Source organism: Sphingomonas sp., assembly GCF_017304615.1.
In the GTDB taxonomy this organism is placed as follows: Bacteria; Pseudomonadota; Alphaproteobacteria; order Sphingomonadales; family Sphingomonadaceae; genus Sphingomonas.
This window is the reverse complement of the sequence record NZ_JAFKLZ010000002.1, coordinates 275,379-330,263: the sequence shown is the minus strand read 5'-3', so window position 1 is coordinate 330,263 and position 54,885 is coordinate 275,379. Positions and strand designations below refer to the sequence as shown.

Here is a 54,885-nt window from a genome sequence, read left to right as displayed (position 1 = left end):
TGATCCAAATCGCTCACTTGCCCCACTCCAACACCCATTGATCCACGATGCCATCCTCCGGATGGTCGAATTGACCGATGCACGTAAAACCATTGCGCCGGAGCAGTGCCGGCGATGCTCCACTGTCGGGCAAGGTCTCCGCGGTCAAGCCGGAGGCGCCGCTTGCACGGGCGACCTCTATGAGCGCAGCCACTGCGGCGGAGGCGTGGCCCCGCCTCTCACGCGACGGCGCGACGCCGTAGCCGATGTCCCAGCGCCCCTGCGGATCGCGTTCCTTGACGCTGATCATCCCCACGCCCTCGCCGTCTACCACCATCATCCACGCCGCCTCGCCGCCGACCTCCGCCGCGACGCCACGCAGCAGCTCCGTGATCTCGGGCGGCGTGATGCCACCTTCGGGCAGGCGAGGCGCGTCGGCCGGCGCAGGCTCACCGAGCAGCCAGGCGAAATGCGCGTCGGTCATGGGTAACAGGTGCATGCTCAAACCTTCCACAACGAAAAGGGCGCCGGTGTTGCCACCGACGCCCCATGTTCTTCGCTCGCTACAGGTCGCTTCAGGCGGCCTGGGGCAGCGCCGCCTTCGCCTGCGCGATGATGGCGGTAAAGGCTTCGCCCTCGTGCATCGCGATGTCCGCGAGCACCTTCCGGTCGAGTTCGATACCGGCGAGCTTCAGCCCGTGCATGAACTGCGAGTACGTCAGGCCTTCGGCCCGGACACCGGCGTTGATGCGCTGGATCCACAGACCCCGGAAGGTCCGCTTCTTCACCTTGCGGTCGCGATAGGCGTATTGCCCGGCCTTCTCGACGGCCTGGCGAGCGACGCGGATCGTGTTCTTGCGACGACCGCGATAGCCCTTGGCCTGTTCGAGGATGTTCTTGTGCTTGGCGCGGGTGGTTACACCCCGTTTGACGCGTGCCATGTCTCTCTAGCTCCTCAGTTCAGGCCGTACGGTGCCCACGCCTTCACCGTCTTGGTGTCGGCGTCCGACAGGACGGTCGTCCCGCGGTTCTGGCGGATATACTTGCCGTTGTGGCTGATGAGCCGGTGGCGCTTGCCGGCGACGCCGTGCTTCAGCTTACCGGTGGCGGTGAGCTTGAAGCGCTTCTTGACGCCGCTCTTCGTCTTGAGCTTGGGCATTTTGGTCCTTTCGTTTGGCGATACGCAAGCATGCCGCGGCAGCCCTTGATGGCCGGGCAAACTTCATCCGCATCGCTCGGAAGTGGGCGCGCATAACGGCGCGGGCCGCGAAATGCAACCCGCGCCGGTCAGCGCAACGTATTATGCTCCGGCGGGGGCCGGGTTGCCGAACGGACCGTTGGGGCGCTTGGTCTTTGGGATCGACGTACCCGCGGCGGGGACGATCGTCGCCGATGCGCCGGGATCCGGGCGGCCAATATCGCCGTCGTCGAGCAGCTTCTTGATCTCGTCGCCCGACAGTGTCTCGTACTGGAGCAGCGCGCCGGCCAGCAGATGCAGCTGGTCGAGATGCTCGCTGAGCACGTCGCGCGCACGCGCCAGCCCGCCTTCGACGATCCGCTTGATCTCATCATCGATCAGTTGCGCGGTCTGGTTCGACATGCGGACCGGGCGGCTGGACGAATAGCCCAGGAACGATTCGCCCTCCGGCTCGGCATATTCGATCGGGCCCACCGCGTCGGACATGCCCCAGCGCGTGACCATGTCGCGCGCGAGGCTGGTCGCCATCTGGATGTCGCCCGATGCGCCAGAGGAGACCTTGTCGTAGCCGAAGATGACTTCCTCGGCGACGCGGCCGCCCATCGCGACCGCGAGGTTCGCGTACATCTTGTCGCGGTGATAGCTGTAGGAATCACGTTCGGGCAGGCGCATGACCATGCCCAGCGCACGGCCGCGCGGGATGATCGTCGCCTTGTGGATCGGGTCGGATGCCGGCTCGTGGACGCTGACGATCGCGTGACCGGCCTCGTGATAGGCGGTCATGCGCTTTTCGTCGTCGGTCATCACCATGGAACGCCGCTCGGCGCCCATCATGACCTTGTCCTTGGCTTCCTCGAACTCGGCCATGGCGACCAGGCGCTTGCCCTTGCGCGCCGCCATCAATGCGGCTTCGTTGACCAGATTGGCGAGGTCCGCGCCCGAGAAACCCGGCGTGCCACGCGCCATCACGCGTGCATCGACGTCTGGCGCCAGTGGCACCTTCTTCATATGGACCTGCAGGATCTTGATGCGGCCTTCGATGTCGGGGCGCGGCACCACGACCTGGCGATCGAAGCGGCCCGGGCGCAGCAGCGCGGGGTCGAGCACGTCCGGGCGGTTGGTCGCGGCGATGATGATGATGCCTTCGTTGGCGTCGAACCCGTCCATCTCGACCAGCAGCTGATTGAGCGTCTGCTCGCGCTCGTCATTGCCGTTGCCAAGGCCCGCGCCACGATGACGGCCTACCGCGTCGATCTCGTCGATGAAGACGATACACGGCGCCGATTTCTTGGCCTGTTCGAACATGTCGCGGACGCGGGACGCGCCGACGCCGACGAACATCTCGACGAAGTCCGAACCCGATATGGTGAAGAACGGCACGCCTGCTTCCCCCGCGATCGCGCGGGCGAGCAGGGTTTTACCGGTACCGGGCGAGCCGACCAGCAAAGCGCCCTTGGGAATCTTGCCGCCCAGGCGGGCGAACTTGTTCGGGTCCTTCAGGAATTCGACGATTTCCTGCAATTCCTCACGCGCTTCGTCGATGCCGGCGACGTCGTCGAACGTCACGCGGCCCGATTTCTCGGTCAGCATCTTCGCGCGGCTCTTGCCGAAACCCATCGCGCCCGAGCCGGACGACTTCTGCATCTGGCGCAGCACGAAGAAGGCGATCGCCAGCATCAGCACGAACGGCAGCGACTGAACCAGCAGATACTGCCACAGCGACGCCTGCTCCTCCGGCTTCGCGACGACGTCGACATTGGCGGCGGTCAGTGACGGCATCAGCTGGGGGTCGGGAACCGCCGGCAGGTTGGAGCGGAAGGTCGAATTGTCCTTCATCGTGCCGGTGACGACGGTGCCGGCGATCTCGACCTTGGTGACGCCGCCCTGCTTCACCTGGTTGAGGAACGAGGAATAGGACAGCGTCTTGCCCGGTGCGCCGGCGTTGCGCTCGCCGATCAACGACACGACCAAAGCGAGCGCGACCAGGATACCGACCCAGATCACCAGGTTCTTCATCCAATTGTTGCCGCCGTCGGACTGCTTGTCGTCGTTCATGTTCGTGGCTTACCTTTTTCGTCGCCCCTTAAAATAGGCGAGCAACTATTAATGGCAATGGAACAAGCCGCGCATTGCGTCGATCAGTCCGATCGGCGCGGCGGAGCCATCGCAAAACGCCATTTTATTGCGCCATCGTCCGCCCGAGCAGGGTTGCACGCGACGTTACCCAGCATCGTCGACCCACCTGATTCGAGCGCGCGCACAGCGGCGGCAAGGGCGCCACCGCGTGGTGACGCCATGGCGTCGATCGCGAGCACGCACCGTTCGACCAGTCTCCGGCGGAGTTCGAACGGTAGGTCGCCGGGCACCTCCAGCGCGATTCCCGTCGTGTCGCGATGGCACAATTGGTCCCACAGCCGATCGACCATCCAGCCGATCGCCTCCTCGGCGTCGCCCAGCGCCGTGGCGCTCGCGGCTACCCGCCCGGCGTCGAGCCAGTCCACTGCGGCGAGCGACTTTCTCAGGCGCGCGCGGTCGAATCGGTCGCTGACGTTGCTCGGGTCGTCGATCGGCGCGATGCCCTGCGCGGCGCACAGCGCCACCAGCTCGGCGTGGCGCCAGCCGAGCAGCGGCCGCACGATCCGCCCGCTCTTCGCGCGAACCCCGGCCAGCCCCGCAACCCCCGCGCCGCGGTTCAGCCGCATGACCAGCGTTTCGACCTGATCATCGGCATGGTGCGCGGTGGCGATATGAGCCGCGCCGATCGCATCTGCTTGCTCCTCGAGCAAGCGATAGCGCAGCGCGCGCGCGCGGGCGGACAGGTTGGCGGTGCGCCCGGCGCGGTCGGGCAGCGGCGCGGTCAGGATCGCATGGGGAATACCGCGCGCGGCGCAAAGGTCGGCGACCCACGCCGCTTCGCTCGCCGATTCGGGGCGCAGGCCATGGTCCACCGTCGCGGCACGGCACCTTTCCCCCAGCGCTGCATGCGCGAGCAGTAACAGTGCGACGCTGTCGGGACCGCCCGACACCGCGACGAGCAGCGGCGCGTCGGGATTGGCCAGCGCGGCGAGATCGCGCGCGAACCGCGCGACATCGCCCGCGCTCAGCTCAGCGGCATTTGTAGGTTGCACGGCCCTTGTCGGCTTCGGCCTTCTGCGCCGTATTCAGTTTGTCGCCGTACACATCGCCCAGTTCCTTATAGACTTGGCAAATGTCGCCGGCCGGGCGCTTCATCACGATCAGCGACTTGGCGAGGTTGAGCAGGCTGTCCGGCGCACGATCGCCATCGGGCAGCTTCGAATAATTCTCGTAGAAAATCTGTGCCGCCTCGCGCGCCTTGTCGTCGTCGAGATAGATCAGCCCGAGCACGTTCTGCGCGCGGCTGGTCAGGCGATGCTTGGGAAAGCGCGTCGCGAATTTTTCGAGCTGTCCCTCGGCCTCCGGATAGAGCTGCGCCTTCCACAGCCGGTAGCCGTAATTATAGGCATAGGTGCCCTTGTCAGGCGCGTCGGCGCCGGTCGGCTTGGGCACTGCTGCCACGCGTGCGGCGCGGTCGGGGTCGGCATCGGTCGCGGGGGTCGGACCCGGCTTGGGTGTCGTCGTCGCGGGCTTGGTCGGCTTGGCCGGGGCGGGCGTCTCGGTCACCGCGATCGGCGCTGCGTTCTTCCCGTTCTCCAGCGCCGTCAGCCGGGCATCGGTATCCTTCTTGTATGCTGCGAAATCGGCTTCGAGCTGCCGCAGCCGATATTCCGCCGTTTCGACGCGATTGGTGAGGCCGCTCAGTTCTCCCTCGACGCTGGCAACGCGCGCTTGCAGGTCGGCGAGCGGTGCGCTGGCGGGAGTGCCCGCGGCGCTGACGGTTGCATCGGGCGGGCCGATTTCGGGCTGCACCATCGGCGCGCCGCCGTTCTGGCGGGAAATCACGCGCTCGACCGTGTTGAGCCGCTTTTCGACTTGCGTCATCCGCGCGTCGAGCGATTGCCCGGAACTTTGCGCGTCGACCGGACCCGCGACGCTCAGGCCGCCGACGATCAACGCCATCATCGCAAACTTACGCATACCTGTCCCCGAAATGATCCGCCCAACCCAACCTATCGCCGACTGCCGTCCGACACCACCCGATCAGGGCGCCGGCGTCGTGGCCGGCGCAGGCGTCGCGTCAGCGTCAGGCGTCGGCGTGACAACCGGCTGGAACGCCGGCGGCACCTTCGTCGTTTTTGGCGTCGCGGTGGCGACGGGTGTCGGGGCCGACGTCGGGGTCGCGGCGGGTGTCGGTGCACTGCCCCGCGCCTGGAGCGCGGCGGCGCTGATCGGCACGTCCTTGATCGCGACCTTGCCGTCGCCGAGCGGCGCCACCGCCGATCCGTTGACGGTCACCTGAATCTTGTCGGGGCGGCCGATATTGATCATCGGACCGTTGGCGTCCTGGGGCACGTCGTAGCGTTCGCCCGCCGCCATCGTCTTCTCGAACAGCGTCTTGCCCGTCGCGTCATAGACCTTGAGCCACACGCTGTCGGTCGCGGTCAGCGCGACTTGCCCCCCGGATACCGGCGTCGGCGTCGCTTCGGGCGCCGCGGCAATGGTGTTTTCGACCGGCGGCGCGACAGGCTCCTCCGATCCGCGGAACAGGTTGGTTCCGTACCACAGGATCGCAGCGATCAACACGAGTCCGGCGATCAGCCCGGCGATCGCCGCCAGCCCGAACGACGGCACGCGCTTCCCGTCGCTCGGCTGGTAGGCTTCGTAATCGGTGACGGGCGCGAGCGGCAGTTGCGGGTTGTTGCGCACCTCCGCAGCGATGGCCTTCTCGTCGAGCCCGACGGCACGCGCATAGGTCTTGGCGAACCCGATCGTATAGGTCGGGGAGGGCAAGCTGCCATAATCGCCATTCTCGATCGCCTCGAGGTGGCGCATCGGCACGCGCGTCCGGCTGGCGATGTCCGCCAGCGTCAGCCCAAGCGCCTCACGCGCTTCCCGCAACTTGTCGCCGGTGCTCTTCGGAAAGAGCGAAGCCTGGTCCGGCGTTTTGTCCTCGTCCATCAATCTCTCCGGCAACGGGGTGCGACCCTTCATTGGACCCGCGCCTTGACGAAATGATGTCGGCCAAAGCCCCGTCGCCGTCAACGCCAATCGGGCGCGGTTCGCCGTCGATTCAGGCGAGCTCGACCCCGTTTCGGGCCGCCCAGCCGGTCAGCGATCCGCGCATGTCGCGTGTCGGCGCCGCCAGCAGCCGATCCATCTCGGCCGTGATAGCCGCGTGGTCGAGGCTCCGCACCATCGCCTTGATGGGACCGACCGCCGCCGGCGTGATCGACAAGCGTTCGATGCCGAGCCCGATCAACGCCATGGCTTCGAGGGGGCGGCCGCCCATTTCCCCGCAAACTGCCAATGTCACGCCGGCGTCGCGGCACGGCCCGACGACGCGCTTGAGGAAGCGCAGGATCGTGGGGCTCAGCCAGTCGTACCGTTCCGCGAGCTTGGGGTTGGCGCGGTCGGCGGCGAACAGGAACTGGGTCAGATCGTTGGTCCCGACCGACAGGAACTGGATGTTGGGCAGCAGTACGTCGAGCTGCTCGGCAAGGCCCGGCACTTCCAGCATCGCACCATAGCGGATCTCGACCGGCAGCCGCTTGCCGCGCGCGCTCAGCCAGTCGCGCTGCGCCTCGAAGAGCGCCTTGGCCTCGTCGAATTCCCAAGGCTCGCTGACCATCGGGAACATGACATTGAGCGTGCGTCCCCCCGCGGCCTCGATCAGGGCACGCGCCTGCGCCTTCATCAAGCCGCCGCGTTCGAGCGCCAGCCGGAGCGCCCGCCAACCCATCGCCGGGTTTTCCTCATCCTCGTCATGCGCGTTGAGGTAGGGGAGCGCCTTGTCGCCGCCGATATCGACGGTGCGGAACACGACCGGCTTGTCCCCGGCGGCGTCGAGCACGTCCTTGTACAGCCGCAACTGGCGTTCGCGCTGCGGTAGCGTCGCCGATACGAGGAACTGGAATTCGGTGCGGAACAGCCCGATGCCGTCCGCCCCGGTCACGTCGAGCGCCGCCACATCGTCGCGCAGGCCCGCATTGCACATCACCGTCAACCGCACGCCGTCCTTCGTGACCGGCGCCTCGTCGCGCAACGCGGCGAAGGCGGCGCGGCGTTTCTGCCGCAGGAGAAGCTTGGCGTCGAACGCCTCCTCCATCGCTGCCGAGGGGCGAACGGTCGCCGTGCCGTTGCCGGTGACGTCGAGCAGCAGCAGGTCGCCCTCGCCGACATGCTGGCGCACGTTGCGCACGCGGCCCAGCACCGGCACGCCCATCGCGCGCGCGACGATGATGACGTGCGCGGTCAGCGATCCTTCCTCCAGCACGACGCCCTTCAGCCGGCGGCGGTCATATTCGAGCAGTTCGGCGGGCCCCAGGTTGCGCGCGATCAGGATGGTGTCCTGGCGCAGGCCCAGTTGCGCGGCGGTGCCCATCTGGCCCGACACGATGCGCAGCAGCCGGTTGGACAGATCCTCCAGGTCGTGCATGCGATCCTGGAGCAGGGGGTCGCCGATCTGGCGCATCCGCATCCGCGTGCGTTGCTGGACGCGCTCGATCGCGGCTTCGGCGGTGAGGCCCGAATCGATTGCTTCGTTGATCCGCCGCGACCAGCCCTCGTCGTAGGCGAACATCTTGTACATCGCGAGCACTTCGTCGTGCTCGCCGCCGACGCCGAATTCGGCCTGTGCCGACATGCGCTCGATCTGTTCGCGCATCTTGTCGAACGCGGCATAGACGCGGTGGCGCTCGGCCTCGGTATCCTCGGCGACGGTATGTTCGATGGTGATGCGCGGCTGGTGATAGACCGCGTGGCCGATCCCCATCCCCTCGACCAGCTTGAGCCCGTCGAGCCGGATCGCGGCGGTCGATTGCGGGCGGGACGCGGCGTCGGCGCGCTGATCGACCAAGCCGGCGCTCGCGATCAGTTCGGACAGCACCATCGCGACCGTTTGCAGCGCTTCGATCTCGACATCTTCGTACTTGCGCGGGTCCTTGTGCTGGACCGCGAGCACGCCGATCGACCGTTCGCGGCGGATGATCGGCACGCCGGCGAAGCTGTGGAATTCGTCCTCGCCGGTTTCGGGGCGATAGGCGAAATCGGGGTGTGCGGCCGCTTCGTCGAGGTTCAGCGTCTCGACATTCTGCGCGATCGTCCCGACCAGTCCCTCGCCGAGCGCCAGCCTGGTGACGTGGACCGCCGCCTGGTCGAGGCCTCTCGTGGCGTAGAGTTCGAGCAGCCCTTCGCGCAGCAGGTAGATCGAGCACACTTCGCTATCGAGCGCTTCGCCGATGATGCGCACAACGGCGTCGAGTTTCGCTTGCGGACTCGACCGCGCCGCCATCACCTCATGGAGGTTGACGAGAATTTCGCGAGCGTTGGCGGCGGCGGTGACGGCCATGCCCGACCGCTAACAGATCGGCGGCGGCGGCGCTATCGCCACCGCAGCAACTTAAACTTCGGCGTCAGAAACCGCCCGGCGCGACCTGAACCCTCGCCGCGGCAGCGACGACCGCCGTCGATCCGTGCCCGTCGTCGGCGAACTGGGTCTGCGGCTGCGGCGCCGGGCTCCAGAACGGCGCTTCGAGCGTCGGCAGGTTGGCCTGCGCAAACGCCATCAACGCGCCGGGATCGACGCCGGCGATTGTCGCAAGCACGCTTTTGGCGGTCGCGCAGAATTCTGCCTGCGCGGTCGGCTGGGCGAAGAAATTGTAGAGCTTGGTCATGTCGCGTTCGCGCTCGCTTTGCCAACGGGCACCATATTGCGCCTTGTACCGGGCATCGACCGCGTTGTTTGCCGCCGCGAGCGCCACGCCCTGTCGGCGGATAAGCGTGTTGTAGGCGGCAATAGTGACGGTTTCGTCGGCGTCCCGGCAAACCAGCGCGGCGACGTTGAGGGCGACGCGGACGTGCCACAGCGTTTCCAGTGGCGAAATATCGGCGTCGACGACCGTCGGCTTGAAGGTCTGCGCTGTGGCGGTCATGCCCACGACCAGTGCGCCAGACAAAATTGCAGAACCCAATAAGGCACGGAAAATACGCATTTTTACAGCCCCCTTCTGTGCATCGCCCCTTGCTATGCACAGTCGGGAAGGTCACCCCGTCGCGGCCAACAACTCCTTCACAGGAAGCGGCAATTCCGCGTTAGGGACGTTTATTCGGAACTTTTCCGTGCAACGTCTCGTGCGCGGCGCACATCGCGACGAACTTGGCGATCCGTGCGGCACGTGTCTCGGGCTTCTTCGCGGTGTGGATGCGGTAGAGGATGGCGTAGCGGTTGGCACCGGTGAGCGTGTCGAAGAATGCGCGGGCATCGGGATGCGCGTCGAGCGCCGCGCGTAAGTCGTCGGGCTCGGCCGCAGTCGATGCTGGCGCGTAGGCCGCATCCCACCGCCCATCGGCTCTGGCTGCGGAAATCGCCGCATGTCCCGCCGGTGAAACTCGTCCGTCCACCGTCAATTCCTCCGCGCGCCGGCGATTCCGCTCCGACCATTTGCTTTGCGGCTTGCGCGGGGTGAAGCGGGTCAGAAACCAGTCATCGTCATATCTGTCGATTTGCCCGTCGATCCATCCGTGGCACAGCGCTCCGTCGATCGCTCGCGCCTTGGTCAGCGCCGAGGCGGCGTTCCCCGCCTTCGCGATCTTGAGCCACAGCCCCGTCGCACCGGCGGGCTGATCGGCCAGCCACGCCTCCCATGCCGCAAGGTCGGCGAACGCGATGATCGGCAGCCCGGCTTTCGTCTCCACGCCCGCGGCTTCGCACCACCGGCTTGACTCGGCAACTACTGTGTATCATACAGTGTGTGACATACACTATGCGAGGCACAGGCTTTGCCGACGGAAGACGATCTGTTCGAAAAGATGCGCGTCGAGTTGCGCCGCGGATCGCTGGTGCTCGCCGTGCTCGGGGCGCTGCGCGAGGAACGCTACGGCTATACGCTGCGCCAGAGCCTGGAGGAGGCCGGGCTGCCGATCGACGAAGGCGCGCTCTATCCGCTGCTGCGGCGGCTCGAGAGCCAGGGGCTCCTGACGAGCGAATGGCGCGAGGACGCCAAGCGCACCAAGCGATTCTACAAACTCTCGGCCCAGGGCGTCGAAACGCTCGCGCAATTGCTCGGCGAATGGAACGCGATCTCCGAATCGATCCTGCGCCTCACCGAAAAGGACAAGTGAGATGGACCTGATCGACCGCTATCTGGCCGCGATCCGCTGGAACCTGCCGCGCGAGGCGAACGCCGACGATGTGATCGCCGAACTGCGCGACGTCATCGCCAGCCAGATCGAGGACCGCGAGGATGCGCTCGGCCGGCCACTCGGGGAAAAGGAAGTCAGCGCGATATTGCGCGATTTCGGCCACCCCTTGGCGGTCGCCGCGCGGTATGGCGCGCAGCAATCGCTGATCGGGCCGGACCTGTTTCCCTTCTACTGGTTCGTGCTGAAGGTGGTGCTGGCGATCGTGCTGGCTGTCGGCGTCCTCTCGAACCTCGCCGATGTCGTGTTCGGCGGCAAATCGCTGGCCCACGCGCTGGCGGGGGCGACGGGCGGCCTGTGGTGGTCGCTGCTGGGCAATGCGGCGCTGGTGACGCTTGGGTTCGCGGTGCTCGAGCGCACCGGATGGCTCAACGCCTATCTCCAAAAGTGGAAGCCGGAGGAACTGCCGAACCTCGCCGACCTCAAGGTCAAGCCGCAGAGCGCGTGGAATTCGGCGTTCGAGGTCGCGGCCGGTATCGTCATCATCCTGTGGTGGGTGGGGATGATCCACGTGCCGCTGGCGTGGACCGACGAAAAGGGTCTGACGCTCACCCCGGCGCCGGTCTGGGCGACGTTGTGGACGCCGATGCTGGCGTTGATGATCGCTCACCTGATCTACAATGTCGTCCGCTGGGTTCGCCCGCGCTGGAAGGCGACGCGCGCGCTGTTAGGCGTCGGAACCACGGCGGGAGCGCTGGCCTTGCTGGTGGTGATCTATCGCGCCGGTCGCTGGATCACCGCGAGTTCCGCGACGATGCCGGCCGATCGAGTCGCCGACATCGACCGCAGTATAAATCTCAGCATCCATTACGCCATCATCGGTGTCGGCTTGATCTGGGTGTTCCAGTGCGGACAGGAATTGTGGCGGCTCTACATGGTTCGCCGGTAGCGAGGATCAGGCCGCACGTTTCTCCAGCGCGTGCGCGGCCTCTGCCATCAACTGCGCGATGATGTCGGCGACGGGCTCCTCTTTCGTCACCATGCCCACGGATTGCCCCGCCATCAGGCTGCCATGCTCGACATCGCCGTCGATCACCGCGCGGCGCAGCGCCCCCGCCCAGTAATGCTCGATCTGGAGCTGCGCCTCCAGCATCTCGACCTTGCTTTCGTCGAGCAACTGCGCGACCTCGCGCTGCTTGGCGGTGAACAGCTCGCCGCCCGCATTCTTGAGCGCGCGGACCGGGATTACGGGCAGGCGCGGGTCGATCTGGACGCTCGACACCGCGTCGCGGGCGGAAGCGCGGAAGAACGCTTTCTTGAAATTGGGGTGCGCGATGCTCTCGGTCGCGCAGGCGAAGCGCGTACCGAGCTGGACCCCAGCAGCGCCCATGTCGAGATAGGCGGCGATCGCCTCGCCGCGCCCGATCCCCCCGGCGACGAACACCGGCACGTCGGCCGCGACCTCAGGCAGGATCTCCTGCGCCAGCACGCTGGTCGACACCGGCCCGATATGCCCGCCGGCCTCCATCCCCTCGACCACCAGCGCGTCGACGCCCGACCGGATCAGCTTCTTGGCGAGGCTCAGCGCCGGGGCGAAACAGATGACCTTCGCGCCCGTCTCCTTGATCGCCTCGAGCGAACCCTTGGGCGGCAACCCGCCCGCGAGCACGACATGCGTCACCCCATGCTTGGCGCAAACACCGATCAGATCGAACAATTGCGGATGCATCGTGATCAAGTTGACGCCGAACGGCTTGGTCGTCAGCGCCTTGGTACCGGCAATCTCCGCATCGAGCAGGTCGGGCGTCATCGCCCCGCACGCGATCAACCCGAACCCGCCCGCGTTGGAGATGGCGGCAACCAGGTTGCGCTCGCTGACCCACGACATCGCGCCGCATAGGATGGCGACCTCGGAGCCCAGGAATTCGACACCCCGCGCCATGCGGCGGGCCAGGCGCTCGGCGCCGATGGAAGATTCAGTCATCGCGGCGGGTTAGCCGCTGGATCGACGTCGTTCCAGCGGCAATCGCCTTATGACGCGATCGCGACCTCTGGCGCCCGCTTGCGGCGCATCGCCGCACCGACCAGGCCGAACCCCATGATCAGCATTGCCCAGGTCGACGGCTCGGGCACGCCGGCAATGGCTTGGGGTACATAGGCGTTGTTGAGGTCCGCATCGGACACGCCGAACACGTAAAACTGGTTCGGTCCCGAACTCGCGAGGAAATCATTGTCGGTCGACACGTAGAGTGTGTGCAGCAACGTGCCGTTATACATCACGTCCTGGCCGAACGAGAGTCCCTCGATCTTCGACGGCACCTGCGACAGCGGCACGCCCGCGGCGACCAACGCGGCGGTGATGTCGAGGAACGGAGTCGCGCTCTTGGTCACGGTGGGGAAGGTGGCGGCCGGCCCGGCCACCGACGTGATGTCGGTCGCCCCGGCGATGTCGATCAGAAAGACTTTCTTGGACACATTGCTGCCAGCGTCGCCGCCCAGCCCCTCGCCATCGCGCTCGTCGACCAGAAACTGGTGGTCGTTGATCGCGACGATCTCGCTGACGCCGCTGCCGGTAGTCAGGCGATAGCCGTATTCGTGCGTCGTGCCGGTCGCAATATCGACGGTTACGAGGCGCAGATAACCCTTCTTGTCCTGTTCAAGTGCGGCTTGCATGATCCCGACCAGCGTCTTGCCGTCCGGCGTGATCGCCAGGCCTTCCATGCCCTTGTTGGCGACGCGACCGACGGAGTTGCCGCTTATTTCCGTGCTGCCGGACGGCGACAGGGTGGTGACGTCGAGATTGGCGGGCAGCGTGAAGGTCTTGATCAACTCACCGGTGGTGCGGTCGAACTGGCGTATATAGGGGCCGTATTCGTCGGAGATGAACACGCTCTTGCCGTCGTTCGATACGCGGATCGCTTCCGGATCGAACCGGGCATTGGCGGGATTGCCCGAATTGCCGGCGCCGTAACCGTCCGACCGGCCGGTGAAGTAATAGGCCGACGCGGTATTGATGCCCGGCACGCCCGATCCCAGCGAGGTGCCGTTGTCGTTGGTCAGGCCGACGCCGCTACCATAGTTCAGCGCGGTCGGGCTGTAGAGCAGGGTCGTCGCGCTCAGCGTCGGCGTCAGGGAATAGGCCAGCGCCGATCCCGGCGCATTGAGCGTCAGGCCCATCGTCAGCGACTGGAAGCGCGTAATGTACGAGGTCGTGTTGTCGATGCCCGCATTGTACGCGATCGCGTTAGGCCCGCGGTCGGGAAGCGCGAGGAAGGTGTTGCCGCCGGCATAGGCGATACCAGACCCCAGCCCGCCGAGAAGATTGCCCGCCTGGCCGTTCTCCAACAGTCCGGTCAGCCCGGACAGATCGACATTGGCGCCGGCCGAACTACCGGTCAACGATCCCGACGCGAGCAGGATCGGTCCGGCGACGGCCGGGGTGGCGAACAGAGATGCGGCGATGGCAGCGGTGAGAGCAGCGCGTTTCATGAATATCCCCCTGTGACGACTCGGTCGTGGTGAAGGGGGCGTTAGGCACGCCATATGACGGTCCCGCGTCGGAACCGTTACGGCCGCGAGACACCGCGCGTTTAGTTGTTAAGCCGCTTCCTCGGCGTCCAGCCCATAGGCCGTGTGCAGCACGCGCACCGCGAGTTCGGTTTCGTCCTCGTGGATCAGCACGCTGACCTTGATCTCGCTGGTCGAGATCGCCTGGATGTTGATGCCGCGCTGGCCCAGCGTCGTGAACATGGTGCTCGCGACGCCCGCGTGGCTTTTCATTCCGACGCCGACGACACTGATCTTGGCGACGCGCGTGTCGTGGACCAGTTCCTCGAACCCGATCCGCTCCTTTGCTTCGTTAAGCGCCTGGATCGACTTGGCGAGGTCGACCGCGGGCACCGTGAAGGTGACGTCGGTCGATCCCGCCCGGCCCTGAGACTGGTGCGCGATGTTCTGGATGATCATGTCGACGTTGATGTTCGCCGCCGCCAGCGGTTCGAAGATCGCGGCGACCGATCCGGGCGTGTCGCTGACGTTGGTCAGCGTGATCTTCGCTTCGTTCTTGTCGTGCGCGATCCCGGTGATCAGCTGGCGTTCCATCTCGTCGATCTCCTCTTCGCCCACGATCATCGTGCCGGGCAGCGTGTCGGCCATCGGCGCGTCGTCGCCGGTGAACGACGACAGCACCTGGACGCGGACGTTTTCCTTCATCGCGAGCCCGACCGAGCGCGTCTGGAGCACTTTCGCCCCCACGCTCGCGAGCTCGAGCATTTCCTCGTACGTGACTTGGCGCAGCTTGCGCGCCCTCGGCACGATGCGCGGGTCGGTGGTGTAGACGCCGTCCACGTCGGTATAGATGTCGCAGCGATCGGCCTTCATCGCCGCCGCCATCGCGACCGCCGACGTGTCCGATCCGCCGCGGCCGAGCGTGGTGATGCGACTGCCATCGGCCAGACCCTGGAACCCCGGGATCACCGCGACCTCGCCGGCGGCCAGCGACGCGTCGAGCGCGGCGGTGTCGATTCCCTCTATCCGCGCCTTGGCAAAGGCGTCGTCGGTGTGGATCGGCAATTGCCAGCCGAGCCAGCTCCGCGCTTTCACCCCCGCCGCCTGCAACGCGATCGCGAGCAGCCCGCTCGTCACTTGCTCGCCCGACGAGACAACCACGTCATATTCGCGCGGATCGTAGAGCGACGATGCTTCGCGGCAGAAGTTGACCAGCCGGTCGGTGTCGCCGGCCATCGCCGAAACGACCACCGCGACCTGATTGCCGGCATCGACCTCGCGCTTCACGCGGCGCGCGACGCTGCGGATGCGTTCGATCCCGGCCATCGACGTGCCGCCGAATTTCATCACGATGCGCGCCACGGCTGCGGGAAGTCCTTTGGAATGCGAGAGGGGCGCTGATAGAAAGCGTCGATGGATAGCGCAACCGTAACAACCGCAACTACCGTGGACCCCTCCGAGGCCGCACATTTCGGCAAGCTGGCGAAGGACTGGTGGGACCCGAAAGGGTCGTCGGCGATGCTCCATCGTCTCAACCCGCCGCGGTTGAAGTATGTCCGCGAGCAGGTCGACCGGCATTGGCAGGGCGATGGCGTCGGGTTCACGCCGCTCGCGGGCAAACGTGCGCTCGACGTCGGGTGCGGGGCAGGGTTGCTGTGCGAGCCGCTAGCCAGACTTGGGGCGGCGGTGACCGGACTCGACGCGGCGGCGGAGAATATCGGCGTAGCGCGCACCCACGCGGCGCAGAGTGGTCTCGCGATGGACTATCGCGTGGGCGGCATCGAGGCGCTGACGGACGAGACCTTCGACCTCGTCACGTCGATGGAAGTGATCGAACATGTCACCGATCCCGCGGCGTTCGTCGCAGGGCTGGCGCAGGGGCTGGCGACGGATGGCCTGCTGATCCTGTCGACGCCGAACCGCACCGCGCTGTCGAAGCTCGCGATGATCACGGTCGGCGAAGGACTGGGGATGATCCCCCGGGGCACGCATGACTGGGACAAGTTCCTGACCCCTGAGGAACTGACCGCCCTGGTCGTGGCGGCGGGATTGCGCGTGATCGACGTCGCCGGCCTGGGTTTCTCGCCCGGCAAGGGATTTGCGGTCGGCGAGAACACCCAGCTCGATTATTTCGTCACGGCGGTGCGCGCCTAGGCCATCACGTTCCTGCCGCGGGCGATCGTCGCGGTGTGCCCGACCACCGCGTTGGCCGACCTGGTCTTCACCGAATCGACGAACAGCCAGTCGTTCGACACCTTGGTCGGCGTGATCGTCAGCGCCATGTAGCCGCGCCGCGACGTGTCGCACCATTTGAGTTCGGGGTTGGCTGCGACCAGCCCGGCGGCGACGACCTTCGGGTCGGTCTTGATCGATCCTTCGTAGCCGTTCGACGTGACGCTGTGCCCGGCGAATTCGACGCCCGCCGGTTTGCCGTCCTGGCCCAGATCATAGGCCCAGCCGTTATGGCTGTCGCCCGATATGACCACCAAGTTCGCCCCCGCGCCCTGCGCTGCCTTGAGGAAACGTTCGCGCTCCGCCGGATAGCCGCCCCAATTGTCGTAGTTGAACGGCAGCCCGACCTTCGCCGCCTGGATACCGGCGAGCAAATAGTTCTTCGCGCGTTCGCCGGCGTTCGGATCGAGCCAGCCGAGCGCCGCCTCGGGCATCACGGTCTTGCCCATGATCGTGCCGAACCCGACGACCTGCCACTTCTGCCCGGCTTTTACCGACCGGCGCAGTTCGTGGAACAGCCAGTTCGCCTGCTGCGTGCCCATCATCGTCGCCGCGGGGTCCATCCAGGCGCCGTCGCGAAACGCCTTCAATGCCGCGGCGGGGTCCTTTTCCCTGAACAACGGCGCGATGTCTGGTTGCTCGGTCCTCGCCAGGTCGCGCGTCTCGGTGCGGAACAGCGTCGCGAGCGTGCCGATCTCGTACGTTTTCCACGGCTCGTCGCTGACCGGCATCCATTCCCGATAGGCCTGTAGTGCGGCATTCCGGCGGCTGCTCCAGTCGCCTTCGTCCGGCTGGTGGTTCTCGGCCCCGCCCTCCCACGAATCGTTGGCGGTTTCGTGGTCGTCCCACTGCACGATCCACGGCACACGGGCGTGGATCGCCTGGAGGTCGGGATCGGCGCGATAGCTGGCATAGCGGATGCGGTAATCGATCAGCCGGATCAGCTCCCCCGCCGGTTCGGTCGGACGCACCTGATCCTTGAGCGGCGGATAACCGCCCGTCTTGTACTCGTAGAAATAGTCGCCGAGGTGAATCGCGAGGTCCAGGTCGTCGCGCGTCGCGGCATGAGCGTAGGCGTTGAAGAAACCGAAGGGCATATTGGAGCAGGAGAAGATCGCCGCCTTGAACGAAGCCGTCGGCCCTTCCGGCAGCGTCTTTGTGCGGCCGACCGGGGAAACGGCGCCGCCCGGTCCGATGAAGCGGTAGAAATAACTGGTCCCCGGCGCGAGTCCGCTGACGGTGATCTTGGTCGTCCAGTCGCGCCACGGCCCGGTGATCGCAACACCCTTTGTAACGATCGTCACAAAGTCCGGCGTGGTCGATACTTCGGCGGTCAGGTGGATCGGCTTCTCGTCGTCGGGGACGAAGCGCGTCCATAGCAACATCGAATCGCTCGCCGGCTCGCCCGACGCGACATTGTGGGTGAAACCGCGCAGGTTCGCGACGCTGCCGCTCTGCGCGAAACCGGGGACGGCATAAGCGCCGATGCCGAGCGTGCCGGTCATCAGAAGCGAACGACGATCGATCCGAAACATGCTTATCCTCCCTGTTCCCGCGCTCTGTGCGCCGTCTGCGTGGCGTTTTGGTGACAGTCCGTGACGAGGCTGATAGGCGCGGCGGCCGTGACCCAATCCGGCCCAATTCACTTCCTCGCCCGCCAGCCGCGATGGCTCATGCTGTCGCTGGTCGCGATCATCGCGCGCGTCGCCACGTTCGGCAACCCGATCGTGCATGTCGATGAAAGCTTCTACTTCGTCACCGCCCGCGCGATGCTCGACGGCGCGCTGCCGTTCGTCGACGTGTGGGACAGGAAGCCGATCGGGCTGTTCCTGGTCTACGTTCCCGCCGCCGCCTTCGGCCTGCCGCTTGGCATCTGGGTGTATCAGGCGATGGCGCTGGCCGCGGTGGTGGCGACCGCGTTGTTGATCGCGCGGCTGGCCGATCGCGCCGGGTGGCGGCGTGGCGCGCTGGCGGGGGCGATCACCTATATCGTCTGGCTCGACCTGCTCGAAGGGCAGGGCGGGCAGGCACCGGTTTTCTACAATCTGCTGACGGTCGGGGCCGCGGCGTTGATCGCGTCGAGCGACCGCGATCACGATCCGCGCAGCCGGTTGCGCCGCGGGCTGGGCGCGATGGCGCTGGTCGGAGTCGCGCTTCAGATCAAATATTCGGTGGTGTTCGAAGGGCTGTTCTTCGGGCTGTGGTGGCTGTGGCGCGAACGGATGCGGCGGCGGCATGCGGTGCCGATGCTGGCGGAAGGCGCGTTGCTGGCGGTGGTCGCGCTGATCCCGACCGCGCTCGCCTGGGGCTATTATCAGGCAATCGGGCAGGGGCCCGCGTTCCTCTACGCCAACTTCACGTCGATCGCGGCGCGCCAGCCCGACCCGATCCTCGAACAGCTCGGTAATCTGTTCAAGATCGTCCTCATCACCTCACCGTTGTTCGCCGCCGCGATCCTGGCGTTCCTGCGCGGCGAACGGCGTGGCATTCGCGGCTGGTTGTTCGCCTGGTTGGCGGCGGCCGTGTTCGGGCTGCTCGTGTTCGGGTCGTGGTTCGATCACTATGCGCTGCCGGCGCTGGTACCGTTGAGCATCTGCGCCGCCGGGTTCGCCGACGACCCCCGGCGTGCGTCGAAGATTACGGTCATCGCACTGCTGATCGCGTTTCTGGCCGGTGAAGTGACGGTGGTCACGAAAAGGATGGGACGCGGCGGCCCAGAACAATTCGCACAGGTCGTGGACGCGATCGGGCATGGCCCGGGATGTCTGTACGTCTATTCGGGCGATTCGATGCTCTATCCGATGAGCGGACGGTGCCGCCTGAGCCCCTACGTCTTCCCCAGTCATCTTGGCCGCAAGCGCGAACGCGGCGCGATCGGCGTCGACCAACAGGCGGAGATCGAGCGGATCCTCGCGCTCAAGCCTGCGGTGGTGGTGCTACGCACGCCTTATTTCGGCGAGCGGTCCGAACTGCGCGCGCTGGTGATCATGCGGACGGCGCGGGACTATCGGCTGAAGGCGGCGGTGCCCATCGGGCGCGATACCAACTTCGTCTATGCGCTGAAATCAGGCGACCAGGCGCGCTGACCGGCCGTCACGTTCGGCGATGCGGTCTTCGTAATAGTTCATCAGGTCGATCGTATGTTCGCGGTCGGTGCGGACACGACCCGCGGCCACCACCGCCGCCTTGCGCAGCAGCGCTGGCTCCCGCGCGAACAGCCGTTGGATCGCCAATGCAGCGTCGACGCCATCGCGCGCGCGATATTTCTCGCTGGTCAACGGATCGGCCGCCTCCGCGCAGCCTCCGGTATCGGGAACGATCAGCGGCAGGCCGGACGCCATCGCCTCCGACGCGACCAGCCCGAACGGCTCGGCCTCCGACCCGTGGATCAGAGCATCGCAGCTCGCCATGATCCGGGCGAGTTGCGTCCGGTCATAGACCGGGCGGAACATTCGGATGTGCGGGCTGCCCGCGATCCGCGCTTCGATCCGCTTGCTCTCGGGACCGGTGCCGAGCAGCATCAGCCCGACCGGCAAGCGATCGCCCGCGCGCTCGACCGCATCGACGATCATCGGCCAGCGCTTTTCGCCGTGATGCCGCCCGAGGCCCAGGAGCAAATGCCCGTCGGGCGGTAGATCGAGCTGGCGCAGCATCGCCGCGCGCAGCCCTTCGTCGCGCAAGTCGGGCGAAAAGTGGCTGCGTTCGATCCCCAAGGTCATCGACGCGTCGATCCGCACGCCACGTCGTTTCAGCCTTTTCTCGAGTGCGGGGCCGTTGGTGACGACGGTGTCGTACATCTCGAGGAAGCGGTTCATATACTGCGCGTAGATGAAGCACATGTCCTCGATCTGATCGGGCGGGGCGAGCCCCTCCAGCCAGCGCATCGGATAGGCGGCGATATTGTCGTTGTGCATGAAGAACGACTTCAACGCGCGGCCCTGCCATCGCCCCACGATCCAGGCGGGCCGCCACACCGACGAGGTTTCAACAACGTCGGGATCGAGTTCGTCGAGCAACCGCCAGATCGGCTCGGCTCGCGAAAACAGCCCGTAATTCTTGTCGAACGGCAAGCCCGGCGACTTGAGATAGATCACCTTGCCGCCGCCGATCCGTTCCTCGACGAATTCCTTGTCGCGGCCGCACGCGATGCAGATCAGCTCGTGGCCCATCTCCGCCATCAGCGCCATCTTGCGGTCGATATACGTCCGCACCCCGCCGCCGGTCGGCGAGTAGAATTCGTTGACGTCGACGATGCGCATGCGCCGGCTCAGATCTCGCGCTTGATCAGGCTCTGCACCGCAAAGCCCGCCGCCAGCACGACGTGGGTGAGCAGGATCGCGGCGGCAGTGAAGGCCATCAGGCTCGACAGGTCGCTATTCTCCCCCAGGAGCGCGATGGTGACAGTCGAGAAGACCAGATCCTTGTTCGGGATGAAGGGCAGGCGCGACACCATCATCCGCGTCGCGGACAGCACCAGCCACGCGCCGATCGCAATGCCTGGCAGCGCGAAATGCCAGGCGAAGGCGATGAACAGGCTGCCCGCCGCGAGCCGGCCCATATGGACGCCGAACACCCACCACAACGTCTTGCGGTCCAGCGAGAAGACGCGCCGGGAAAAGAGCAGGAAGGGCAGGCTCATCGCCACGACGACCACCATCCCGATCAGCATCGGTCGAACATATTCCGCCGGGAGCCAGGGCAGCGCCAGTGCGGTCATCGCCAGCGTCATCAGGTTGCCGGCCATCGCCGACAAGATCATCACGTCCTTAACCGCGCCGAACGGGGCGGCGACCATCTGCGCGCGCTGCCGCGCCCATGCGTAGAAATACGCCTCGCCCGAATAGCCGAACACGACCTCGTTCGCGATCCGCTTCTTGATCAGTGCGCCCAGCCCCTCAACCGGAATGCGCCACAGCTTGCGGAAGATGACGTAGTCACCGATCGGCGGCGCAAAATAGAGCAGGATGAAGGCGACGTAATAGAGCCAGCTGTCCGGCGTGGCGTGGCTGAGTCCGCCCAGCCCCGACTTGAGCAGCTGACGCGCCAGCCCGATGATCATCGCCGCGGTCAACAGCCCGGCGATGATCATCGGCCAGCGGCTCTTGATCGTCTTGACCGGCTCGAGTCCGGCCAGATCCTCCGCCGCGTGCGCTAGATTCGGAGCCAGATTGGCTGCGGGATTAGCTGGGGCCTCGACAAAGCCGCTGTTCATCGACGCTCCAAAGTCCTGAAAGTCCACGAAGGGAGAATATCCGATCTGCACCGGAATGCCCGGGAATAATGGCGGCTTAACGGCAAAGGTCCTGACCTCGCAATGATCGCCCCCGATCGATTGGCGCGGCATTTGGGGGCGAGCGACGTTTTTGGCAAGTAAATGTTGCGGTGCGATAATGGTGACGCCGTCGTTCAGCTTGATTTGCGTCCGCCTTATCCGGCGGCTTGCGAAAAGGCGGTTACGGTCGGAAAGGGCAAGTCAGATGTCCGACCGTACCACTCCCCATATCGCCGCCCGCCATATATTGACCTACGCGCTATCGCTTGACGGCGGAGGGGTGGAGCGCGCGATGCTTCGGCTCATGCGCGGCTGGGTGGCGGCGGGCCGGCGTGTCACGCTGGTAATCGGGTCTGGCGACGGCCCCTATGGCGGCGAGATACCGGACGGGGTCGAGATCGTCGTGGTCGGTCGTTCGTATCTCGGCCTGACTCGCGCGTTGCCCGCTCAGGTGCGGCGCTTTCGCCCCGACATCGTCTTCTGCGCCGGTAATCACTATACCGGCGCGGCGGTGTGGCTTCGAACAAGGCTTGGTCGCGACTGCCCGCCGATCGTCGCCAAGGTATCGAATCGGCTCGATCGCGACGATCAGCCTTTCCCGGTGCGGCAGGGCTATCGTGCCTGGCTGCGCGCGCATCCCCGGTTCATCGACCATATGGTGGCGATGACGCCGGCGATGGCGAAAGAGACGGCCAGGATGACGGGAATACCGGCCGACCGGCTGAACGTGATCGCCAATCCGCCCAACCTCGCGCCCGTGGGTGACCCGACGCCGCAGCCGGATGGGGACTATCTGATCGGGATCGGCCGGCTGGTCCCGCAGAAGCGCTGGGACCGCGCGATCGATGCGTTCGCTCAATCCATGCGCCGCGATACGAAGTTGGTGATCCTGGGCGAGGGCGAGGCGCGGGCAGCTTTGGAAAATCAGATCGCAGAGTTGGGACTCCGCGAGCGCATCAGCCTGCCGGGCTACGCCGCCAATCCGCGCCCCGCGCTCGACAAGGCGCGTGCACTGGTGCTGACGTCCGATTTCGAGGGCGTACCCGGCGTGCTGGCGGAGGCGCTTTCGGTCGGAACTCCGGTGGTCGTGACCGATTCGAGCGTCGCCATGCGGGAGATCGTCGACGATTCGCGCCTCGGCGATGTCGTCAGGACAGATGACTTGGTAGGGCTGACCGCAGCGTTCGATCGTTGGCTCGCCCCCGGCGTGACGCGTCCCGACCCGGTGCCGCAGCGCGGCGCGGATTCGGTCGAGCGCTACCTCGCGCTGTTCGACGGTGTGCTCAGCTGGGCGGGCTGAAATTGTCGGGGTGCGCCGCCGCGAACGCGGGGAGCGCCATCAATGCAGCATCGATCGCCACCAGCCGGGGGTAGGCGTCGAGCGGCGTTTCCAGCCGACGCGCATTGTACATTTGCGGAACCAAGCACAAGTCCGACAGATCGGGCGCGTCGCCGCCAAGATAGGGTCCGTTTCCCGCCATCGCCTCCAGCGCGGCGAACCCTTCCCCGATCCAGTGGCGATACCAATCGTCGCGCGCCGCCTGGTCGATCCCCATCGTGCCCAGCCGTTTGAGGATGCGCAGGTTGTTGACCGGATGGATGTCGGCGGCGATCACGAGGGCGCGTTGCAGCGTCTGTGCGCGGGCGATCGGATCGCGCGGGATCAGCGGCGGTTCGGGGAACGCCGAATCGAGATAGTCGATGATCGCGAGGCTCTGGCCGATGGACTGCCCGTCCACCTCCAGCGTCGGCACGAACCCTTGCGCATTGCGTGCCCGGTTGGCGTCGCCGCTTTGTTCGCCCGCCAGCAAATTGATGTCGTGGCGTTCATAAGCGACATCCTTCATCGCCAGCGCGATGCGCACGCGATAGCTCGCCGAAGAACGCCAATAGTCGTAGAGCCGGATCATGTCTTCTTCGCGCGCGTTCGTCGTCGCGGTTGCGTGGGGGCTGGCGCAGGGTCGGCCATCGCGCGTTCCGAATTGCGCTCCATCGCGACCTTGATCATCGCCGTCAGCGGATCGGCCAGCGCGAGGCCGAGGATGCCGAACAGGGTAGAGAACAGGATCTGGGCCGACAGCGTCAGCGCAGGCGGCAAGTCCACCGTCTTCTTCGCGACCAGCGGAATCACTACCCAGCCATCGAAGGTCTGCACCCCGAAATAGATCACGATCGCCCACAGGCCCTTGTCGACCCCCGCCGAGAAGCCGACCGAGATCATCAGCACCCCGCTGATGAATGCGCCGATATTGGGGATGAAGGCCAGGATGCCGGTGATGATGCCCAGCACCAGCGCCATCGGGATGCCGGCCAGCGCCAGCGCCAGCCACATGAACACGCCCTCGAAGGCCATGCCCGCCAGGCGGCCTGCGAGCAGACGGCGAAGCTGTTTCGCCATCCGGTCGAGCGTCAGGGCAAATTCAGCGCGATGGTCGCTCGGCACCATCCATTGCAATCCGCGGTCGTAAATGCGCGGCTCCATGGCGATGAACAGCCCGATCACCATGATGATGAACAATGTCGAGACCGCGCCAAGCGCAGTGCCGATCCAGCTCGTCAGCTTGCCGACCGATCCCACCGCCTGCTGCGCCAGCCCCTTGAGGTCGTCGGCGCCCGGCACGAATCCCTGCGCGGCGGCCCAATGCGACAGCCGGTCGAACTGGATCGTCAGCGTCGTCTGCAATTGCTGGAACTGGACGACGATGCCTGACCCCGTCTTGTAGACGGTGAGGCCGATGAAGGCGACGGTCAGTACGACCACGATCAGCAATCGCCAGCCGCGCGGGATTTTCAGGAATCGTCCGAGCAGCCGTACCCCGCCGTCGAGCATCGAGGCGAAGACGAGGCCGGCCAGGATCACCAGTATCGGCTGAATCAGGACCACGACCAGCGCCATCGCCGCCGCCAGCCCCAGCCAGATGCCCGCGCGCCGCAACTCCAGCCGCATCGCCGGGTCGCGCATTTCGTGCGGACTCGGCTCCGTGACCAGATCGGTAGGCTTGGGCGCCGTCATTGGTCGCGCGCCGGATGGAGCGAGGTGCCGGCGCGTCCGCCGCGCAATCCGCCCCGCCATGTCAGCGGGTTCCAGGTCGCGGAACCGTTCTTGCTGAACGTGATGAACTCGGCGCGCCCGCCGACATATTCCCACGGTACCGGGCCGCCCAGACCTTGCGCCGCGAGCGAGACGCGGCTGTCCGCCGACCGGTCGCGATTGTCCCCCATCAGGAAGACATGGTCAGCGGGAATCTTTTTCGGCCCATAGAAATCGCCGTCCGAATAGCCGAGATCGACCGTTTCGTAGCTGCGCCCGTTGGGCAACGTCTCGCGCACCAGCGGCAATTGGCAATAGGGCTTGCCGTTCACCGTGCGCCGCCCGTCGGGCACGTCGTTGCAGGTCGTGTTGGCGTCGATCGGCACCAGGAGGTTATGCACAGGTCCGCGCTTCACCGCCACATTGTTGATCAGCACCACGCCGTCGCGCACTTCGATCGTGTCGCCGGGCAAGCCGATCACGCGCTTGATATAATCCTGGTTGCGGCCCGGCGGCGTGACGATGACGACATCGCCGCGCTCCGGCAGGCGGCCGAACAGCCGCCCCTTCGTGAACGGCAATTGCACGCCCCAGCTTTCCTGCGGCTGCTTGAGCACGACATCCTTCCAGATCGCAACCGGATTGGGGATCGTTAACGAGATGAACGACCAGCCATAGGGATATTTGCTCACGACCAGTTGATCGCCGACCTGCAGCCCCGGCAGCATCGATTCGGACGGGATGTAGAAGGGTTTGGCTACGAAGCTGTGGAACGCGAGCACTGCGAGCACCAACCAGAAGATGCCGCGAATCTCGCGCCACGCGGCCTTGGCGCTCGCCGCCAGCCATGGCTGGCGCGGGGTGGCTTCGGCGGCGGTTTCGCCGATCTGATCGTCGTTCAACGCCAACTCTTCACTCATACTCGGGAGCTTCCGTCAGGCGCCGGCAGCGCCTCGATCACGACGAACGCCTGCGCCCAGGGATGATCGTCGGTCAGGGTGATATGGATATGCGCCACGTGGCCCGCCGGGACCATCGCGTCAAGCCGCGCCCTGGCCCCGCCGGTCAGCGCCAGCGTCGGCTTGCCGCTTGGCGCGTTGACGACGCCGATGTCCTTCATGAACACACCGGCTTTGAACCCAGTGCCCACCGCTTTCGAAAAAGCTTCCTTGGCGGCGAAGCGCTTGGCGAGCGTTCCCGCCTTGGTGAAGGGGCGACGGTTGGCCTTGGCGCGCTCTGTCTCGGTGAAGCAGCGATTCTCGAACCGCTCGCCGAACCGGTCGAGCGAGTTCCGGATCCGCTCGATGTTGCATAGGTCGGAGCCGAGGCCGATGATCACCGCGCCGCGTCCATCAATGCGCGCATCCGGCGCACGACAGGCGCGAGGCCGTCGAATATCGCTTCGCCGATCAGGAAATGGCCGATGTTGAGCTCGGCGATCTGCGGGATTGCGGCGATCGGCACGACATTGTCGAACGTCAGCCCATGCCCGGCATGCGGCTCGATTCCGTTTTTGACCGCGAGCGCGGCGGCGTCGGCGATACGGCGGAGTTCGACGGTCTGTTCCTCGCCGGCCAGTTCGCAATAGCGGCCGGTGTGGATCTCGACGACTGGCGCGCCCAGGCTCAGCGCAGCCTCAATCTGGCGCGGGTCGGGCTCGATGAACAGGGAGACGCGCACGTTCGCAGCCCCGAGTTCACGGACCATCGGGGCGAGGTGATTATGCTGCCCCGCGGCGTCGAGACCGCCCTCAGTCGTCCGCTCTTCGCGCTTTTCGGGAACGATACATGCGGCGTGCGGGCGGTGGCGCAGGGCGATCTCCAGCATCTCGTCGGTCGCCGCCATTTCCAGGTTGAGCGGGATCGGCAGTTCGGCCGATAACCGCGCGATGTCATCGTCGGTGATGTGCCGCCGGTCCTCGCGCAGGTGCGCGGTGATGCCGTCCGCGCCAGCTTGTGCGGCCAGCAACGCCGCCCGGACGGGGTCGGGATAGCCCGACCCACGCGCATTCCTGACGGTCGCGACATGGTCGATATTGACGCCCAGGCGCAGGGAATTGGCGGTCAAAACGCTCATCGAATGCGACAGATACGGACCCGCTCGAGGCCGCGCAACGCCGGTTCCGAAGCAAAAGTGTGCGCCGAGCCTTGATGATCGCGCCGACCGCGGCGTATAGGCCCGGCGACAAGGGCGAAAACCGCCTGACGACATGGGTATGCCGACCGCCGCGGCCTGCGGCGATCGAATCAACAGGGTGACGCGACACGATGCGCTTTATCGGGCTCAAATCTGCGATGCTGGCGGCGGGGTTGATGCTCGCCGGTGCCGGTCATGCAGCGCCACAGGCAACAACCGCGCCGGCTCCGGCCGCTGCCCCGGCGGTAGCGGCGCCAGCGCCCGCTCCAGTTGCGGCGCCCGTCGCAACGACCGCGGCTCCGGCTGCGAAGCCTGCCGCCGACCCCGAAATGCTGGTCCGCGACGGCGCGCCGGAAATGGCCCCGACCAAGGGAATCGGTGACGCGGTCGACGGCAATATCGGCATCCAGCCGCAAGTCACCAAGAATGGCGAGCGGGCGGCGAACTTCCACAATCACTGGCTGCTGCCGACTATCATCATCATTTCGGTGTTCGTCCTGCTGCTGCTGATCTGGGTGATCTTCCGCTTCCGGGCTGCGGCCAATCCGGTCCCGTCGAAAACGGCGCACAACACGACGATCGAGGTGATCTGGACCTTGGTCCCGGTGCTGATCCTCGTCATGCTCGCGATCCCCTCGATCGGGCTGCTCCAAGCGCAGTTCAAGCCGGCCCCGGCCAATGCGATCACGCTGAAGGCGACCGGCAACCAATGGTATTGGACCTATACCTATCCCGATAATGGCGGGTTCGAGATCACCTCGAACATGCTCAAGGAAAAGACCGATCCCGATTTCGGTCCCGGCGATCGCGCGCGGACCGAAGCCGATGGTCCCCGCCTGCTTGCGGTCGACAATCGCGTGGTGCTGCCGGTCGGCGTGCCGATCCGTCTGATCACCACATCGGCAGACGTCATCCACAGCTGGGCGATCCCAGCGTTCTGGATCAAGCTCGACGCCGTTCCCGGCCGGATTAACGAGACCAGCTTCACGATCGAGAAGCCGGGCCTCTATTTCGGTCAGTGTTCGGAACTGTGCGGACCCAAGCACGGCTACATGCCGATCGCGGTCCAGGCCGTGCCGCTTGACGTTTATAACCGCTGGGTCGTCGCCAAGGGCGGCACCGTGGCGGGCGCTGCGCCGCCGGCGGCTGAGTCGGCTGCCGCCCCCGCGCCCGCCGCTGCGCCGGAAGGCAACGCGACCGCCCCCGACAATGCCGCCGACGGCAACGCGACTGGACAATAAGACATGAGCGACATCGCCCTCACCCCCGAGCGCTTCGAGGCGCATCATGACGATCACGCGCATCACGACGCGGATCACAAGCCCGGTTTCTTCGCGCGTTGGTTCATGTCGACCAACCACAAGGACATCGGCACGCTCTACCTGATCTTTGCGATCACCGCAGGGATCATCGGCGGCGCGATTTCGGGTCTGATGCGGATCGAGCTCGCTTCGCCGCACCTCCAGTATCTCGGCACCTGGGCCAATTACCTCAACCATCTGCGCGGCGGCGGCGACGTCAATGTCGACCAGGCCAAGCATTTGTGGAACGTGCTGGTGACGGCGCATGGCCTGATCATGGTGTTCTTCATGGTTATGCCGGCGATGATCGGCGGGTTCGGCAACTGGTTCGTCCCGATCATGATCGGCGCGCCGGACATGGCGTTCCCGCGCATGAACAACATCTCGTTCTGGTTGCTGGTGCCCAGCTTCACGCTGCTGCTCGCCAGCCCGTTCTTCGGCGGGGCCGATGGCGGTGCGGGGACGGGCTGGACGGTCTACGCCCCGCTGTCGACGCAGGAAGCGGGCCCGTCGACCGACATGGCGATCCTGTCGCTCCACTTGGCGGGCGCGTCGTCGATCCTGGGCGCGATCAACTTCATCACGACGATCTTCAACATGCGCGCGCCGGGCATGACGCTGCACAAGATGCCGCTGTTCGTGTGGTCGGTGCTGGTGACGGCGTTCCTGCTGCTGCTCGCGCTGCCGGTGCTGGCCGCGGCGATCACGATGCTGCTGACCGACCGCAATTTCGGCACGACATTCTTCCAGGCCGAAGGCGGCGGCGACCCGATTCTCTACCAGCATCTGTTCTGGTTCTTCGGCCACCCCGAAGTGTATATCATGATCCTGCCGGGCTTCGGCATGATCAGCCAGATCATCGCGACCTTCTCGAAAAAGCCGGTGTTCGGCTATCTCGGCATGGCCTACGCCATGGTCGCGATCGGCGTGGTCGGGTTCATCGTGTGGGCGCACCACATGTTCACCACCGGCCTCAGCGTGAATACCAAGATGTATTTCACCGCGGCGACGATGGTGATCGCGGTGCCGACCGGCATCAAGATCTTCTCGTGGATCGCGACGATGTGGGGCGGCAGCCTGACCTTCAAGACCCCGATGGTCTGGGCGCTCGGCTTCATCTTCATGTTCACCGTCGGCGGCGTGACCGGCGTCGTGCTCGCGAACGGCGGCGTCGACGATTACATGCAGGATACCTATTACGTCGTGGCGCACTTCCACTACGTGCTCAGCCTCGGCGCGGTGTTCTCGCTGTTCGCTGGCTTCTATTACTGGTTCCCGAAAATGTCGGGGCGGATGTACAGCGAGGTTCTCGGCCAGCTGCACTTCTGGGTGTTCTTCGTCGGTGTGAATATCCTGTTCTTCCCGATGCACTTCCTGGGTCTGCAGGGCCAGCCGCGCCGCATGCCCGACTTCCAGGACGGCCTGGCATACTGGAACCATATCGCATCGGCGTGGGGCTATTCGATCATGGCCGCGGGGATGGGGATCTTCTTCATCAACATCCTGTGGTCGCTGTTCGCTGGCAAGAAAGCGCCCGACAATCCCTGGGGTTCGGGCGCGACGACGCTGGAATGGACACTGTCGAGCCCGCCGCCCTACCACCAGTTCGAAACGCTTCCCGTTATAGACGAGGGCGATTCCCATCATCACTGATCGACCCGAGGTCGACACGGAACGCGCCCCGGAGCAATTCGGGGCGTTTTTCGTTGGAAGGCGCGGGATCACGGCCCTATAGCGCGCGCATCTCATGACCACGCAGACGATGTCCCTACCCGCCGACTGGCGCGATTTCCTGGCGTTGACCAAGCCCAGAGTGATGACGCTCGTCGTCTTCACCGGGCTGTGCGGGATGCTCGCCGCGCCTGGCACGATTCACCCGGTGATCGGCTTCACCGCGATCCTGTGCATTGCGCTTGCCGCCGGCGCGGCGGGTGCGCTCAACCAATGGTATGAGGCCGATCTCGACGCGCAGATGCGTCGCACCGCCGCGCGGCCATTGCCCGCCGGGCGGATGGACAAGCAATCGGCGCTCCATTTCGGCGTCGGACTCGGCGCGTTCTCCGTGCTGTTGATGGGGCTGGCGGTGAACGTGTTTGCGGCGACCATCCTTGCGGCGTCGATCCTGTTCTATGTGCTGGTGTACACCGTCTGGCTCAAGCCGCGCACGCCGCAGAACATCGTCATCGGCGGTGCGGCCGGGGCGTTTCCGCCGCTGATCGGCTGGGCGGCGGCGACCGGCAGTCTCGCGCCGCTCCCCGTGCTGCTGTTCGCGCTCGTATTCCTGTGGACCCCGCCGCATTTCTGGGCATTGGCGCTGTTCGTGAAGACCGACTACGCCAATGCCGGCATCCCCATGCTGCCCGTCGTCGCCGGCGAGCGGACGACGCGGACTCAGATCGGCCTCTACACCATCCTGATGGCGGCGGCGGCAATCGCGCCCTGGCCACTGGGGCTGACGGGCGCGATCTACGGTGCGGTGGCGATCGTGGCGACTGGCTGGTTCGCGCTGCTGGCGGCGCGCGTCGCGACGCGAACTAAGGGCGAAGGCGATACGATGCGCCCCGAAAAACGGCTGTTTGCCTTCTCGATCGTCTACCTGTTCGTCATGTTCGGCGCGGTGGTCGTCGACCGGTGGCTGGCATGACACCCGATGAGGAGGAGCGTCGGCTGTCGGCGCAGCGGCGCAACGCGCGCGTCATGGCGATCCTGCTCGGCGCGTTTGTGGTCCTGATGTTCGCGGTGTCGATCGCCAAGATCGGGATGCGCCACCCATGACGAGCATGACCGGCACGCGCCGTACCGTTATCCTGCTGGCGCTTGGCGTCTGCTGCTCCACCGGTCTCGCCTGGGCAAGCGTTCCGCTTTATCGCCTCTTCTGTCAGGCGACCGGCCTCAACGGGACGACCGGTCGCGGGTTACGCGCGCCCGGCGCGGTCGATGGCAAGATCACTATCGCGTTCGACACCAACGTCTCTCCCCAGCTCAAGTGGAAGTTCAAGCCGGAGGCCGAATCGGAAACGATCGACATCGGCGCACGGGACATGGCGTTCTTCACCGCCACCAACACGTCGAACAAGACCGTCACCGGCACCGCGACGTTCAACGTCATGCCGGCGCAGGCGGGGATATATTTCAAGAAAATCCAGTGCTTCTGCTTCACGCAGCAGACACTCAAGCCCGGCGAAACGCAGCGCATGCCGGTGATCTTCTACGTCGATCCGGCGATCCTCAAGGACCCAGACGCGCGCGACATCCAGACCATCACGCTCAGTTACACGTTTTACCCGGTGGATTCCGGCAAAACGCCGAGCTAGAGCGATAACTATACGTAACAGGGAAGCACGCATGGCCGGCGCCAAGAACCACGACTATCACATTCTCCAGCCCGATCCCTGGCCGATGATCGGCGCATTTTCGGCGCTGATCCTCGCGATCGGCGGGATCATGTGGATGAAGGGTGCGGCGCATGCGCCGATCGTGTTCGGGCTCGGCGTGATGTGCGTTCTGGTCACGATGTATTCGTGGTGGTCGAACGTCATCAAGGAAGCGCATGCCGGCGACCATACGCCGGTGGTGCAGCTTCACCTGCGCTATGGCATGATTCTGTTCATCGCGTCCGAAGTGATGTTCTTCGTCGGCTGGTTCTGGGCATTCTTCGACTTCTCGCTGTTCCCAGCGCCGGTCGTTTGGGACGCCGCGTCGAAGAGCGCGAGCATCGTGACCGAGGGCGCCAAGGCCGCCGCGGTTTGGCCGCCCAAGGGCATCGAGGTCATCAACGCGTTCCAGTTCCCGCTGCTCAACACGCTGATCCTGCTGCTGTCCGGCACGACCATCACCTGGGCGCATCACGCCCTGATCCACAACCAGCGCGGCGGCGCGATGAAGGGCCTGTGGGGCCTGATCGGCGTCGGCGAGAATGACAGCGTCAAGAAGGGGCTGTGGCTGACGATCGTGCTCGGCCTGCTGTTCAGCACGATCCAGGCCTATGAATATTCGGAAGCGCCGTTCCCGTTCAAGGGCCTGAACTATGGCGCGTCGTTCTTCATGGCGACGGGCTTTCACGGCTTCCACGTGCTGATCGGGACGATCTTCCTGATCGTGAACCTGGTCCGCGTGTACAAGGGCGACTTCACCCCGAAGCAGCATTTCGGGTTCGAGGCGGCCGCCTGGTACTGGCACTTCGTCGACGTGGTGTGGTTGTTCCTGTTCGTCACCATCTACGTCTGGGGCGGCTGGGGCGCACCGATCCACGCCGGCTGATGGCTGAGGAGCGGGCGGTCGCCTGCCCGACTCCCGTGGAGGTAGCGCTGAAGGGCCTGTGCCCGCATTGCGGCGCGCGGACATTGTTCGCCGGCTGGGTGCGCTTCGCCGATCGCTGTGGTGGGTGCGGGCTTGAGTTCAGCCGGTTCAATGTCGGCGACGGGCCGGCGGCGTTCCTGACATTGCTCCTCGGCGCGGTCATCGTGACGCTGGCGATCGTGCTTGAACTGACCATGCATCCGCCATGGTGGGTGCATGTCCTGTTGTGGGTTCCGGCCACGGCGGCCGCGGTGCTGGCGGCGTTGCGCGTGTCGAAGGGCGCGCTGATCGCGCTCGAATATCGCAACCGCGCCGCCGAAGCGCGCAGCGGGGACGTGCGGTGAAGCGAGTCCCGGTCGTGCCGACGATCCTCGTCGCGCTGGCGGTCGCGGCGATGATCGGGCTTGGGCTGTGGCAGTTGCTGGACCGGCTGCCGCAGAAGGAGGCGTTTCTTGCCCAGCTCGCCGCCAACCCGTCGAGGCCCGCCATCGCGATGCCGGCCCCGGCGATCGGCGACGACCTGTTGTTTCGCCGTGCGAGTGCGACGTGCCTCTCGCCGATCAGCTTTTCGACCGAGGGGGCGGGCAACGCCGGCTATCGCGTCATCGCACATTGCTCGACCGGAGCGGAGGGGCCGGGGTTCGCGGTGCAGATCGGCACGACGCGCGACGTGGACTTCAAGCCCGACTGGCGCGGCGGGCCGGTCTCCGGCCTGATCAGCCACGCGCCGAGCCACGAGCCGTTGATCGCCGGCCTGTTCGGGAAGACCGCGCCGAAGCCGTTGCTGCTGGTCGCCGACACGCCCGTTCCGGGCCTGACCGCCAACGCGGTGCCGAGTATCGAATCGATCCCCAACAACCACCTCGCCTACGCTGTCCAATGGTTCGCATTTGCGACGATCGCGCTGGTGATCTACGGCCTCGCGCTGCGCCGCCGCGCGCAAAGGGGATAGATTGATGCGTTACGTGAGCACGCGAGGCGCCGCGCCCGCGCTCGATTTTCGTGAAGTCACGCTCGCCGGATTGGCGAATGACGGCGGGTTGTATCTGCCTGAGGCGTGGCCGACGCTGACGCGTGACGAGATCGCCGGCCTCGCTGGCCTCTCCTATGTCGAGACCGCCGTCCGCGTAATGCGGCCGTTCGTCGGCGATGCGCTGAGCGAGGACGATTTGCAGTCGCTCTGCGCGCAAGCCTATGGGCGGTTCGACCATGATGCCGTGACGCCGCTGGTGCAACTCGACCGACAGCATTGGCTGCTCGAACTGTTCCACGGCCCGACTTTGGCGTTCAAGGATGTCGCGCTGCAACTGCTCGGGCTGCTGTTCGAGAGGTTCCTGGCGGGTGCCGAACGCCCGTTGACCGTGGTCGGCGCGACCAGCGGGGATACCGGCTCGGCCGCGATCGATGCGCTGGCCGGGCGTGAGCATGTCGAAATCTTCATGCTCCACCCCAAGGGACGCGTGTCCGACGTCCAGCGCCGCCAGATGACCACGGTGCTGGCGCCCAACGTCCACAATATCGCGATCGAAGGCAGCTTCGACGATGCCCAGGCGATGGTGAAGGCGATGTTCAACGCCAACGCCGCGGGAACGGGGCCGCTCGGGCACCTCCGGCTGTCGGCAGTCAATTCGATCAACTGGGCGCGGCTGATGGCGCAGGTGGTCTATTATTTCTACGCCGCCGTGCGGCTCGGCGCGCCGGAGCGAGCGATCGCTTTCTCGGTACCGACGGGCAATTTCGGCGATGTGTTCGCTGGTTATGTCGCGGCGAAGATGGGGCTGCCAGTCGCAAAGCTGGTTGTGGCCACCAATGTCAACGACATCCTGCATCGCGCGCTTTCCTCGGGCGACTATTCGGCGAAGGGCGTGGTCGCGACGCCGACGCCGTCGATGGACATCCAGGTCAGCTCGAACTTCGAACGCTTGCTGTTCGACGTTGGCGGTCGCGATGGGGTGGCATTGCGCGAGCAGATGACCGGCTTCGAAGCATCGAAGGCGATGCGGCTGACCAACGCGCAGCTTCAGGGCGCGGCGGCATTGTTCGACAGCGCCCGCATCGACCTCGACGACATGGCGCTGGCGATGCGCTGGGCGTGCGAGCGCGCGGGGCAAGTGATCGACCCGCATACCGCGATCGGCCTGTCGGCGGCGCGGGCTGCGGACCTCGACGCGCCGATGGTGACGCTGGCCACTGCGCACCCTGCGAAATTCCGCGACGCGGTCGAGCGCGCGACGGGCGTGCGGCCAACGCTGCCGGCGCGGATCGGCAATCTGTTCGAGCGCGAGGAACGGTACGAGACGCTGCCCGCGACGCTCGACGCGGTGGCCGGATATATCGCCAAGACCGCACAATGAAGCTCGACACGCTGATCGGCGAACCCTGGGCCGATTACGGCCTGATCGACAGCGGACATGGGCGCAAGCTCGAACGCTACGGTCGCTTCCGTTTCATCCGGCCCGAACCGCAAGCGATGTGGGCGCCCGCCAGCGCCGACTGGAAAGCCGATGGCGAGTTCATCCCCGGCTCCGACGAGGACGGCGGCGGGCGCTGGGAATATAGCGGGCAAGTCCCGCGCGACGGCTGGCCGCTGAAGTGGGACGACGTGACCTTCACCGCGCAAAACACCGCGTTCCGTCACCTCGGCTTCTTTCCCGACATGGCGCCGGTGTGGGGCTGGATGCGTGCGCGGCTCGACGGCGTGGCGGACGCGGAGGTGCTCAACCTGTTCGGCTATACCGGCGTCGGCACGCTGGCGCTGGCGGCGCGCGGCGTGAAGATGGTGCATGTCGATGCCTCCAAGAAATCGGTCGAGGGCGCGCGGGCCAATGCGCGGCTGGCCGGGATGGACGACAAGCCGGTGCGCTGGATGGTCGACGACGCGACCAAATTCGCGGCGCGCGAGGTGCGGCGCGGGCGGCGCTACGACGGCATCCTGCTCGATCCGCCCAAGTTCGGGCGCGGGCCGGAGGGCGAGGTATGGCGGCTGGAGGAAGGGTTGCCAGGCCTGGTCGCCGATTGCCGCAAGTTGCTCGACGAGAAGTCGCGGTTCCTGTTCCTGACCGTCTATGCCGTCCGCATGTCGGCACTGGCGATCGGCGAGCTTGTCGCCCAGGTGTTCGCCGATTTGCCCGGCACGGTCGAAGCGGGCGAACTCGCGGTGCGTGAGGAAGCGCGCGGGCTGCTGCTTCCAACCGCGATCTGGGCGCGGTGGAGCCGCTAATCGAGTGACGCGCGGATCGCTGCCCCAGCGACGAAGGGTGCGCCCGCGACCAGCAGCAGGCTGACCGCGCCGAGCAGTTTCAGCCCGCCCGAACCGCCGTCTAGGCTGCCCGCCCCGAAGATCAGGAGCGGAATCGCGAGTGGCAGGATCAACAGCCCCGCCAGCGCGCCGACACCGCGCAACGTCGCCGTCAGCGCGCCGACCGCGAGCGCCAGTGCGGCGAGACCGGGCGTGCCGATCAGCAGGCCGATCTCGACCCGGATCAGCGTGTCGGTTGGCAAATCGAGCAGGGCGGCCGCGGGCAAAGCGGCGAGCAGGATCGGGGGAGCGAAACTCAACCAGTGCGCGGTGAGTTTGGCGAGCGCGATCACCGCCGCCGATTGTCCGCGTACCAACAACTGGTCGATCACGCCGCTGGAGAGGTCGGGCGCGACCAGCCGCTCGACCGGGATCAACGCGGCGAGCAAGGCTGCCGCCCACAACACCCCGCCGCCGACACGCGCGAGCAGGGCCGCGTCGGGGCCAACTGCGAAGGGAAACAGGATCGCGACGAGCAGGAAGAAGGCGACCGGCAGCAACGCTCCGCCCCCGATCCAGGCCCGGCGAATGTCGCGGAGGATGAGGGCCGTGAGGCTCACGTTCTCGCCTTACTTCTCGAGCCACCCCGGCGAAGGCCGGGGTCCAGCATCGGGCCGCTCGCGACTGGACCCCGGCCTTCGCCGGGGTGGAGCAGGGGGACGGTCACCGCGTTCGGCAGCGCGATCGGCGTATGGCTGGCGACCAGCGCCGCGCCGCCGCTGGCCCGATGGCTGGCGATGGCGCGTTCGAGTAATCCCAGCGCCGCCGTGTCGAGTCCGTTGGCGGGTTCATCGAGCAACCAGACCGACGCGCCGCTCGCGACGACGCGCGCGATCGCGGCGCGGCGGCGCTGGCCCGTGGACAACAAGCGCACCGGCACCTCGGCCAGGTCGCTCAGCGCCATCGCCGCCAGGGCGTCACCTACCGCATCGGCGCGACCATCGAGCCGCGCCCAGTAACGTAGCGCCTTCGCCAGCGGCAACTCCTCGTCGAGCGATGCCGCTTCGGTCAGCAAGGCGCGCGACGCCTCCGCTTCGATCGCGCCAGCGGCGGGCCGCAACAAGCCGGCGGCGAGGCGGATCAGGCTCGACTTGCCCGCGCCGTTCGGGCCGCTGACGAGGATCGCGGCGCCCGGTTCGAGCGCGAACGACAGATGCTCGAACAAAACACGCCCGCCGCGCACGCACGTCACCTCGCGAAACGCGAGCTGGGTCACGCTTCGTCCTCGAGCCGGTGCATGTCGGCGTCGGACAGCCCGAAATGGTGCCCGACCTCGTGGATCACGACATGGCGGACCAGCGTCGCCAGATCCTCGCCGTCCGCCACCCATTCGTCGAGGATCGCACGGCGATAGAGGTGGATGCGGTCAGGCGGCGACCCCGAATCCATCGATGATTTCTCGCCGATCGGGCGGCCGTGATAGACGCCGGTCAAGTCGTAGGGATCCTCGATCCCGAGCGCGTCGAGCGTCCCGTCATCGGCATATTCCTCGACGATCAACAGCACGTCGCCGAGATGCGCCGCGAATTCGGGCGGCAGCGATGCCAGGGTCGCCCGCGCGATCGCCTCGATCTCCGCCGCGCTTGGCGCGCGCTGCTCTTGCCCGCTCATGCCAGCCGGCATAGTCCGGTAGTCAGGCACGCGGCAAGCAAGGGAGAGCGGCGATGGTCGATCAACTGACCGAGGACGAACGCGCCGAGGCGCTCGATGAACTCGACGCGTGGGATTATGACGAGGGCCGCGACGCGATCAGCCGCAGCTTCACCTTCGAGGATTTCAGCGAGGCCTTCGCGTTCATGACTCGAGTCGCGTTGCTCGCCGAGAAGGCCGATCATCACCCCGAATGGTCGAACGTGTGGAACCGCGTCGATATTCTGCTGACGACGCACGATGCGGGCGGGTTGTCGGCGCGGGACGTCGCGATGGCGGAGGCCATCGACAATCTCGTTGATTGAGAGCGTGAGCAATCTCAGTGAACATGGTCGCAGTGCTAAACCCTAAATCCTCACCAGCACCTTTGCCTTGCACAGCACGCGGCCGATCAGGCAGCCGCTGCCCTTCAGCGTGTTGCGATCGACGACCGTCATGGTGCCTGAAAAGGTCTTGTTGAGGTCGGGCACGAACACGCGGCCGCTCCAGCCGCCGTTCTTGTCCTTGTGAAAGTCGCGAAAAATTTCGGTCCCGATCAGGTTGGTCGTCCCGCCGCGGCGTGCATCGGCGATCGCCTCGTCGCTGGCCCAGGCGACCTTGCCGCAGATCGAATCGCCGCAATGGTACATCTGGATGTGCATCGTGTTGCGCATGTTGCGCCAGGTTCCGACGACGGTGTCGTCCGCCGCCTGGGCGGCGGCGAAGGCGTTCAGGCCCAGCAGGATCACGATTAGCGCACGCAGCATTTGCATCTCCCTTTGGGAGGTCAACTGGGCATGCGGGGGAGAGGAATCAATCGTGAGCGGCGGGAATATAGCTCAGTCAGGCGCGGCGATCCCGCGGCGCATTTGCTTCCGGATCTGCCGGGGCAGCCATTTTGCGGCGAATTTCAGCCGGAACGCGGTCTTGCCGACATAGGTATGGACCGCGTCGCCATGCACCGCGCGCCACGCAGCTTCGGCGACGTCGGCGGCGCTCGTGAGTTCCAGCCCCGCCGCGGTGACGACTTCGCGAATGTTCTGGTTGCTGCCCTCGATTCCACCCTGCAGCAGGGGCGTGTCGATAAAGCCTGGGATCAGGTCGCGGACCTTGATCCCGTCGCCATACCATTCGCCGTCGAGCCCCTCGGTCAGCGCGCGGACGCCAAACTTGGTCGCCGAATAGACGACGAGGCCGGACGTGCCGTAGATCGCCGAGGCGCTGGCGGTGTTGAGCAGGCACGATCCCGGCGTCTTCGCGAGATATGCGTGGCCGATCTTCGCGCCGTTGAGCACGCCGCCCAGATTGATCGCCACGACGCGGTCCATGTCCTCGAAGCTCATTTGCGCGATCGGGCCGCCGGTGCCGATCCCGGCATTGTTGAACAATACGTCGAGCCGCCCGCCGGACTTGGCGGTGAAGTCGTCGAGGTTCGCCTTCCACGCGTCGCGATCGCGCACGTCCATGATGTAGGTGTCGACCATGCCTGGGGGCAGCATCGCCGCGGTCGCGCGCAGCCCCGCCGCGTTGACGTCGGCCAGCCCGACCCGCCAGCCTTCGCGCGCAAACCGCTGCGCGACCGCCTGACCGATGCCCGATCCGCCGCCGGTGATGAAGATCGCCTTGGTGGTCATCCGGCCCTCCCCTTGTTGTTTGATCTCTCTTCCCGCATCACGAGCGCGGATGCCAGACCCTTCGCACCCCGCCGGTCCCTCGGTCGCGCTCACCGGCGTGACCAAGACCTATCCGGGGGGCACGACGGCGGTCGATGACGTCACGGTGGAGATTGCGGGCGGCAGTTTCGTCGCCCTGGTCGGCAGTTCGGGGTCGGGCAAGTCGACCCTGCTCAAGACGATCAACCGGCTGATCGAACCCAGCGCCGGGTCGGTCGCGATCGACGGCGTAGATGTGACCGATGACGACCCGTTCCGCCTTAGGCGGCGGATCGGTTACGTGTTCCAGAACGTGGGTCTATTCCCGCATATGTCGGTCGCGGAGAATGTCGCGATCGGGCTGCGGCTGGAGGGGCGGAAGGCGACCGCCGACCGTGTCGCCGAATTGCTAACGCTGGTCGACCTGCCCGCCGATTTCGGGAGCCGCACGCCAGACGCGTTGTCGGGTGGGCAGCGGCAGCGTGTCGGCGTGGCGCGCGCGCTGGCGACCGAGCCCAGATTGCTCCTGATGGACGAGCCGTTCGGCGCGCTCGATCCCGTTACGCGCGACCAGCTCGGCACCGCGATCCACGAGTTGCACGACCGGCTCGGGCTGACCACGGTGATGGTCACGCACGATATGGCGGAAGCGCTGATCCTGGCCGACCGCGTGCTGGTGATGGACCAAGGCCGGATCGTCGCCGACGCGGTGCCGAAGGCGCTGCTGGCGGGCGAGGGCGGCGCGGCGGCGCAGGCCCTGGTCGCGGTGCCGCGCGATCAGATGCGGCGGCTGGCTGCGCTGGAGGCGGGGGCGTGAGCGACTTCCTCGACGCGCTCGGCCGCGTGCCCGACCTGCTCGCGCAGCATCTGTTGCTGGCGATGGCGGCGCTGGTGCTCGGCATCGTGCTCAGCCTGCCGCTCGCGATATGGTCGGCGCGGGTGCCGACGGTGGGGCGGATCGCGCTCGGTTTCGCCAGCCTCGTCCAGACGATCCCCGGCCTTGCGCTGCTCGCCCTCTTCTATCCGCTGCTGCTGTCGCTTTCGACGCTGATCGGCGGGGGGATACCGGCGCTCGGGTTCCTGCCGTCGCTGCTCGCGCTGACGCTCTATGCGCTGCTGCCGATCCTGCGAAACGGGGTGACCGGGCTCGCCGGGATCGACCCGGCGGTGATCGAGGCCGCCGACGGGGTCGGGATGACCGCTTGGCAGAAGCTGCGGCTGGTTGAGGCGCCGTTGGTCGCGCCGGTGCTGATGGCGGGCATCCGCACCGCCGCGGTGTGGACGATCGGCGCGGCGACCTTGTCCACCACGGTGGGCCAGCCGAGCCTGGGCGACATGATCTTCGCCGGGCTGCAGACGCAGAACTGGGCGCTCGTGCTCGCGGGGTGCTGCGCGGCGGCGGGGCTGGCGCTTGCGGTCGATGCGCTGCTCGGGGTGATCGAGCACGGCATCGCGCACCGCAAGCGCGGGCGCATATGGATCGCGCTTGCCGTGTTGGCGAGCGGCATTCTCGTCGCGCTCGCGCCGATGCTCCCCGCGTCGAAACCGACCATCGTGATCGGCGCGAAGGGCTTTTCGGAGCAATATATCCTCGCCCGCGTGATCGGGCACCGGCTCGAGGCCGCGGGATATCGCGTCCAGTACAAGGAAGGCCTCGGATCGGGCGTGATGTTCGCCGCGCTGACGTCGAGCGAGGTCGATGTCGCGATCGACTATACCGGCACGATCTGGACCAACCAGATGAAGCGCAGCGACAACGTCCCGCGCGATGCGATGCTCGCGGCAATCGCGGCGTGGGAAGGCCGGCAGGGTCTCAACCTGCTCGGGCGGCTGGGGTTCGAGAACGCCTATGCCTTCGCGATGCGCGGCGACCGGGCGAAGGCGCTGGGGCTGACCAGCCTCGACGATCTGGTGGCGAAGGCGCCCGACCTGCGTTTCGGCGCCGACCTCGAATTCCTCGAGCGCCCCGAATGGAAGGCGGTGCGCGCGACCTATCCGTTGCGCTTCGGGGCGGCCAACGCCTATGCGCCGACCTTCATGTATCGCGCGCTCGAAAGCGGACAGGCCGACGTGATCTCCGCCTTTTCGTCGGACGGGCGGATCGCGGCGGACAGGCTCGTCGTGCTGACCGATCCGAAGGGCGCGATCCCCAATTACGATGCGATCCTGACGATCGCGCCGCGCATGGCGCATGACCAGCGCTTCGTCGCGACGCTTCGTCCGCTGATCGGCAAGGTGTCGGTCGAGGCGATGCGCGAGGCGAACTATATGGTCGATCGCGACACGGGCAAGGTCAGCCCGGAGGTGGCGGCGCGGTGGCTGGAGAAGAAGATCGGGCTGTGATCCGCCCGTCGGCGAGGTCGAACCATGTGGCCTGGGCGATGCCGTCGAACGGCGCGGGTTCGGTACCGGTCATCCAGACCTGACTGCCGGTCGCCGCCAGCCGATCGAACAGGGCGGCGCGGCGCGACGGGTCGAGGTGCGCGGCGACTTCGTCGAGCAGCAGGACGGGCGCGCGCCCGGTTCGCGTGGCGGTCAGTTCGGCGTGCGCGAGAACGAGCCCGAGCAGCAGCGCCTTCTGCTCGCCGGTCGAACAGAGCGCGGCGGGCTGACCCTTGTCGAGGTGCGTGACGACGAGATCGGCACGATGCGGCCCGACCAAGGTCCGTCCAGCGGCGGCGTCGCGGTGGCGTCCGGCGGCGAGATCAGCCGCCAGCGTCGCGGCGCCATCCCATCCCTCAAGAGCGATTCCGGCGCGGGCGAACGGCCCCGGCGGTTGCTCGGCGAGCCGCTCCGACAGCGCGGCGATCGTCTCGCGCCGCGCCGCGTCGATCGCCGTTCCGTGCTCGGCCATCTGCGCTTCGAGTGCGGTGAGCCAACTCAAGTCGGGCGGGCCTTCTTCCGCCAGCAAGCGGTTTCGCGCGCGCATCGCCGCGTCGTAGCGGTTGGCGTGGCCGGCGTGATCGGGCCGTAGCGCCAGCGTCAGGCGGTCGAGGAACCGTCGCCGTTCGCTGGCGGGTTCGACGAACAGCCGGTCCATCGCCGGGGTCAGCCACAGTACCGTCAGCCATTCGGCGAGCGCCGTCGCGGCGGCCGTTGCGCCGTTGATCCGCACGACCCGCCGTTCGGGCGCGGCCGCTTGCGTGCCGGTGCCGATCTCAACGTCGCCGTCGAGCGTCGCGGCCACGCCGAACCCCCCGCCCCCGCCTTGCCGCGCCATGTCGGACAGCGGCGCGCGGCGCAGGCCCCGGCCCGGCGCGAGCAGGGACGCCGCCTCCAGCACGTTGGTCTTGCCCGCGCCGTTGTCGCCGGTCAGCACGACGAAGCCGCGCCCCGGTCGGAGCACGGCTTCGGCATGATTGCGGAAATCGGTCAGGACGAGGCGCGACAGCATCGCGGCGTCCTTAGCCGCTGTTTCAGCAAAGCTGAAACATCGGAGGGCGGGCTATTCAGGCCGCGAGTTTCTCGGGCAGTACGGGGGTGTCCGCCTTGGGCCGGCTGAGGTACGAGGCCAGGGGTCCCAGTTCGCGCTGCGCCTTCAGGTACGCGACCGGCTCACCAAGGCCGAGACGCTGGCGCGCCTGGTCAATCGGCTCGTGCATCAGCTTTTCGTAGTCCTCGCCCGAAACCCACTTGGCCTTCCTGCCGCGCTGATAGCCTTCCCACACGGCCTTCATGAACAGGTTGTTGCCCGTCACCTTGCGGCTCTTGAGCGCCGCCGCGCCACCGATGAACGCCCAGCCCAGTCCGCCGACCTGCGCGTAGGAAAACGCGACCAAGGCCGCTTCGCCCAGGCTTTCGTCGGCCTTGTACCCGGTCAGCACATGCCAGATGTCGTGCGTGTCGCGGATGCGGCGCCCGAACCAGGCGTAGGGATGGAGCATGTCCTCGTCGCGGTTGATCCTCGACACCTCGGCCAGGCCATCGGCTGAATAGCCGGTGGATTCGAGGAACTGGTTGTAAGCCGCGCCGACCGTGCCCGGCGCGAACTGCCTGGCATAGCCCGGCTTCGAGAAGACCTGTGCGAGTTCCTTACGCTCATAGGCCATGCGGCCGCCTTCTTCGGTGGCGATGAACTTCGCATAGTTCATCGGCGCATTGCCGGCGTTGAGCGCTTGCATGATGCGGAAAACCTGAGTCGTGTCGTCGCCGTTCGCGAGCAGTTTCCTGATCGCGTCGAACGCGGTCTTCCAGTCGCGCTTGCCGGTCGTGCCGGGGAAGGGGGGGAGCTTTGCTGCCATGGGCGTGATTCCTTACTGACATTGTTGTTAATAAGGAAGTCCGTCGAGTAGGTCAAGTCCTTATGATAATTTCACACCTGGATACGAATTTGTCTGTTTCTTCCAATTCATCGGCGGATTAGGGTAACAGTAAGCGCCCTAATCTGCATCAATGATTATGACTCGGTCTCGCCTCGATCGCGATCCGTGGTTCGCAGTATAACGGAGAAGCACGACCCGATGGCCGACGAACGCGACGCGCTGTTTTCCGGCGACTGGCGGGGCGGGGCATCGAGCCAGACGCCGCTACCGTCCGCGCCGGGCCGGCCACGCGCGACGTTCGGCCGGGCTCAGGCGCTCCATCTGCGCAGCCGCCCGGCCTCGCATCAGGAGGAACGTGCCCGCGCGCAGGCGGTGCTCAGCGCCGGGTGCGAAACGATGGCCGAATCGTTCGTGGCGGTGCAGGCGGGCCGGGCGCTCGAAACGACCGAGCTGGTCGAGATCGTCGACGCCGTGACCGCGTCGCTGGTGCGCGATCCGCTGGCGTTACCCAGCATTACCCAGCTGCGCGAGCGGCACGAACAAAGCTATCTGCATTCGGTTGCCGTGTGCGGGTGGATGATCGCGCTCGCGCAGGAGCTGCAACTCAGCCCCGAACTGGTCCGCGACGCCGGGCTGGCCGGGCTGCTCCACGACATCGGCAAGGCGACCCTGCCAACGGAACTGCTTGACGGATCGCGGTCGCTGACGCCGTCCGAAGAAGCGCTTCTGCTGGACCATGCGCAGCGCGGATACGACATCGTCGCCGGGATGCCCGATATGCCCGACATCGTGCTCGACGTGTGCCGCAACCATCACGAACGCCCCGACGGTAAGGGCTATCCGCGGGGTCTCATGGGCGATTCGATCAGCATCTACGCACAGATGGCGGCGGTCAGCGATTTCTATGACAAGGCGACCAATCCTTCGCCGGGCGGTGAGAAGTGGCCGTCGAGTCAGGCGATCGACCATCTCCGTGCCCATCCCGGCGCGTTTGGGGAGCGTGTCGTCCGCGCCTTCGGTCGCGTGGTCGGCACGTTCCTGCCCGGCGCGCTGGTGCGGCTGCGGAGCGACCGGCTGGGGGTTGTGCTCGATGAAACCGATCGCGATCCGCTCCACCCGATGGTCGCGGTGTTCCGCTATGTCGGCGGCGCGCCGGTCACGCCGCAGCGGATGAGCACCAAAACCGACCCGATCATCGGCATAGAGCGGCCCGAGACGTGGGGGTTTGAGGACTGGCCGGGGTTGCGGCGGAAGCTGCTGGAATTGTCGGAATAGGCAACAACCGCAGGGCGATCAGACCCTCATGGGCATGAGGACGTAAAGCGCCGGGGATTTGTCGTTCTCGCGGATCAGCGTCGGGGCGCTGGCGTCCGCCAAATGCACCTCGACCGAATCGCCTTCGATCTGGCCGAGGATGTCGAGCAGATAGCGGCTGTTGAAGCCGATCTCGAAACCCGTTGCGGTATAGTCGCCCGGCACTTCTTCCGCCGCCGTCCCGTTTTCCGGGCTGGTCACCGACAGCGTGATCTTGTCGCGGTCGAGCGCCATCTTGACCGCGCGAGTCTTTTCGGTGGCGATGGTCGAGACGCGATCGACGCCTTCCTCGAAGCTGCGCGGGTCGATCTTGAGGATCTTGTCGTTGCCGGTCGGGATGACCCGGCTGTAGTCGGGGAAGGTGCCGTCGATCAGCTTCGACGTCAGCAGCGCCTGGCCCATGTCGAAGCGAATCTTCGACGCCGACAGCGATACGCCGACCGACCCGTCGATCTCGTCGAGCAACTTGCGGAGTTCGGCGACGCATTTCCGCGGGATGATGATGTCCGGCATCCCCTCGGCGCCGTCGGGGCGCGGCAGGGTGACGCGGGCGAGGCGGTGGCCGTCGGTCGCCGCCGCCTTCAGCACCGGCTGGCCGTCATCGGCGACGTGCCAGAAGATGCCGTTGAGATAGTAGCGCGTCTCCTCTGTGGAGATCGCGAAGCGCGTCTTGTCGATGATCTGCTTGAGCGTCTCGGCTGGCAGTTCGAACGAAACCGGCAGCTCGCCCTCCGCGATCACCGGGAAATCGTCGCGCGGCAGCGTGCCGAGCTGGAACCGCGCGCGGCCCGCGACGATCGTCATCTTGCCCTCGGCCGCCGACAGCGAGACCTGCGATCCCTCGGGCAGCTTGCGTGCGATGTCGAACAGGGTGTGCGCCGACACGGTGGTCGCGCCCGGCTGGTCGACGGCGGCGGGAACGCTTTCGTTGATCTGCAGGTCGAGGTCGGTCGCCATCAGCTTGAGCTGGCCGTCGGCGGTGGCGTCGATCAGCACGTTCGACAGGATAGGGATCGTGTTGCGGCGTTCGACCACCGACTGGACATGGCTCAGCCCCTTCAGGAGCGTTGCGCGTTCGATCGTGGCCTTCATGCTCGCATTCCCCCGGGCCGTCGCCCAATCATCCCGCCAGACGTCACGAATCCGGGGGCAGTTCGCCGTCTCCTTTCCTTACCGAGAAAAGGGGCCGGAGCAAGCGCTCCGACCCCGGTTTCCCACAGCTTTTGCTGCTTGTGTTCACGCTCGTGCGCGAAGGCGGCGCCAGTGGGCCGGCGCCGCCCGCCAATCAGAAGCGCACGCCGAAGCCCGCCATCACCTGATGCCGGTCGGTATCGACCGAAAAGTTGTTGGTGTTGGCGCCGTTCGCATATTCCAGTCGGGCGTTGCCATAGTTCGAATAGCGGTATTCGATTTTGGCATAGGTGTTACGGCCGAGCTTCTGTTCGAGGCCCGCGCCCGCGCGCCAGCCGTCGAGGTTGAAATGCTGGCCGGTCTGGGTCGTGCCGTCCGACGCGACAAGATCAAGCCGCTGGTTGGTGTAGCCGCCCTTGGCGTAGATCAGCGTGCGCGGCGCGACGGCAACGCCGATCCGGGCACCCGCATAGAGATCGCGGCCTGCCTTGACTCGGCCGTAGCCGAGCGCGCCGGCGGCGGACGGATTGTTCGTCACCTTGGCCGTGGAGCCCGTCACTTCGCCCTCCACGCCGAACACGACGCGACCGCGCTGAATGTCGTAGCCGACATCGCCGCCATAGGTCAGGCCGTCGGCCGAATTGGTGTCATCGATGTTCGAATTGGCGATCTGGCCAGGCTGGACTCGGTCATAGCCGAGCAGGATGCCTGCGCGCGCGCCGTTAAATTCCGTGTCGGGGTCGGACGGCGGCCCCGACTGTGCGAAGGCGGGGGTGGCGAGAGCCAGCGTCGCGATGCTGGCGGCGGCGAGAACGTACTTACCCATAATCAACTCCATTGATGCCCACCCGAAACCTTGGGTGAGGGTGCGCCAAGCGCGCGGCGGCGGCAGAGGTTGCATGAACCCCAGATAAACGAGGAAATCCGTTGCTTTCGGGCCACAGTGGGTTGAAACGGCGGCGATGCGAACCAACCGGCGCGGCCGCGATTTCATTGCCCGACACGGCGAAACCGTCTTCAACGCCGCCGCCCGGTTGCAGGGCGATGCGCCGCACACGCCGTTGACGCGCGCGGGCTTTCGCCAGGCGGACGAGATGGGCGAGGCGTTACGGAACGCGATCGGCGACAAGCCGGCGCTGACCCTGTGGGCGTCGCCGACCGGGCGCGCGCTGCAGACGCTGGCGGTGATCGCCGAGCATGTCGGGCTTGACTGGCACGATGCAAAGACGGATCCCAGGCTGACCGAGATCGGCATGGGGAGCTGGGGCGGGCGTTATTATGCCGATGTCATGGCCGAAGCGGGCGACGTGATCGACCGGCCGAGCGGGTTGCTGCTCTCCGCCCCGGACGGCGAACTCTATCACCAGATCGCCGACCGGGTGTCGGGCTGGTTGGCGGATACTGACGATGACGACGGCGATCGGCTGGTCATCATGCATGGCATTTCCAGCCGGGTGATGCGCGGGGTAATGACGGGTTCCCCGGTGATCGAGCGGTTCGGCGCGCCGGCTGCGAGGCATTTGCCGCAGGGGTCGCTGGTGATGATCGAGCGCGGGGTGGAGAGGACCGTCCATCTCGGCGGCGGCGGGGAGCGCGTGTGAGCATCGCCGCCGCGTTGCTGCTGATGGGCGCGCGCGAAACGATCGGCGTCTATGGCGGCTGGGGCGCGTTCAGCGACGACAGCCCGCGCCGCTGCTATGCGATCGCGCAGCCGGTCGATCCGCGCCAGCGCGCCGGGTTCCTGAGTGTCGCCACCTGGCCCGGCCAGAACATCCGCGGGCAACTCCATGTCCAGCTCAGCCGACCCCGCGCCGGTACCGCCCGCGTCACGCTGTCGGTCGGCGAGCGGCGGTTCGATCTCGTCGCGAACGACTCCGACGCCTGGGCCCCTGATGCGCGTACCGACGCCGCGATCGTCGCCGCGATGCGATCGGGCCGCTCGCTCAGCGTCGAGGCGCTGGATCGAGGCGGCACGCCGTTCGCGGACACCTACGCGTTGTCTGGCGCCGCCACCGCAATCGACGCCGCGGCGCTGGCCTGCCGGCAGTGAGCCTATACTAGAAAAGCGCCGCGTTTTCCCTTATGTGCGCTGCCATGCAGACAGCGTCGGCAGCTCCCATGGCCATTCCTGGCCACATCGATCCCGTGCCCGTGCCGCGCGCCGTGGTGCCGCGCGCGGATGGCCGGATCGACTTGCTCGGTCTGTCGAAGGACGATCTGCGCATGGCGCTCGAGACCTCGCAGCTCGAGCCCAAGCAGGCGAAGTTGCGTGCCAAGCAGCTATGGCACTGGATCTACAATCGCGGCGCGACCGATTTTTCGGTGATGACTGACATTTCGAAGACGCTGCATGCCTGGCTCTCCAACCGTTTCGTGATCAGCCGACCGGAGGTGATCGAGCAGCAGGTGTCGACCGACGGCACGCGCAAATGGCTGCTGCGGTCGCCAGACGCGCAGGATTACGAGATGGTGTTCATTCCGGACGCCGATCGCGGGACGTTGTGCGTGTCGAGCCAGGTCGGCTGCACGCTCAACTGCCGCTTCTGCCACACCGGGACGATGCGGCTGGTGCGCAACCTGACCCCGGCCGAGATCGTCGGGCAGGTGATGCTGGCGCGCGATTCGCTCGGCGAATGGCCGTCGCAGCCGGAAGGGCGGATGCTCACCAACATCGTGATGATGGGGATGGGCGAGCCGCTCTATAATTTCGACAATGTGCGCGATGCGCTCCGCCTCGTGATGGACGGTGACGGCCTTGCGCTGTCGAAGCGGCGGATCACGCTGTCGACCTCCGGCGTGGTGCCGATGATGGCGCGCGCCGGCGAGGAGATCGGGGTCAACCTCGCGGTGTCGCTCCATGCGGTGACCAAGGAAATCCGCGACGAGATCGTGCCGCTCAATCGCAAATACGGGATCGACGAACTGCTCCAGGCGTGCGCCGACTATCCCGGCGCGAACAATGCCCGGCGGATCACGTTCGAATATGTGATGCTGAAGGACAAGAACGACAGCGACGCCGACGCGCGCGAACTGGTCCGGCTGATCCGGAAGTACAAACTCCCTGCCAAGGTCAATTTGATCCCGTTCAATCCCTGGCCCGGCGCGCCGTACGACACGTCCACACCGGAGCGCGTGAAGGCGTTTTCGAATATCGTGTTCGAGGCGGGCATTTCGGCACCCGTGCGCACCCCGCGCGGGCGCGACATCGACGCGGCATGCGGCCAGCTCAAGACCGCCAGCGAAAAGAAGAGCCGCGCGGAACTCGACCGCCAGGCCGAGGAAAAGCTGGCCGCGCTGGGCTGAGCGCTACAATGCGCGGCGGGTTGTGCTGCGCGGCGTCACGACGACATCGCGGGTCGCCGACGCGCGCCTCACTCATGGCCGTTGCTGCGATTGCGAAAAATTTGACCGGCCATGCAACCTTTACGCTCCATTAACCGTCTAGCCCCCGACAAAGACGGCGAGAGCGGTTCGGGCCGCTGCCGGCGTGGTGCGTCGACAGGACGAAGCACGACCGACGGGGTCGGCTCGGTTTCCCAGACAAGGGGTTGTGTATGAAGCGTATTCTATTTGGGCTGGCGGCGTCGACCTTGGCGATCGCGGCGGCGGCCCCCGCCTCGGCGGCAATCTTCATCGGCGTATCGATCAACGGCGGCCCGATCACTCAGGTCGCGCTCGATGGCGGCACCGGGTCGGTCAACTACAACGTCACCAATGGTGGCGTGTTTTTTAACACCAACGGCACTGGCTATCCGTTGCTGGGTCAGCCGAACCTGCTGACTCAATCGGTCAATGTCGGCCAGTTCGGCGCCAATGGCGGAACGGTCAGCATCTACATCACGCAGACCGATCTGAATGCGTTCGCCGGCGCGCTGACCAGCACGTTCACGTCGAACACGATCGCTAACGCGACTGTTGCGCTCAGCACCTATTACAGCGCCGCCAACGCGCTGTTCGGCGGCACGCTGCTGCAATCCGCGAACTTTTCCGGGACGGGGACGTTTGCCGGCGTCAATCCGCTGACGCTGAATCTGCCGTTCTCGGAAACGGTGCGGTACGATCTCGTCTTCGGTCCCGGCGCCGGCAATTTCAACGGCACCGCGAACCTGACCATGGTGGCGGTACCGGAGCCGGCGACCTGGGGGTTGATGATCCTTGGCTTTGCAGGCCTGGGCTACACCGTGCGCCGCCGCAACAAGGTGAGCATGCGCGTCCGCTATGCCTGACCTTCAGGTTACGACGACATAGGAGCCGCCGGTCGCGGGATCGGCGGCTCTTTTGCGTCATGGACAAGTGCCCGGGCAATCGCGATGAGCGGCGCCGTGACGATGCTCTCGCTCCTTTTCGCCCTTGCAGCCGGTTTCGTCGGCGGGGCGATGAATGCGCTGGCGGGCGGGGGGACGTTCGCGACCCTGCCGTCGCTACTCGCGCTGGGACTGCCCGCCAATATCGCAAATGCGACGTCGAACGTCGCGCTGCTGCCCGGCGCGGGCACGAGCGCCTGGGCGTTCCGCGACGAGCTTGGGCCGGTTGGCGGCGTCGATGTGCGGACGCTGGCGGCGATCACGTTCGCGGGCGGGCTAGTGGGCAGTGCGTTGCTAGTGGTGACGCCCAGCAAGTCGTTTGACGTCATCATTCCCTGGCTGGTGCTCTACGCGTTCGTCGTGCTGGCGTTCGGCAAGCGCGCGTCGGGCTGGTTGGAGCGGCGCGTGACGATCGGGCGCAAGACACTGTTGAGCGCACAATTGTTGCTCGGAATCTATGGCGGTTATTTCGGCGGCGGGGTCGGGATGATGACCACGGCAACTTATGGCTTGCTTGCGGGACACAGCCCGCGCGAACTTTTCGCACCCCGCACCCTGATGCTCGCGGTCGCCAACCTCGCCGCAGCGATGGTGTTCACCCTCGCTGGGATGGTGCGCTGGACGGCCTGCCTGCCGATGCTGGCGGGCGCGATCGTCGGGGGCTGGGCGGGCGCGCATGTCGGCAAAAGGCTGCCCGCGAGCTGGGTGCGCGCCTGGACCCTGCTGGTGACGGGAGTGACGGCGATCGTGTTCTTCGTCCGCGCCTACACCTAGTCCTGAAACGTCGGCGCGCGCTTGCCCATGTTTGCAGCGACCGCCTCCATCATGTTGGGCTTGCCGATCACGGCGACCTGCTCCTCGGTTTCCATTTCGAGCAAGGCGCGCGGGTCCATGTCATGCGCGGCGTTGGCGAGCCGCTTGATGCCGCGGATCGCGTGCGGACTGCGCCCGGCGATCGCGGTCGCCAGCTCCATCGCGGCGGCGTGCGGATCGTCGGCGATACGCGTGACGAAGCCGTGGGCGAGCGCTTCGTCGGCGTCGAACTCGCGCGCGGTATAGGCTAGTTCGCGCAGCACGTCGTCGCGGACCAGGCCGCGCCAGATCGGCCATCCCGCCATGTCGGGGACGAGGCCCCAATAGCTTTCGCGGATCGAAAAGCGCGTGCTGGGTGCCGCGATGCGGATGTCCGCGCCCGACATGATCTGGAAACCCCCGCCGAACGCGACGCCGTGCACCGCCGCGATCACCGGCATCGGCAGGTTTCGCCAGCCCCAGGTGACGTGCTGGGGCAGGATGCTGCCCTGATCGTTCCGCTCGCGCGACGACAGGCCGGAACCGCCCGCCGCCATGCTCGCCATGTCGAGGCCGGCACAGAACGCCTTGCCCTCCCCCGACAGCACGACGCAGCGCACGTCGGTGCGAGTCGCCAGACTGTCGATCGCCGCGCCGATGCCTTCGAACATTGCCGGGTCGATCGCGTTCATTTTGTCGGCGCGGGTCAGGCGGACATCGGCGATCTGGTTGGTGACGGTAATCGAAACGCGGTCTTCGGTCATTCTTCTCTCCATTTGCTCCTGCGAAAGCAGGAGCCTAGGGCCGCAAGCGATGCGCCCGATCGCCCTGGGCTCCTGCTTTCGCAGGAGCACGAAAGCTAGACGATGCGGCTTTCCTTGTTGCCCCAATACTGGTCCCTCAGCAGGCGCTTGTAGAGTTTTCCGGTCGGGTGGCGCGGCAATTCGGCGGTGAAGTCGATCTGGCGCGGTATCTTGATGCCGGACAGTTCTGCGCGGCACCAGCCGGTCAGTTCCTCGGCGAGCGCGGGGCCGGCCTCGGCCATATCGACCGGTTGCACCACCGCCACCACGCGTTCGCCCATTTCAGGGCAGGGCGCGCCGATCACCGCGACGTCGGCCACCTTCGGATGCGTGATGATGCGGTTCTCGATTTCCTGCGGATAGATGTTCACGCCGCCGGAAATGATCATGAAACTCTTGCGGTCGGTGAGGTAGAGGAACCCGTCCTCGTCGATCCGCCCGATGTCGCCGAGCGTCGACCAGCCGTGCGCGTTGCGGGTCTCCGCGGTCTTGGCCGGATCGTTGTGATATTCGAACTGCCCGCCGCCCTCGAAATAGATCAGCCCTTCGCTGCCCGGCGGCAATTCCTCGCCATCCTCACCACAGATGTGCGCGACGCCATAGGCCGGCTTGCCGACCGACCCCTTGTGTTCGAGCCATTGCGCCGAGGTGATCGAGGTGAAGCCGTTCCCCTCCGACCCGGCATAATATTCGTAGATCACCGGTCCCCACCAATCGATCATCGCTTGCTTGACCGGGATCGGGCATGGCGCGGCGGCGTGGATCGCGGCCTTCATGCTGGAAATATCGTGGCGCGCGCGCATGTCGGGCTCGAGCTTGAGCATGCGGACAAAGTGCGTCGGCACCCACTGGCTGCAATTGGCCGTATAGGCTTCGATCGCCGCCAGCGCCGCGAGCGGATCGAAATGCTGCATCATGATCACCGTCCCGCCGAGCCGGTGGACGGTCATCGACCAGCGCAGCGGCGCCGCGTGATACATCGGCGCGGGGCTGAGATAGATGCTGTCGGGCCCGAACCCGTAGAGCCCCGCGGCGAGCTGCATCAGCACGTTGGGCGCGGCGGGATCGGGGTCTTCGGGCAGGGCGACGCGCACGCCTTTGGGCCGCCCGGTGGTGCCCGATGAATAGAGCATGTCGATCCCGGCGCGTTCGTCGGCGATCGGGGAATCGGGCTGTGTGGCGAGCGACTCCTCGAGCCGTTCCCATCCCGGTATGTCACCGCCGAGAACCAATTTGATGCGGTCGCCGATCAGCGGCCCGAGCCGTTCGGCGACGTGCGACAGCGCGGCCGACGCGACGACCAGCTTCGCCCCCGAATCCTCGACGATATAGTGCGCTTCGGGCGCGGTCAGTTTCGACGAGATGCAGACATAGAACAGCCCGGCACGCTGCGCGCCCCAGGTCAGCGCGAAATAATCGGGCACATTGTCGAGGAAGAAGGCGACGGTATCGCCGACCGTGAGACCGCGTGCGCGGAACAGGTGCGCCACGCGATTCGATCGGCGGTCGAGCTCGGCATAGCTCCACGTCTCGCCGGTTTCCGCGACGATCAGCGCCGCCTTGTCTGGGGCCACCTTGGCATGGACGCTCGGATGCATCGCCTCTCCTTTTTTCCGCCACGCTAAGCGGGGTTGGCGGCGGCGGCAACCGTGCTAGGGCGCTTTGGGTATGAGCGGCTTCACCGGCTTCGATCCCGAACGCTTCTTTCGCGCCGGCCTGGGCCACGGTGGCGCGCTGGGCATTCAATATCATGCGCACGGCATGGATTGGGCCGAACTCGCGCTGCCCTATGACGATCGACTGGTCGGCAATATCGGCACCGGCGTCATCGCGTCGGGACCGATCGTCTCGCTGATGGACATGGCGACGAGCCTGGGCGTGTGGCTGCGCGCCGACGCGTTCGTCGCGCACGCGACGCTCGACCTGCGCGTCGATTATCTGCGCCCTGCGACGCCGGGCAAGACGGTGATCGGCCGCGGCGAATGCTACCGCCTGACGCGCTCCATCGCGTTCGTGCGCGGACAGGCGCATGACGGCGATCCCGACGATCCGCTGGCGCATGTCGCGGGCACCTTCATGGCGCCGGAGGGGTATCCACGATGATCGGGATGCCGCCTTATGCCGATTTGCTTGGGCTGGTCGCAGAGACCGGCGACGACGGCGCGCCGGTGTTGATGATGCCGTTCGCGACGCCGGTGCTCGGCCGGCCCGGCTTCCTGCATGGCGGCGCGATCAGCGGGCTGATGGAGATGGCGGCGATCGTTGCGCTGCACGCGGCGCTGGAGAGCGAGGGCGGCGGCGAGATCAAGCCGATCAACGTCACCGTCGATTTCATGCGCGGCGGCCGCGACAAGGAAACGCGCAGCCGCGGCGTCGTGACTCGACTCGGCACGCGCGTCGCCAACGTCGAGGCGACCGCCTGGCAGGGCGACCCCGCCAAGCCGATCGCCGCGGCACGGATGAATTACCTGATTGTCAGGACTTAGGGGTCAGCCGGACGAGCTTGCCCTCGTCCTGCAGCAGCCAGATCGATCCGTCGGGGGCCTGCGCGATGTCGCGAATCCGCGCGCCGAAATCCCAGAAATGCGCCGGCTTTGCCCTGTCGCCCGACAGGGTCACGTGCATCAGCCCGGCGTCGGACATCGCGCCGATCAGAAGCGACCCCTTCAATGCCGGAAACATGTCGCCCGAATAATAGATCATTCCGGTCGGGGAAATCGACGGGTTCCACCATAGTTTTGGCGCTTCGAAGTCCGGCCTGCTCGGATGATCGGGGATCGGCTGGCCCGAATAATTGTCGCCGTTCGAGACTATCGGCCAGCCATAGTTCTTGCCGGCCACGATCAGGTTGAGCTCGTCGCCGCCGCGCGGACCCATCTCCTCCTCCCATAGCCGACCATCGGGGGCGAACACCATGCCGTAGGGATTGCGGTGCCCGGTCGACCAGGTCATCGCCTCCACCCCGCCCTTGTCGTACATCGGGTTACCGGGCGCGGCCTTGCCGTCGAGCGTCAGGCGCAGGATCTTGCCGAGCGCCTGTTTGGGGTCCTGAGCCGGCGTGAAACGCTGGCGCTCCCCCGAACTGAGGAACAGGTATCGGCCATCGGGCGAAAACAGGATGTTGGCGCCGAATTGCCCGCCCGGCCCGTACATACCGGATCGCCATATGACTTTCGCGCTGGTCAGCCGTTTCGTCCGAATGTCGAGTGTCGCGCGCATCAGCGCCAGCGCGCTGCCGTCGGCGCCCGGCTCCGAATAACTGAGATAGATCGACTTGCTCGTGGCAAAATCGGGCGCGATGGCGACGTCGAGCAACCCGCCCTGTCCGCCGCTGGCGACCGGGGGTGTCCCCGTTATCGTGACGACCGATCCGTCTACCGCGCGCAGCCTTAGCCGACCTGCCTTCTCCGTCACCAATAGCGACGAGTCCGGCAGGAACACCATTGCGAACGGCTCGTCGAAGGCACCTATTGTTGTGGCCGTGAAGGGTGGCGCGCTTGGTGGCAGATTGGCGCGGCCGGCGGTTGCG

The 54,885-nt window shown here is 66.2% G+C and carries 59 protein-coding genes and 1 pseudogene (2 of these 60 running past the window's edge); 26 read left to right on the top strand and 34 right to left on the bottom strand.

Annotated elements, in window-relative coordinates:
- The 11 genes from pheS to J0J06_RS09835 all read right to left on the bottom strand — a co-directional run.
- Positions 1-17, bottom strand: partial view of a phenylalanine--tRNA ligase subunit alpha gene (gene pheS / locus J0J06_RS09885; protein ID WP_294041493.1) — the start only. It extends 1,075 nt beyond the left edge of the window; the window shows 17 of its 1,092 coding nt (coding positions 1-17); it begins with the start codon at positions 15-17; its stop codon lies off the left edge, out of view.
- Complete coding sequence (locus tag J0J06_RS09880; protein WP_294041491.1) at positions 14-478, bottom strand: GNAT family N-acetyltransferase; 465 nt, start codon at positions 476-478, stop codon at positions 14-16. The genes pheS and J0J06_RS09880 overlap by 4 nt, the downstream gene beginning before the upstream one ends.
- 76 nt (positions 479-554) lie before the next feature.
- Positions 555-920 (bottom strand): 50S ribosomal protein L20, encoded by a 366-nt coding sequence (gene rplT, locus J0J06_RS09875; RefSeq protein ID WP_151954030.1) that lies wholly within the window; start codon positions 918-920, stop codon positions 555-557.
- A gap of 14 nt (positions 921-934) precedes the next feature.
- Entirely contained in the window at positions 935-1,138 is a 204-nt protein-coding gene (rpmI, locus tag J0J06_RS09870; protein ID WP_066588206.1) for a 50S ribosomal protein L35, read from the bottom strand.
- A gap of 141 nt (positions 1,139-1,279) precedes the next feature.
- Entirely contained in the window at positions 1,280-3,232 is a 1,953-nt protein-coding gene (gene ftsH, locus J0J06_RS09865; RefSeq protein WP_294041487.1) for an ATP-dependent zinc metalloprotease FtsH, read from the bottom strand.
- Positions 3,233-3,315: 83 nt separating this feature from the next.
- Positions 3,316-4,305 (bottom strand): tRNA lysidine(34) synthetase TilS, encoded by a 990-nt coding sequence (gene tilS, locus J0J06_RS09860; RefSeq protein WP_294041485.1) that lies wholly within the window; start codon positions 4,303-4,305, stop codon positions 3,316-3,318.
- On the bottom strand, positions 4,283-5,233 hold the full coding sequence (locus J0J06_RS09855) for a hypothetical protein (RefSeq protein WP_294041483.1): 951 nt from the start codon (positions 5,231-5,233) through the stop codon (positions 4,283-4,285). Before J0J06_RS09855 ends, tilS begins: the two co-directional genes overlap by 23 nt.
- A 63-nt stretch (positions 5,234-5,296) precedes the next feature.
- Positions 5,297-6,247 carry a helix-turn-helix domain-containing protein gene (locus J0J06_RS09850; protein ID WP_294041481.1) on the bottom strand — a complete coding sequence of 317 codons (951 nt, stop codon included), beginning with the start codon at positions 6,245-6,247 and terminating at the stop codon, positions 5,297-5,299.
- Positions 6,248-6,326: 79 nt separating this feature from the next.
- A complete protein-coding gene (gene ptsP, locus J0J06_RS09845; protein WP_294041479.1) occupies positions 6,327-8,603 on the bottom strand; it encodes a phosphoenolpyruvate--protein phosphotransferase in 2,277 nt (758 codons plus the stop codon).
- Between the two features lie 64 nt (positions 8,604-8,667).
- Positions 8,668-9,186 (bottom strand): hypothetical protein, encoded by a 519-nt coding sequence (locus J0J06_RS09840; protein WP_294041477.1) that lies wholly within the window; start codon positions 9,184-9,186, stop codon positions 8,668-8,670.
- A gap of 160 nt (positions 9,187-9,346) precedes the next feature.
- A complete protein-coding gene (locus tag J0J06_RS09835; protein WP_294041476.1) occupies positions 9,347-9,949 on the bottom strand; it encodes a YdeI family protein in 603 nt (200 codons plus the stop codon).
- 84 nt (positions 9,950-10,033) lie between these two features.
- On the opposite strand from J0J06_RS09835, the gene J0J06_RS09830 reads away from it, so the two are divergent.
- Positions 10,034-10,375 carry a PadR family transcriptional regulator gene (locus J0J06_RS09830; RefSeq protein WP_294041474.1) on the top strand — a complete coding sequence of 114 codons (342 nt, stop codon included), beginning with the start codon at positions 10,034-10,036 and terminating at the stop codon, positions 10,373-10,375.
- Position 10,376: 1 nt separating this feature from the next.
- A complete protein-coding gene (locus J0J06_RS09825) occupies positions 10,377-11,342 on the top strand; it encodes a hypothetical protein (RefSeq protein WP_294041472.1) in 966 nt (321 codons plus the stop codon).
- A gap of 6 nt (positions 11,343-11,348) precedes the next feature.
- Here the strand turns inward: J0J06_RS09825 and J0J06_RS09820 are convergent, their stop codons facing one another.
- The 3 genes from J0J06_RS09820 to J0J06_RS09810 form a co-directional block, all read right to left on the bottom strand.
- Positions 11,349-12,377 (bottom strand): nitronate monooxygenase, encoded by a 1,029-nt coding sequence (locus J0J06_RS09820; protein WP_294041470.1) that lies wholly within the window; start codon positions 12,375-12,377, stop codon positions 11,349-11,351.
- A gap of 47 nt (positions 12,378-12,424) precedes the next feature.
- Positions 12,425-13,882, bottom strand: a complete 1,458-nt coding sequence (locus J0J06_RS09815; protein WP_294041468.1) for an esterase-like activity of phytase family protein — start codon at positions 13,880-13,882, stop codon at positions 12,425-12,427.
- Between the two features lie 108 nt (positions 13,883-13,990).
- A complete protein-coding gene (locus J0J06_RS09810) occupies positions 13,991-15,262 on the bottom strand; it encodes an aspartate kinase (RefSeq protein ID WP_294041467.1) in 1,272 nt (423 codons plus the stop codon).
- Positions 15,263-15,313: 51 nt separating this feature from the next.
- Here J0J06_RS09810 and ubiG point away from each other — a divergent pair, with 51 nt between their 5' ends.
- Complete coding sequence (gene ubiG, locus J0J06_RS09805) at positions 15,314-16,054, top strand: bifunctional 2-polyprenyl-6-hydroxyphenol methylase/3-demethylubiquinol 3-O-methyltransferase UbiG (RefSeq protein WP_294041465.1); 741 nt, start codon at positions 15,314-15,316, stop codon at positions 16,052-16,054.
- On the opposite strand, the gene J0J06_RS09800 is transcribed toward ubiG, so the two are convergent.
- Positions 16,051-17,667, bottom strand: coding sequence for an alkaline phosphatase D family protein (locus tag J0J06_RS09800; protein ID WP_294041463.1), 1,617 nt, complete (start codon positions 17,665-17,667; stop codon positions 16,051-16,053). The genes ubiG and J0J06_RS09800 overlap by 4 nt on opposite strands.
- Before the next feature lie 87 nt (positions 17,668-17,754).
- Between J0J06_RS09800 and J0J06_RS09795 the strand changes: the two genes are divergently transcribed.
- On the top strand, positions 17,755-19,218 hold the full coding sequence (locus J0J06_RS09795; RefSeq protein WP_294041461.1) for a hypothetical protein: 1,464 nt from the start codon (positions 17,755-17,757) through the stop codon (positions 19,216-19,218).
- Here the strand turns inward: J0J06_RS09795 and J0J06_RS09790 are convergent.
- A complete protein-coding gene (locus J0J06_RS09790) occupies positions 19,198-20,391 on the bottom strand; it encodes a glycosyltransferase (RefSeq protein ID WP_294041459.1) in 1,194 nt (397 codons plus the stop codon). The genes J0J06_RS09795 and J0J06_RS09790 overlap by 21 nt on opposite strands.
- A gap of 8 nt (positions 20,392-20,399) precedes the next feature.
- Positions 20,400-21,344 carry a hypothetical protein gene (locus J0J06_RS09785; protein ID WP_294041457.1) on the bottom strand — a complete coding sequence of 315 codons (945 nt, stop codon included), beginning with the start codon at positions 21,342-21,344 and terminating at the stop codon, positions 20,400-20,402.
- Positions 21,345-21,609: 265 nt separating this feature from the next.
- On the opposite strand from J0J06_RS09785, the gene J0J06_RS09780 reads away from it, so the two are divergent.
- Positions 21,610-22,704 carry a glycosyltransferase gene (locus J0J06_RS09780; protein WP_294041455.1) on the top strand — a complete coding sequence of 365 codons (1,095 nt, stop codon included), beginning with the start codon at positions 21,610-21,612 and terminating at the stop codon, positions 22,702-22,704.
- Here the strand turns inward: J0J06_RS09780 and maiA are convergent.
- From maiA to J0J06_RS09755, 5 genes are read right to left on the bottom strand one after another with little or no spacing between them, the layout of a single operon-like run.
- Positions 22,688-23,314, bottom strand: a complete 627-nt coding sequence (maiA, locus tag J0J06_RS09775; RefSeq protein WP_294041453.1) for a maleylacetoacetate isomerase — start codon at positions 23,312-23,314, stop codon at positions 22,688-22,690. The genes J0J06_RS09780 and maiA overlap by 17 nt on opposite strands.
- Positions 23,311-24,417: an AI-2E family transporter gene (locus J0J06_RS09770; protein WP_294041451.1), complete on the bottom strand. Its 1,107-nt coding sequence runs from the start codon at positions 24,415-24,417 to the stop codon at positions 23,311-23,313. The genes maiA and J0J06_RS09770 overlap by 4 nt, the downstream gene beginning before the upstream one ends.
- Positions 24,414-25,355, bottom strand: coding sequence for a signal peptidase I (lepB, locus tag J0J06_RS09765; RefSeq protein WP_294041449.1), 942 nt, complete (start codon positions 25,353-25,355; stop codon positions 24,414-24,416). Before lepB ends, J0J06_RS09770 begins: the two co-directional genes overlap by 4 nt.
- Positions 25,352-25,774, bottom strand: a complete 423-nt coding sequence (gene acpS, locus J0J06_RS09760) for a holo-ACP synthase (protein ID WP_294041447.1) — start codon at positions 25,772-25,774, stop codon at positions 25,352-25,354. The genes lepB and acpS overlap by 4 nt, the downstream gene beginning before the upstream one ends.
- Positions 25,771-26,511 carry a pyridoxine 5'-phosphate synthase gene (locus J0J06_RS09755; protein ID WP_294041446.1) on the bottom strand — a complete coding sequence of 247 codons (741 nt, stop codon included), beginning with the start codon at positions 26,509-26,511 and terminating at the stop codon, positions 25,771-25,773. The genes acpS and J0J06_RS09755 overlap by 4 nt, the downstream gene beginning before the upstream one ends.
- Before the next feature lie 191 nt (positions 26,512-26,702).
- Here J0J06_RS09755 and coxB point away from each other — a divergent pair, with 191 nt between their 5' ends.
- The 10 genes from coxB to J0J06_RS09705 all read left to right on the top strand — a co-directional run bounded on the left by coxB (position 26,703) and on the right by J0J06_RS09705 (position 35,391).
- A complete protein-coding gene (gene coxB, locus J0J06_RS09750; protein ID WP_294041444.1) occupies positions 26,703-27,812 on the top strand; it encodes a cytochrome c oxidase subunit II in 1,110 nt (369 codons plus the stop codon).
- Between the two features lie 3 nt (positions 27,813-27,815).
- A complete protein-coding gene (ctaD, locus tag J0J06_RS09745) occupies positions 27,816-29,525 on the top strand; it encodes a cytochrome c oxidase subunit I (RefSeq protein WP_294041442.1) in 1,710 nt (569 codons plus the stop codon).
- Between the two features lie 94 nt (positions 29,526-29,619).
- The gene (locus J0J06_RS09740) at positions 29,620-30,516 is read left to right on the top strand and encodes a heme o synthase (protein WP_294041441.1); all 897 of its coding nucleotides are present in this window, start codon (positions 29,620-29,622) and stop codon (positions 30,514-30,516) included.
- Positions 30,513-30,647, top strand: coding sequence for a hypothetical protein (locus tag J0J06_RS09735; protein WP_294041439.1), 135 nt, complete (start codon positions 30,513-30,515; stop codon positions 30,645-30,647). Before J0J06_RS09740 ends, J0J06_RS09735 begins: the two co-directional genes overlap by 4 nt.
- 5 nt (positions 30,648-30,652) lie before the next feature.
- Positions 30,653-31,186, top strand: a complete 534-nt coding sequence (locus J0J06_RS09730; protein WP_294042470.1) for a cytochrome c oxidase assembly protein — start codon at positions 30,653-30,655, stop codon at positions 31,184-31,186.
- A gap of 31 nt (positions 31,187-31,217) precedes the next feature.
- Entirely contained in the window at positions 31,218-32,132 is a 915-nt protein-coding gene (locus J0J06_RS09725) for a cytochrome c oxidase subunit 3 (RefSeq protein ID WP_294041437.1), read from the top strand.
- Positions 32,132-32,515 (top strand): DUF983 domain-containing protein, encoded by a 384-nt coding sequence (locus J0J06_RS09720; RefSeq protein WP_294041435.1) that lies wholly within the window; start codon positions 32,132-32,134, stop codon positions 32,513-32,515. The genes J0J06_RS09725 and J0J06_RS09720 overlap by 1 nt, the downstream gene beginning before the upstream one ends.
- Positions 32,512-33,123 carry an SURF1 family protein gene (locus J0J06_RS09715; protein ID WP_294041433.1) on the top strand — a complete coding sequence of 204 codons (612 nt, stop codon included), beginning with the start codon at positions 32,512-32,514 and terminating at the stop codon, positions 33,121-33,123. Before J0J06_RS09720 ends, J0J06_RS09715 begins: the two co-directional genes overlap by 4 nt.
- A gap of 4 nt (positions 33,124-33,127) precedes the next feature.
- Complete coding sequence (gene thrC / locus J0J06_RS09710; protein WP_294041431.1) at positions 33,128-34,525, top strand: threonine synthase; 1,398 nt, start codon at positions 33,128-33,130, stop codon at positions 34,523-34,525.
- Complete coding sequence (locus J0J06_RS09705) at positions 34,522-35,391, top strand: class I SAM-dependent methyltransferase (protein WP_294041429.1); 870 nt, start codon at positions 34,522-34,524, stop codon at positions 35,389-35,391. Before thrC ends, J0J06_RS09705 begins: the two co-directional genes overlap by 4 nt.
- Here the strand turns inward: J0J06_RS09705 and J0J06_RS09700 are convergent.
- Genes J0J06_RS09700 through J0J06_RS09690 form a run of 3 tightly spaced genes read right to left on the bottom strand, consistent with a single transcriptional unit; the run spans position 35,388 to position 37,080 of the window.
- Entirely contained in the window at positions 35,388-36,029 is a 642-nt protein-coding gene (locus J0J06_RS09700) for a heme exporter protein CcmB (RefSeq protein WP_294041427.1), read from the bottom strand. The two genes, J0J06_RS09705 and J0J06_RS09700, sit on opposite strands and share 4 nt — an antisense overlap.
- On the bottom strand, positions 36,026-36,685 hold the full coding sequence (gene ccmA / locus J0J06_RS09695) for a heme ABC exporter ATP-binding protein CcmA (RefSeq protein ID WP_294041425.1): 660 nt from the start codon (positions 36,683-36,685) through the stop codon (positions 36,026-36,028). Before ccmA ends, J0J06_RS09700 begins: the two co-directional genes overlap by 4 nt.
- Complete coding sequence (locus J0J06_RS09690) at positions 36,682-37,080, bottom strand: metallopeptidase family protein (RefSeq protein WP_294041423.1); 399 nt, start codon at positions 37,078-37,080, stop codon at positions 36,682-36,684. The genes ccmA and J0J06_RS09690 overlap by 4 nt, the downstream gene beginning before the upstream one ends.
- A 47-nt stretch (positions 37,081-37,127) precedes the next feature.
- On the opposite strand from J0J06_RS09690, the pseudogene J0J06_RS09685 reads away from it, so the two are divergent.
- Positions 37,128-37,424 (top strand): annotated as a pseudogene (locus tag J0J06_RS09685) (4a-hydroxytetrahydrobiopterin dehydratase); the annotation flags it as partial.
- Positions 37,425-37,466: 42 nt separating this feature from the next.
- Here the strand turns inward: J0J06_RS09685 and J0J06_RS09680 are convergent.
- Positions 37,467-37,865 carry a DUF2147 domain-containing protein gene (locus tag J0J06_RS09680; RefSeq protein ID WP_294041421.1) on the bottom strand — a complete coding sequence of 133 codons (399 nt, stop codon included), beginning with the start codon at positions 37,863-37,865 and terminating at the stop codon, positions 37,467-37,469.
- A gap of 72 nt (positions 37,866-37,937) precedes the next feature.
- A complete protein-coding gene (locus J0J06_RS09675) occupies positions 37,938-38,732 on the bottom strand; it encodes an SDR family oxidoreductase (RefSeq protein ID WP_294041420.1) in 795 nt (264 codons plus the stop codon).
- A gap of 49 nt (positions 38,733-38,781) precedes the next feature.
- On the opposite strand from J0J06_RS09675, the gene J0J06_RS09670 reads away from it, so the two are divergent.
- Complete coding sequence (locus tag J0J06_RS09670) at positions 38,782-39,567, top strand: ATP-binding cassette domain-containing protein (RefSeq protein ID WP_294041418.1); 786 nt, start codon at positions 38,782-38,784, stop codon at positions 39,565-39,567.
- Positions 39,564-41,093 (top strand): glycine betaine ABC transporter substrate-binding protein, encoded by a 1,530-nt coding sequence (locus tag J0J06_RS09665; RefSeq protein WP_294041416.1) that lies wholly within the window; start codon positions 39,564-39,566, stop codon positions 41,091-41,093. Before J0J06_RS09670 ends, J0J06_RS09665 begins: the two co-directional genes overlap by 4 nt.
- Here the strand turns inward: J0J06_RS09665 and recF are convergent.
- Together recF and J0J06_RS09655 are read right to left on the bottom strand one after the other, a co-directional pair.
- Positions 41,044-42,144 (bottom strand): DNA replication/repair protein RecF, encoded by a 1,101-nt coding sequence (recF, locus tag J0J06_RS09660; RefSeq protein WP_294041415.1) that lies wholly within the window; start codon positions 42,142-42,144, stop codon positions 41,044-41,046. The genes J0J06_RS09665 and recF overlap by 50 nt on opposite strands.
- A gap of 55 nt (positions 42,145-42,199) precedes the next feature.
- Positions 42,200-42,991, bottom strand: coding sequence for a Coq4 family protein (locus tag J0J06_RS09655; RefSeq protein WP_294041413.1), 792 nt, complete (start codon positions 42,989-42,991; stop codon positions 42,200-42,202).
- A gap of 186 nt (positions 42,992-43,177) precedes the next feature.
- On the opposite strand from J0J06_RS09655, the gene J0J06_RS09650 reads away from it, so the two are divergent.
- On the top strand, positions 43,178-44,287 hold the full coding sequence (locus J0J06_RS09650) for an HD-GYP domain-containing protein (protein ID WP_294041411.1): 1,110 nt from the start codon (positions 43,178-43,180) through the stop codon (positions 44,285-44,287).
- An 18-nt stretch (positions 44,288-44,305) separates the two neighbouring features.
- On the opposite strand, the gene dnaN is transcribed toward J0J06_RS09650, so the two are convergent.
- Positions 44,306-45,418 (bottom strand): DNA polymerase III subunit beta, encoded by a 1,113-nt coding sequence (gene dnaN, locus J0J06_RS09645; RefSeq protein WP_294041409.1) that lies wholly within the window; start codon positions 45,416-45,418, stop codon positions 44,306-44,308.
- Positions 45,419-45,611: 193 nt separating this feature from the next.
- On the bottom strand, positions 45,612-46,283 hold the full coding sequence (locus J0J06_RS09640) for an outer membrane beta-barrel protein (protein WP_294041407.1): 672 nt from the start codon (positions 46,281-46,283) through the stop codon (positions 45,612-45,614).
- Positions 46,284-46,419: 136 nt separating this feature from the next.
- On the opposite strand from J0J06_RS09640, the gene J0J06_RS09635 reads away from it, so the two are divergent.
- From J0J06_RS09635 to J0J06_RS09615, 5 genes are all read left to right on the top strand, one after another.
- Positions 46,420-47,058: a histidine phosphatase family protein gene (locus tag J0J06_RS09635; RefSeq protein WP_294041406.1), complete on the top strand. Its 639-nt coding sequence runs from the start codon at positions 46,420-46,422 to the stop codon at positions 47,056-47,058.
- Between the two features lie 23 nt (positions 47,059-47,081).
- A complete protein-coding gene (locus J0J06_RS09630) occupies positions 47,082-47,507 on the top strand; it encodes a hypothetical protein (RefSeq protein WP_294042468.1) in 426 nt (141 codons plus the stop codon).
- A 68-nt stretch (positions 47,508-47,575) separates the two neighbouring features.
- Positions 47,576-48,760 carry a 23S rRNA (adenine(2503)-C(2))-methyltransferase RlmN gene (gene rlmN, locus J0J06_RS09625; protein ID WP_294041404.1) on the top strand — a complete coding sequence of 395 codons (1,185 nt, stop codon included), beginning with the start codon at positions 47,576-47,578 and terminating at the stop codon, positions 48,758-48,760.
- A 251-nt stretch (positions 48,761-49,011) separates the two neighbouring features.
- Complete coding sequence (locus J0J06_RS09620; RefSeq protein WP_294041402.1) at positions 49,012-49,683, top strand: PEPxxWA-CTERM sorting domain-containing protein; 672 nt, start codon at positions 49,012-49,014, stop codon at positions 49,681-49,683.
- A gap of 84 nt (positions 49,684-49,767) precedes the next feature.
- Entirely contained in the window at positions 49,768-50,535 is a 768-nt protein-coding gene (locus J0J06_RS09615) for a sulfite exporter TauE/SafE family protein (protein WP_294041400.1), read from the top strand.
- On the opposite strand, the gene J0J06_RS09610 is transcribed toward J0J06_RS09615, so the two are convergent.
- Positions 50,532-51,317: a crotonase/enoyl-CoA hydratase family protein gene (locus tag J0J06_RS09610; RefSeq protein WP_294041398.1), complete on the bottom strand. Its 786-nt coding sequence runs from the start codon at positions 51,315-51,317 to the stop codon at positions 50,532-50,534. The two genes, J0J06_RS09615 and J0J06_RS09610, sit on opposite strands and share 4 nt — an antisense overlap.
- Before the next feature lie 95 nt (positions 51,318-51,412).
- The gene (locus J0J06_RS09605; RefSeq protein WP_294041396.1) at positions 51,413-52,954 is read right to left on the bottom strand and encodes an acyl-CoA synthetase; all 1,542 of its coding nucleotides are present in this window, start codon (positions 52,952-52,954) and stop codon (positions 51,413-51,415) included.
- A gap of 70 nt (positions 52,955-53,024) precedes the next feature.
- Here J0J06_RS09605 and J0J06_RS09600 point away from each other — a divergent pair, with 70 nt between their 5' ends.
- Both J0J06_RS09600 and J0J06_RS09595 read left to right on the top strand, forming a co-directional pair.
- Positions 53,025-53,459, top strand: coding sequence for a PaaI family thioesterase (locus tag J0J06_RS09600; protein ID WP_294041394.1), 435 nt, complete (start codon positions 53,025-53,027; stop codon positions 53,457-53,459).
- On the top strand, positions 53,456-53,842 hold the full coding sequence (locus J0J06_RS09595; protein ID WP_294041392.1) for a PaaI family thioesterase: 387 nt from the start codon (positions 53,456-53,458) through the stop codon (positions 53,840-53,842). Before J0J06_RS09600 ends, J0J06_RS09595 begins: the two co-directional genes overlap by 4 nt.
- Here the strand turns inward: J0J06_RS09595 and J0J06_RS09590 are convergent.
- A protein-coding gene (locus tag J0J06_RS09590) for a PQQ-dependent sugar dehydrogenase (RefSeq protein ID WP_294041390.1) crosses the window boundary here: on the bottom strand, positions 53,832-54,885 show its 3' portion. Its footprint extends 143 nt past the window's final position; 1,054 of the gene's 1,197 nt are visible here — the last part of the coding sequence; its start codon lies off the right edge, out of view — the gene reads right to left on this strand; its stop codon occupies positions 53,832-53,834. The genes J0J06_RS09595 and J0J06_RS09590 overlap by 11 nt on opposite strands.

What these genes read in the sequence shown, in the direction of transcription:
- J0J06_RS09880 (WP_294041491.1), bottom strand. Translation starts at nt 478, where the DNA reads ATGCACCTGTTACCCATGACCGACGCGCATTTCGCCTGGCTGCTCGGT.
- rplT (WP_151954030.1), bottom strand. Translation starts at nt 920, where the DNA reads ATGGCACGCGTCAAACGGGGTGTAACCACCCGCGCCAAGCACAAGAAC.
- rpmI (WP_066588206.1), bottom strand. Translation starts at nt 1,138, where the DNA reads ATGCCCAAGCTCAAGACGAAGAGCGGCGTCAAGAAGCGCTTCAAGCTC.
- ftsH (WP_294041487.1), bottom strand. Translation starts at nt 3,232, where the DNA reads ATGAACGACGACAAGCAGTCCGACGGCGGCAACAATTGGATGAAGAAC.
- J0J06_RS09855 (WP_294041483.1), bottom strand. Translation starts at nt 5,233, where the DNA reads ATGCGTAAGTTTGCGATGATGGCGTTGATCGTCGGCGGCCTGAGCGTC.
- J0J06_RS09850 (WP_294041481.1), bottom strand. Translation starts at nt 6,247, where the DNA reads ATGAAGGGTCGCACCCCGTTGCCGGAGAGATTGATGGACGAGGACAAA.
- ptsP (WP_294041479.1), bottom strand. Translation starts at nt 8,603, where the DNA reads ATGGCCGTCACCGCCGCCGCCAACGCTCGCGAAATTCTCGTCAACCTC.
- J0J06_RS09840 (WP_294041477.1), bottom strand. Translation starts at nt 9,186, where the DNA reads ATGACCGCCACAGCGCAGACCTTCAAGCCGACGGTCGTCGACGCCGAT.
- J0J06_RS09825 (WP_294041472.1), top strand. Translation starts at nt 10,377, where the DNA reads ATGGACCTGATCGACCGCTATCTGGCCGCGATCCGCTGGAACCTGCCG.
- J0J06_RS09820 (WP_294041470.1), bottom strand. Translation starts at nt 12,377, where the DNA reads ATGACTGAATCTTCCATCGGCGCCGAGCGCCTGGCCCGCCGCATGGCG.
- J0J06_RS09815 (WP_294041468.1), bottom strand. Translation starts at nt 13,882, where the DNA reads ATGAAACGCGCTGCTCTCACCGCTGCCATCGCCGCATCTCTGTTCGCC.
- ubiG (WP_294041465.1), top strand. Translation starts at nt 15,314, where the DNA reads ATGGATAGCGCAACCGTAACAACCGCAACTACCGTGGACCCCTCCGAG.
- J0J06_RS09800 (WP_294041463.1), bottom strand. Translation starts at nt 17,667, where the DNA reads ATGTTTCGGATCGATCGTCGTTCGCTTCTGATGACCGGCACGCTCGGC.
- J0J06_RS09790 (WP_294041459.1), bottom strand. Translation starts at nt 20,391, where the DNA reads ATGCGCATCGTCGACGTCAACGAATTCTACTCGCCGACCGGCGGCGGG.
- J0J06_RS09785 (WP_294041457.1), bottom strand. Translation starts at nt 21,344, where the DNA reads ATGAACAGCGGCTTTGTCGAGGCCCCAGCTAATCCCGCAGCCAATCTG.
- J0J06_RS09780 (WP_294041455.1), top strand. Translation starts at nt 21,610, where the DNA reads ATGTCCGACCGTACCACTCCCCATATCGCCGCCCGCCATATATTGACC.
- maiA (WP_294041453.1), bottom strand. Translation starts at nt 23,314, where the DNA reads ATGATCCGGCTCTACGACTATTGGCGTTCTTCGGCGAGCTATCGCGTG.
- J0J06_RS09770 (WP_294041451.1), bottom strand. Translation starts at nt 24,417, where the DNA reads ATGACGGCGCCCAAGCCTACCGATCTGGTCACGGAGCCGAGTCCGCAC.
- lepB (WP_294041449.1), bottom strand. Translation starts at nt 25,355, where the DNA reads ATGAGTGAAGAGTTGGCGTTGAACGACGATCAGATCGGCGAAACCGCC.
- J0J06_RS09755 (WP_294041446.1), bottom strand. Translation starts at nt 26,511, where the DNA reads ATGAGCGTTTTGACCGCCAATTCCCTGCGCCTGGGCGTCAATATCGAC.
- coxB (WP_294041444.1), top strand. Translation starts at nt 26,703, where the DNA reads ATGCGCTTTATCGGGCTCAAATCTGCGATGCTGGCGGCGGGGTTGATG.
- ctaD (WP_294041442.1), top strand. Translation starts at nt 27,816, where the DNA reads ATGAGCGACATCGCCCTCACCCCCGAGCGCTTCGAGGCGCATCATGAC.
- J0J06_RS09740 (WP_294041441.1), top strand. Translation starts at nt 29,620, where the DNA reads ATGACCACGCAGACGATGTCCCTACCCGCCGACTGGCGCGATTTCCTG.
- J0J06_RS09735 (WP_294041439.1), top strand. Translation starts at nt 30,513, where the DNA reads ATGACACCCGATGAGGAGGAGCGTCGGCTGTCGGCGCAGCGGCGCAAC.
- J0J06_RS09730 (WP_294042470.1), top strand. Translation starts at nt 30,653, where the DNA reads ATGACCGGCACGCGCCGTACCGTTATCCTGCTGGCGCTTGGCGTCTGC.
- J0J06_RS09725 (WP_294041437.1), top strand. Translation starts at nt 31,218, where the DNA reads ATGGCCGGCGCCAAGAACCACGACTATCACATTCTCCAGCCCGATCCC.
- J0J06_RS09720 (WP_294041435.1), top strand. Translation starts at nt 32,132, where the DNA reads ATGGCTGAGGAGCGGGCGGTCGCCTGCCCGACTCCCGTGGAGGTAGCG.
- thrC (WP_294041431.1), top strand. Translation starts at nt 33,128, where the DNA reads ATGCGTTACGTGAGCACGCGAGGCGCCGCGCCCGCGCTCGATTTTCGT.
- J0J06_RS09705 (WP_294041429.1), top strand. Translation starts at nt 34,522, where the DNA reads ATGAAGCTCGACACGCTGATCGGCGAACCCTGGGCCGATTACGGCCTG.
- J0J06_RS09690 (WP_294041423.1), bottom strand. Translation starts at nt 37,080, where the DNA reads ATGAGCGGGCAAGAGCAGCGCGCGCCAAGCGCGGCGGAGATCGAGGCG.
- J0J06_RS09680 (WP_294041421.1), bottom strand. Translation starts at nt 37,865, where the DNA reads ATGCTGCGTGCGCTAATCGTGATCCTGCTGGGCCTGAACGCCTTCGCC.
- J0J06_RS09675 (WP_294041420.1), bottom strand. Translation starts at nt 38,732, where the DNA reads ATGACCACCAAGGCGATCTTCATCACCGGCGGCGGATCGGGCATCGGT.
- J0J06_RS09670 (WP_294041418.1), top strand. Translation starts at nt 38,782, where the DNA reads ATGCCAGACCCTTCGCACCCCGCCGGTCCCTCGGTCGCGCTCACCGGC.
- recF (WP_294041415.1), bottom strand. Translation starts at nt 42,144, where the DNA reads ATGCTGTCGCGCCTCGTCCTGACCGATTTCCGCAATCATGCCGAAGCC.
- J0J06_RS09655 (WP_294041413.1), bottom strand. Translation starts at nt 42,991, where the DNA reads ATGGCAGCAAAGCTCCCCCCCTTCCCCGGCACGACCGGCAAGCGCGAC.
- dnaN (WP_294041409.1), bottom strand. Translation starts at nt 45,418, where the DNA reads ATGAAGGCCACGATCGAACGCGCAACGCTCCTGAAGGGGCTGAGCCAT.
- J0J06_RS09640 (WP_294041407.1), bottom strand. Translation starts at nt 46,283, where the DNA reads ATGGGTAAGTACGTTCTCGCCGCCGCCAGCATCGCGACGCTGGCTCTC.
- J0J06_RS09635 (WP_294041406.1), top strand. Translation starts at nt 46,420, where the DNA reads ATGCGAACCAACCGGCGCGGCCGCGATTTCATTGCCCGACACGGCGAA.
- J0J06_RS09630 (WP_294042468.1), top strand. Translation starts at nt 47,082, where the DNA reads ATGGGCGCGCGCGAAACGATCGGCGTCTATGGCGGCTGGGGCGCGTTC.
- rlmN (WP_294041404.1), top strand. Translation starts at nt 47,576, where the DNA reads ATGGCCATTCCTGGCCACATCGATCCCGTGCCCGTGCCGCGCGCCGTG.
- J0J06_RS09620 (WP_294041402.1), top strand. Translation starts at nt 49,012, where the DNA reads ATGAAGCGTATTCTATTTGGGCTGGCGGCGTCGACCTTGGCGATCGCG.
- J0J06_RS09615 (WP_294041400.1), top strand. Translation starts at nt 49,768, where the DNA reads ATGAGCGGCGCCGTGACGATGCTCTCGCTCCTTTTCGCCCTTGCAGCC.
- J0J06_RS09610 (WP_294041398.1), bottom strand. Translation starts at nt 51,317, where the DNA reads ATGACCGAAGACCGCGTTTCGATTACCGTCACCAACCAGATCGCCGAT.
- J0J06_RS09605 (WP_294041396.1), bottom strand. Translation starts at nt 52,954, where the DNA reads ATGCATCCGAGCGTCCATGCCAAGGTGGCCCCAGACAAGGCGGCGCTG.
- J0J06_RS09600 (WP_294041394.1), top strand. Translation starts at nt 53,025, where the DNA reads ATGAGCGGCTTCACCGGCTTCGATCCCGAACGCTTCTTTCGCGCCGGC.
- J0J06_RS09595 (WP_294041392.1), top strand. Translation starts at nt 53,456, where the DNA reads ATGATCGGGATGCCGCCTTATGCCGATTTGCTTGGGCTGGTCGCAGAG.